The organism is Actinomycetospora chiangmaiensis DSM 45062 (assembly GCF_000379625.1).
GTDB lineage: Bacteria > Actinomycetota > Actinomycetes > Mycobacteriales > Pseudonocardiaceae > Actinomycetospora > Actinomycetospora chiangmaiensis.
Genome location: NZ_KB903222.1, coordinates 1 through 57671, shown reverse-complemented (window position 1 = coordinate 57671; position 57671 = coordinate 1). Strand labels below are relative to the sequence as shown.

The following is a 57671-nucleotide window of genomic DNA, read 5'->3' as shown; positions in this document are numbered from 1 at the left end:
GTCGTAGTTGACCACCACGATGTCGGCGAAGCCGTCGACGGAGTCGCCGTTGCCGTGCACGGCGGTGACGCCTCGGCGCGGGCACCACAGGCCGGCCTCGCGCACCCAGTTGGTCTTGACGACGTTCGGCACGACGACGAGCAGCGGGTAGGCCTCGGCGGCCTCCGCGGCCAGCAGGGCCTGGGCGGTCTTGCCCAGCCCGGGCTCGTCGGCGAGCAGGAACGTGCGGTGGCCCTCGGCGACCGCCTCGACCACCTCGGCCTGGTGCGGCATGAGGTCCTGCCCGGCGCGGGTGTGCAGCGTCTCGGGCTCGGGGAGGTCCATGCACGCGGTGGCGCCCGCGCTCGCCCGCTCGAAGGAGCGCAGCAGCGGCTCGAGGAGCTCCCAGCTCGCCAGCCGCGACGGGCGCGGGGCGGTGGGGCGGGCGATCGAGTAGTCGGGCTCCATGAAGGGGTTGGCCAGCTGGCGCGAGATGACCGACCGGGGGACGACGCCCGTCCGGACCGGCGCGACCGGCTCCTCCTCGGGCTCCGGCTCCGGCTCGGGCTCGACCTCGACGCCGGCCTTGCGCAGCATGTCGCGCTCGAGGGCGCGGGCCTCGTCGGACACCACGGCGTCCTCGGAGAGCAGCTCCATCAGGCGGGAGTCGCGGACGGCGCTCATCGCGAGCGACGTGGCCACGTCGTCGAGCCGCTTGAGCTGCTCGCCCCGCTTGGTCTCGCCGAGGGATTCGTCCGCACGGACGCGGGTGCGCTCGTCGCGCAGCATCAGCGCGACCGCCTGGAACTTGGTGCGCACCGACGGCGTCACGCGCCCGTTGCCGAGCGCGGTCTTGACCTCGCGCACGGCGCGCTGGAGCACCGACATCACGTCGTCGCTGCCCCGGCGACCACGCCGCCGGTCGTTGGCGGCGCCACGGCGAGCCCGCGTGGGCTGGCCTCCTCGAGCCACGTACTCCTCCTCCGTGCACGACCCCGTCGTGCTGGCCTCTCGCGAGACAGCGCAGGTTCGAGGGTGCGAAGCCCGATGGGTGCGACCTCGACCCGCTGCCCGGGAGCCCCGCCGCAGAACAGGACCGCTCTGCGAAGAACCGGTGCGTCACCCGGACCGTGCGACACCACAGGTGGCGCCGCACTCCCGACTATACGCGGACGGGGCGCCGTCCGGCACGGGACACGCGCGAGGTCAGGCCACGGCCTTCGACTGCTCGACGGCGAGCCGGTCCACCAGGTCGTTCATCTCGTCGCCGGAGTGCCCCTTGACCCACCGGAAGGAGACGTCACCGCGCTCGTCGACCAGCGTGATCAGCGGTTCCCAGAGGTCGCGGCTGACGACCGGCTTCTTCGCGCTCGTCACCCAGCCCCGTGCGATCCAGCCCTTCCACCAGCCGTCGCGGAAGCAGTTCACGACGTAGGTGGAGTCGCTGACGACGACCAGCGGCCCCTCCAGGGAGCGCACCGCCTCGAGCGCCGCGCGGATCTCCATCCGCTGGTTCGTGGTCGTGGCCTCGCCGCCGCTGTCCTGCCGGCCGTCCTTCGTCGCCCAGGCCCAGCCACCGGGGCCGGGATTGCCCGAGCAGGCGCCGTCGGTCCAGACCTCGAGCGCGCCCTCGGCCGCCGGCATGTCCGCGCGGGCCGGCTTCGTCGCCTTCGCCGTGGTCCGCTCCGCCGGTGCTGCCGGCTGGTCCGCCCCGTCGGCGCAGGTCACGTGCGCCCACCGCTGGCCGGCCTTCGCGATCTGCTCGCCGGGTGAGACGGGGGCGGCGCAGACCCCACAGGTGGTCGCGTACTTGGCGGTCATCGGCACGCGGCCCAGGGTAGGTCGCGGCGGGTGCGGTCCGGTCGCCCCCGCCGCGTCACGGCCCCGTCCCCGGCGTGAGGGGAACCCTCGGGCGCTCTTGTGGCCCGAGGGTTCCCCTCACGCACCGGGGGTGGCGGCGGGCTCAGCGCTTGCCCGCGCTCCAGGCGTAGGGCAGCTCGGAGCCGTTCAGCACGTGGTCGCCGACGGTCTGCAGCTTGTAGATCAGCGGGTTGTGCACCGAGATGGTGCGCGCATTGCGCCAGTGCCGGTCGAACCGCAGCGACTCGGACGTGATCGACGCGCCGCCCACCTCGAACAGCTGGGTGGTCGCGTCGAGCACCGACGGGATGATCGCGGCCTGGGCGCGGGCGACGTCGAACTCGACGCGGTCGAGCAGGTCGGCGTCCTCGCTGTCGCCCGCGAGGATCACGTCGAGCTGGTCGGCGATGTCGAGCACGATGGTCCGCGCGGCGTAGGCGGCCGAGGACAGGCGGCCGATGACCTGCTGGACCAGCGGGTCGTGGCGGGGGAGGTCGGCCGCGGCGTGGGTGAAGGTGCGGGTGCGGTCGCGGACCCAGGCCGACACGTCGTCGGTGGCGCGCTGGGCGATGCCCGCGAGCACCGAGAGCTGGACGAGCTGCAGGTAGGCCGTCCCGTAGGTCCGGCCGGGGGTGCCGTAGCCGGGGCCGAGCACCCGGTCGCCCGGCACGAACACGTGGTGGAACTCGGTGGTGCCGCTCGCGGTGAGGCGCTGGCCGAACCCGTCCCAGTCGTCGTGCTGGGTGATGCCCTCGGCGTCGGCGTCCACGAGCACCGCCACCCGCTCACCGTCCCGGTCCGCGGCGACGATGATGTGGTCGGCGTACAGGCTGCCGGTGCTGTAGTACTTCGTGCCGTCGAGGCGCAGGCCGTCCCCATCGGGCGTCAGTGTGGTGCGGTACCGGTCGACGGCGCCGACGCCGGGCTCGGTGATCGCGTTCCCGACGAGCGTCCCGTCGGCCACCGCGCGGAGCCACCGCTCGCGGTTCGGCCCCGGCGTGGCGAGCAGCTGCTCCTCGACGAACCACCAGTGCACCCGCAGGGCCTGCGGGAGGTTCGACTCCGCGGCCGCGAGGCCGATGAGCTGCCGGAACTGCTGACGCACCGTCGCGCCGTAGCCGCCGAGCTCGACGGGCACCCGCAGCGCGCCGAACCTGACCTCCTTGAGGGCGGCGACCTCGTCGAACGCGAGGGCACGGTCGTGCTCGCGCTGCAGCGCACCCTCGGCGATCCGCGCGAACACGGGGGCGAAGCGCTCGTCGAGCGTCGCGTCGGGGGTGGTCGGGACCGGGACGGTCGCGGTCATGGGGGTCCTCTCGCGATGGGGACGTGACGGGGCGGACCCACGACGTGGCGGCACGACGGACCGCCGGCGGGGCCGGGAGGAGGGGAGGGGCGGCGACGAGACGTCAGCCGCGACACAGCGCGGAGGCGACGCGGGCGAGGTCGATGTGACCCCGCGTCGTCAGCAGCACCGCCGCGATCATGGAGCGACCATAACCCCCCGTCGGGACGGGTTCCAAGGCCGTGTGAGGAGGGCAGGGTGGGGATCATGCCGATCCCGCCGGCGGTGTCCGTGTCCGAGGAGGTCCGCGTGGCGGTGGCCGCGCGGCGCCCCGTCGTCGCGCTGGAGACGACGATCATCACCCACGGGCTGCCGCGGCCCCGGAACGTGACCGCCGCCCGCGACGCGGAGGCCCTGCTGCGCGACGCGGGAGTGGTCCCGGCGACGGTCGGGGTGGTCGGCGGGCGGCCGACCATCGGGCTCTCCGCCGAGGAGATCGACCGCCTCGGCGCGGCCGACGACGTGCACAAGATCGGGACGCGGGACCTGCCGGTCGCCATGGCACAGGGCTGGTCGGGCGGGACGACGGTCTCTGCGACCGCCCTGCTCGCGCACCGCGCCGGCGTCGGCGTGTTCGCCACCGGCGGGCTGGGCGGCGTGCACCGGGGCGCGGCGGACACGTTCGACGAGTCGGCCGACCTGATCGCACTCGCGGGCCTGCCGATCCTCGTGGTGTCGGCCGGGGTGAAGTCGATCCTCGACGTCGGCGCGACCCTGGAACGTCTCGAGACGCTGCAGGTCACGGTGCTCGGCTACCGCACGACAATGTTCCCCGGCTTCTACGTCCGCGACTCCGGGTTCGGCGTCGCGGACCGGGTCGAGACGCCGGCCGAGGTGGCCGCCGTGGTCCGGGCCCGGGACGCCCTCGGGCTGCGCTCGGCGGTGCTGCTGGCCAACCCGGTCGCCGTGGCCGACGAGCTCGACGACGTCCTGCACCGCGCGGTGATCGAGGGCGCGCTCGCCGACGCCGAGGCCCACGGGGTGCGGGGCAAGGACACGACGCCGCACCTGCTCGACCACCTGCACCGGGCGAGCGAGGGCCGCAGCCTCGAGGTCAACCTCGCCCTCTACCGGGCCAACGTGGCGCTCGGGGGAGCGGTGGCCCGGGAGCTGTCAGCCCTCGACGAAGGCGGCGAGGTGCGCCAGTGACGACGCCATCGCCGCCTCGTGCACGCCCGGCTCGATGCCGGGCGGCACGTCGGCCGCGGTGACCTCCACCTCGGTGCCCGCCCCGGCCGGCAGAAGCGACCACGTCATCGTCATGACCCCCGCGAACGCCGGGTCGTCCGCGACGAACTCCGTGCGCCAGACCACCCGCTGGTCGGAGAGCTCGCCGAACCCGACCTCCACGACGTCGCTCGCGTCGGTCGACTTGCCCGGCGCACCCGTCGGGTCGAGGTAGGTCAGCTCCATCCGGAACCCGCCGCCCGCCCGGGCGTCGACGCGCTCGACCCGCCCGCGCATCCCGTCCGGCGGCAGCCACGAGGCCAGCGCGTCCGGGTCGAGCAGCGCCCGGCGCACCGCCCCCGGCGGCGCTGCGATCGTCCGGGTGGCGCGGTCGGTGCGGGCCATGCGGTCGATCCTTCCCGACGACGGGTGTCTCACGTTGCCGCGCCACGCAAGCGCCTGCACCATCACCGATGAAGTTGGGCTACACAACCGAGGCGGGGTCTCGCATGGCGACGCAGCAGCGCGGACGGACCGCCGCGATCTGGTTCTTCGGGGCCCTCGGCGGGATCCTCTGGGGTTTCGACACCGGCGTGATCTCCGGGGCGCTGCTCTACATCCCCGACGACATCCCGCTCTCCCCGCTGCTGCAGGGCCTGGTGGTGTCCGGCCTGCTCGTCGGCGCGATGCTCGGGGCGGGCCTCTCCGGGCGGCTCGCCGACAGCCTCGGTCGACGGCGGCTGATCTTCGCCGGCGGCGTGGTGTTCGTGATCGGCACGCTCGGCGCGGCCCTCGGCGTCAACGCGGCGATGCTCATCGGGTTCCGGTTCGTCATGGGGATCGGGGTCGGGATCATCTCGGTGGTCGTCCCGATGTACCTCTCCGAACTCGCGCCGAAGGAGATCCGCGGCCGCCTGACGTCGCTGATGCAGCTGCTCGTGACCATCGGCATCTTCCTCGCCTACGTCACCGACTACGCCTTCTCCGCGAGCCACGGCTGGCGCTGGATGATCGGCATCGGGGTCGTCCCCGCGGTCCTGCTCGCGATCGGGATCTACACGCAGCCGGAGAGCCCCCGCTGGCTGGTGGCGAACAAGCCGGGCGGCGAGGACGACGCGCGGGTGGTCCTGACCCGGCTGCGCGGGAGCGAGGCCGCGGCCGACGCCGAGCTGGCCGAGATCCACAGCTCCGTCGGGGACGAGTCCGACGGGGAGGACCTGGGCCCCCGGGCGCTGCTCGGGACGCGGCTGCGCCCCATCTTCGTCGTCGGGATGCTGCTCGTGTTCTTCCAGAACTTCGTCGGGATCAACACGATCATCTACTACGCGCCCACCCTGCTGACCAACGTCGGCTTCGCCGCCGGGGGCGCCATCCTCGCCAACGTCGCCATCGGCGCCGTGAACATGCTGATGACGCTGCCGGGCATGTACCTCATCGACCGGGCCGGTCGTCGTCCGCTGCTGCTCTTCGGGGCGCTCGGTATGTGCGCGGCGATGATCCTGCTGACGGTCACCAACCTCGTCGGCCTCGCCCAGGGCCCGCTGCTGCTGACCCTCACCCTGGTCGGGATCGTCGTCTACATCGCGTCCTTCTCGATCTCGTGGGGCCCGGTGCAGTGGGTGGCGCTGCCCGAGCTCTTCCCGCTCCGGGTGCGCGCCGCCGGGGTGAGCATCTGCGTGACGTTCAACTGGCTGTTCAACATGGCCGTGGCCCTCGCGTTCCCGTCGCTGCTCGACGCCTTCGGGGCCGGCTGGAACTTCCTGTTCTTCGCCGTCATGACGTTCCTGGCCTTCGTCTTCGTCCAGCGCCTGCTGCCCGAGACCAAGGGCCGCAGCCTCGAGGAGATCGAGCGCTCGCTCACGGGGGAGCCGGCACCGGCCGCCCAGGCGTGACCCGGCCTCCCGCGGGAGGCACATCGGGCGTGGGTGGTGTCCCGCCCGCGAAGCGAGTTCCGTCCGCCCGTCCCGACGACGGGTCCGGGTGCCACCCGTCCGGGTGCTGCTCACGCGAACGGCCTCACGACGTCCGCTCCGGCCTGCGACATTCTGGGGCATGACCGTCCCACCGTCGGCCCCGTCGCGTCCCTTCGGCTTCCGGCGTCGTGACCGGGCCCGCTTCGTCGCCTCCTACGTGCGCGACAAGACCGTCGGCATGGTCACCGACGTCCGCTCGCACCGGCTGCGCCTCGCCGCCTACGAGTGGTCCTACTCGGTGGCGCGCTTCGCCGGGCGGCGGCCGGCGCCCCTGCGGGGCCTGCACATCGACGAGGTCGACTCCCGCTTCGGCCGGTTCGCGGTCCGTCCCGGCACCATCGACGCGGCCTGCGCCTCGCCCGCGTTCGAGCGCCCGGACGTCGACCGCCTGCTCGCCGAGCTCGACCGCTACCGCGCCGCGGGACGCACCGTCACGTTCCTCGACATCGGCGCCGACCTCGGGACCTACACGGTCACGGTCGCGCGGCACGACCCCGAGGTCACCGTGGTCGCGTTCGAGCCCGCCTACGACTCGCACGGCCTCCTCGCCCACAACGTCGAGCTCAACGGTGTCGCCGACCGCGTCCACCGGGTCCGCGCCGCGTGCGGCGACGGCACCGTGGACCGCATCATGCTCACCTTCGACGACGAGGAACCCGGCAGCAGCGGGGTGCGCGCCGACCTCGTCGCCGGGGCGAAGCACGAGCAGGTGGCGGTGACGACGGTCGACGCGACGCTCGACGGGCTGCCCGAGGTGCGCCGCGACGACGTCGTCGTGCTCAAGATCGACGTGGAGGGCTACGAGGTCCCGGCCCTCGACGGCGCCCTCGCGACGACCACCGGCGCGGCCGAGGCCCTGCTGCTCGTCGAGGACTTCGTCGACGTCGCCGTGATCGGCTACCTCCAGGCCACGGGGTGGACCTTCGTCGACAAGCTCACCCCGTACAACAGCTTCTGGCGCCGCACCCGCTGACCTTCCGTGCGGCCCGCGCGGCGACGACGATGGGGCGGTGTCCACCGCGGCAGATGCCCCCATCGTCATCCGGGACGCCGGCCCCCTCGACGGGACCGCGCTGGCGGAGTTCCTCGCCGGCCTGGACCGGGAGTTCGCCGACTACGCCGAGCTCCACCGCTGGTCGGTCGAGGACCTCGAGGGCTTCTGGCGCGCGATCCGCGACCACTTCGGCGTCGACGGGCTCTCCGACGAGGTGCTGACGAACGACTCCATGCCCGGCGCCACCTGGTTCCCGGGGAGCGCGATCAACTACGCCGAGCATCTGCTCCGGGGCGATCCGCAGCAGCCCGCGGTCCTCGCGTGGTCGCAGACCCGGGAGACGCGGGAGCTGACGTTCGGCGAGCTCGCCGACCAGGTCGCGCGCTGCCGGGCGGGGCTAACGCGGCTCGGCGTCGGGCGCGACGACCGCGTGGTCGGGTTCCTGCCCAACATCCCCGAGGCCGTCGTCGCCTACCTCGCGTGCGCGTCGCTCGGCGCGGTGTGGGCGGCGTGCGCGCCCGAGTTCGGCGCGCGCAGCGTGATCGACCGCTTCGCGCAGGTCGAGCCCACCGTGCTCCTGACCATCGGCGGCTACGTCTACGGCGACAAGCCGATCGACAGGTCCGCCGACGTCGCGACGATCCGGGCCGGCCTCCCGACCCTCCGCCACGTCGTGGCCGTGCCCTACGGCTCCCGGGGGGTGCCGGACGCGCTGAGCTGGGACGAGCTGCTGGGCGAGGCCGCCGACCTGGCGTTCGAGCCCGTCCCGTTCGACCACCCGCTGACGGTGCTCTTCTCCTCGGGCACCACCGGGCTGCCCAAGGCGATCGTCCACGGGCACGGCGGCATCCTGCTCGAGCACTACAAGAACCACGCGCTCGCGCTGGACCTGCGCCCCGGCGACCGCTTCTGCTGGTTCACCACCACCGCGTGGACGATGTGGCCGATCCTCGTCTCCGGTCTGCTCCGCCGGGCGACGATCGTGCTGGTCGACGGCAACTTCCTGTACCCCGACCTCACCGCGCAGTGGCGCATCGCCGCCGACTCGCGCCTGACCCACCTCGGCACCAGCCCCGCCTACCTCATGGCCTGCCGCAAGGCGGGGATCGAGCCGCGCTCGGTGGGGGACCTGTCGTCGCTGCGGCTCCTCGGGATCACCGGCTCCCCCCTTCCCGACGACGGGTTCGACTGGGCGGCCGAGCAGCTCGGCGACGGCGTGCTCGTCAACTCGATGAGCGGCGGCACCGACGTCTGCTCGGGCTTCGTCGCCGGCAACCCGTGGCTGCCGGTGTACCGCGGCGAGCTCGCCGGGCCGTGCCTCGGCGTCGACGTGACCGTGTTCGACGAGTCCGGTCGGGAGATCGTCGACGAGGTCGGCGAGCTCGTCATCCGCCGTCCGATGCCGTCGATGCCGGTGCGGTTCTGGAACGACCCGGACGACGCGCGCTACCGCGAGTCCTACTTTGGCGAGTTCCCCGGCGTCTGGCGGCACGGGGATTGGGCGATCCGCACCTCCCGCGGCAGCTTCGTCATCACCGGCCGCTCCGACGCGACGCTCAACCGCGGCGGGGTCCGGCTCGGCACCGCCGAGTTCTACGCCGTGGTCGAGGAGCTCCCGGAGGTCGCCGACTCCCTCGTCGTGCACCTCGAGGCCGCCGACGGCGGGCCCGGGGAGCTGCTGCTCTTCGTCGTGGTCGCCGGGGGAGGGGTTCTCGACGACGGGTTGCACGCCCGGATCCGCGGCGCGTTGACGTCGGAGCTCTCGCCGCGCCACCTCCCCGACGTGATCGAGGCGGTCCCGGCGGTGCCCCGCACCATGACCGGCAAGAAGCTGGAGAAGCCCGTGAAGCAGATCCTCCGGGGCCGGCCGGTCGAGGAGGTCGCGAGCCCCGGGGCGGTCGACGACCCGTCCGCCCTGACCGCGTTCGCGGCGCGGGCGAGGCGCTGAGGCGAGCTAGCCGGGCAGCGTGAGCGACTGGCCCGGGAAGATCAGGTCCGGGCTGGTCGCGATGTCGGGGTTGGCGTCGGCCAGGGAGCGCCATCCGCCGGAGAGGTCGTGGGAGCGGGCGATCGCGCCGAGGGTGTCGCCGGCCTGCACGGTGTAGGTCCCGGCACCGGCGGCGGCGTGCTTCCCGGACGAGGTGGAGTGCTGCTGCGCCGGCGCCGTCGTGTTCTTCGTCGCCGCCTTCGTGGCCGAGCCGCCCGACGAGGAGGACGAGGACGACGAGGTGTTGCCCGAGGACGGCGTCCCGCCCTTCTTCCCGCACACCGGCCACGCGCCGATGCCCTGCCCGTCGAGGACCCGCTCGGCGACGGCGATCTGCTCCTCGCGGGACGCGTTCTGGGCCGCCCCGCTGCCACCGAACGCCTTCCACGTCGACGCGGTGAACTGCAGGCCGCCGAAGAACCCGTTCCCGGTGTTCGCGGCCCAGTTGCCGGAGGACTCGCACTGGGCGATCGCGTCCCAGTTGACCGAGGGGGCGGCCTGGGCGGCGGGAGCGACGACGGCCCCGAGGGCGGCGAGGGTGAGCGGCCCGGTGGTGGAGGCGACCACGGTCCGTCGGAGCGAGGTGGCGGCGCGCGGAGCGCGGTGTTTCGCAGGCACGGCGCGACGTTAGGGAGCCGTTCCCGGACGACCGGGTGATCCTGAGAGGCCCCGGCCGCCGGGTGCGCCGACGGGCGTCCCGGACGCGTCCGATGACGGGCGTTGCTGCCGAAGGGCGCAGTGCCCACGACCGGATGCCCGGCCCCGCCCTCAGGGTGGATCCACTCGTCGCGGCGGCCTGCGCCGAGCGGGCCTCCGGTCGACGTGATCACTCGATGCGGGTGAGCACCCCGGCCCGGTGGGCCCGGGCGACCGCGTCCCGGCGGCTGCCCGCTCCCAGCTTCTGGTAGATCGACCGTACGTGGGTCTTCACCGTGTTCACCGAGACGGTGAGGTCGTCGGCGATCTCCTCGATCGACTGCAGGGTCGGCAGGAGCTCCAGGACCTCGTGTTCCCGCTCCGTCAGGGCCGACGGCAGGGTCGTCGTCGTTCCCCCGGACCGGGCGAGGACGTGGGCGACCGTGCGGTCGTGGGGCCCGAAGCTGCCGCGCCGCTTCTCGAGGTAGTCGTGCAGGTCCGTCGAGGCCCGCAGGAGCGGCCGCAGCCTCCCGTGATCGTTGGCGTCCCGGAGCGCCTCGCGCACCCGGTGCCGGACGAGGGGCTGCTGCCCCGAGGCCAGGGCCATCTCGGCGTCGAGGACGCGCGCCTCGGTCCCGGCGAGCGCCGTGACGAAGGGATGATCGCCGTCCAGGGCGGGCGCGAGGAGTCGGCGTGCGGCAGGGGCCCGGGACGACGTCCAGCGCTGCCGGGCCTCGATCACGGCACCGTCGCCCGTGCCGGCCAGCCGGTCGCCGACCGCCCGCGCGAGTTCGGCCGCCTCGCGCCCCCGGCCCAGCCCGAGCGCGGCGTCCATCTCGAGCAGGGCGGCGAACGCGACGTGGCGGTCGTCGAGCCCCTCGGCGAGGGCCTGGACCCGGGCGGCGCGCAGCAGTTGCCATCCCTCGACGTACTGACCACCGTCGTACTCCGCGGCGCCACGCAGGACCGCCGACGCGTTGCGGTACTCGGCGTGGTGCACCGCCGTGACGCCCTCGGCCCGGATCACGGCCGCGAGGGCCTGCTCGTGGCGGCCACCGAGGAGGTCGGCCGCCGCCAGGACCACCAGCGCCCCGGGTGTCCAGGGGGTGTCCTTCCACGCGTGCCGCGCGGTGAGGTCGAGGACCGCGTGGGCGTGCTCGACCGCGGTGTCGAGCTGGTCGCCGTAGACGAGCGAGAAGGCGAGGGCGGTCCTGGCCTGGGCGATCAGGTAGGGCCAGTCGCGCGCCCGCGCGACGGACAGGGCCTCCTCGGCGTCGGCGCGGGCACGACCGGGGTCGGCGGTGGCCACCGCGTAGCCCCGGGTCACCACCGCGAGCGTGCGCAGGGGTGGTTCGTCGACCGTCTCGGGGGCCAGGCCCGCCGCCGCCACGGTGGCGGCCCGGTGGTGGCCCCGGGCCAGCGCCAGGCGGGTGGCCGCGATCTCGCGGAGGAGCGCGGTCCCCGCCTCCTCGTCCAGCTGGGCCGACGCCGAGGTCTCGAGCAGCGTGGCGGCGTGGTCGACCTTGCCCTTCTCGAGCGCCGCCAGGCCGAGGACGATGCGGGCGCGCGTGTCGGCGCCCCGGGCCCACAGCAGGTCCTCGGGGCCGCGCAGCGAGGAGAAGTCCCCGACGCCGAGCAGCTCGACCGCCCGCGTCCGGAGCAGTCCCTCGGTCCCGGCGACGTCACCGGCGAGCGCGGCGAAGCGCACGGCCGCCGGTGCGTCGTCGCGGGCCTCGAACCACACCGACGCCCTCCGGTAGAGGGCACGGAGCCGGTCCGGGTCCCGCCTCCGGAGCCTGGCCAGCACGTGGGTGCGCAGCAGTTCGTGGGCCTGGTACTCCTCGCCCCGGCGGTCGCCGGCCCGGACCATCGCCGTGGTCGCCTCGAGGCGCTCCAGCACCTCGGTCACGGCGTCGTCGTCGCAGAGCTCCCGGGCGAGCTCGACCGGGAGCGGCGAGCAGGCACAGGTGACCTCGACGACCCGGCGTTCCCGGAGGTCCAGCGTCGACAGCACCTCGTCCATGAGGTACTCGGCCACCGCGCGGTCGTCGCCGGCGAAGTCCGACACCACCGTCGCGCGGTCCGACGTCCGCGCCAGCGAGAGGGCGAGCAGACGCAGGGCGGCCACCCAGCCCTCGGTGCGCTCGACCAGGGTGGTCGCCTGCTCCGGGGTCAGCGGGACCGACGCCAGCATGAACAACCGGGCGACGGCTTCGGCGGAGAAGGCCAGGTCGGCGGCGCGGACCTCACCGAGGCGGCCCTCCAGCCGCAGCCGGTCGACCCCGACCGGCGGGTCGGAGCGGCTGCACAGCACGAGGGTCAGGCCCCGGGCCGGTCGTCGGACGAGCGTCCGCAGCGCGTGCTGGGCGGGATGCCCCACGATCTCGTGGACGTCGTCGAGGACCAGCCGCAGTGGGACCGGCACCGCGTCGAGGGCGTCGAGCACCTCGGCCACGAGGGTCTCCCGCGCCCATGGCCCCCCACCGGCCGGCGGGCGTCGCAGCCGGCGGAGGGGACTGTCCGCCGGCATCCCCGGATGGGAGGACAGCGCGCTCAGCACCGAGTCCCACCAGGCGGTCTCGTCGCGGTCGGACTCGTCGAGGGTCACCCAGGTCGCGGCCTCGGGCGAGGCCAGGACCCAGTCGGCCACGGCGACCGTCTTGCCGTACCCGGTCGGGGCGCTCACCAGCACCACCCGCCCCACGCTCCGCGAGACACCCGTCGACGCGCTCTCGTCGAGGAGCGCCCGGACCTCGTCGCGGTCCACGAACTGGGGAGGGCGCGCCGGGACGTGTCGTTTGGAGGGCCGCACGCGATCACCGGGCGGGTCGTCGTCGTGCCGTCACCGGTGGTGTCCAGTGCTCGATCATCGGTCCTCCCCGTACGGGTCCGGGCCGACGATGGAACGCGCGCCTCGCCACCGGCACCGTCCGCCCGGTCCCGTCGTCGGGTCCGGAGGTCCCGACGACGGGACCCACGCGCTGGGCGGTCCGGCGGCGCCCACTCGGGGTCGGTCAGCGCCGCCGGGACCGTCGGGGACGCAGGAGCGCCGCGGGCCACGCCGCGATCACGGTGACGAGGCACGCCTGGAGGACCAGCCCGAGCAGGATCAGGCCGACGGTGATCGCGACGAGGACCACCGTGATCCCGGCGAGCGCCACGGCCAGGGCCGTCGGCCGCCACCGCCCCCCGGGCCGGCTCAGCCGCGCCGCGAGCCGAAGGTCCGAGGCGAGGACGTGGTCCTCGATCAGCTCCAGCTGTCGTCGCTCCCGCTCGTCCACACCCGCTCCTCCGGCCGCCCCGGCGCCGCGACGGCGCGGCACCCGCGGCAGGGTGCTCGTCCGGCTGCACCGAGGTCGTCGCCCAAAGCAGGTGAGGGCGCTCCGCCGTCCGCCCGGACCGACAGCACCCCACCGCGGCACGCCGGGAACCGGGGGAACGCGGGCTCACCTCGCGCGGGTGACGCCCGACGGTCCCCCGGAGCGGGACCCTTGTCGAGCCGGTGCATGGGTGATCGGGGGCGAGGAGAGGACGAGGGCCATGGTCGACCACGGAGCGGCACCGGCCGGAGGCGGCACGACGGCGGCCCGAGCGCCCGGAGCCCGTCGTCGCGCCCTCACCCCCCGGCGGGTCGTGGCCCTCGTGCTGTCGGTGCTCGTCGTCGTGTTCATCGTGGAGAACCGCGACCTGACCGAGATCCGGCTGCTGATCCCGGTCGTGCTCATGCCGCTGTGGGCGGCGCTGGCCCTCTGTCTCGGCGTCGGGCTGGTGGTCGGCGTGATCGTGGGTCGCCAACGACGCGGCTGACTCCGCGCACGGGGGACCGTCCGGTCAGGTGAACGCGGCGTCCGGCCGGGCCGCGGTGAAGACGTGCAGGCCGAAGTGCTCCGAGAGGTCGCGGCAGAGGTTGACCCCGCGGACCGAGTTGCCGTGACCGTCGAGGCCGGGGGAGTAGACGGCGATCCCGATGCGCCCGGGCAGGGCGGCGACGATCCCCCCGCTGACCCCGCTCTTGGCGGGGATGCCGACGTCGTGGAACCACTGGCCCGCGGCGTCGTACATGCCGCAGGTGAGCATGACGCTGAGGACGTCGCGGACCAGGGCGGCGGGCATGGCGCGCTCCCCGGTGACCGGATTGACGCCGCCGTTGGCCAGCGTCGCCCCCATGACCGCCAGCTCGTCGGTGGTGGTCGTGACCGAGCAGGCTGAGAGGTAGACGGCGACGGTGTCCTCGATGTCGCCGTCGAGCATCCCCAGCGAGCGCATGACGTAGGCCAGGCCGAGGTTGCGGTCGGTCGACCGCAGCTGCTCGGCGAGGATCGTCCGGTCCACGTCGATCCCGGGGTCGCCCGCGAAGGCGCGCAGGCGGGCGACCAGGCGTTCCACGCGCTCCGCGCGGGTCCGGCCGTGGACGAGGGCCGCCGCCACGAGTGCCCCGGAGTTGATCATCGGGTTGAAGGGTCGGTGGTGGGCGTCGTCGAAGGTGATCGAGTTGTAGGGATCGCCGGAGGGCTCCACCCCGACACGGGCGAGGGTCGCGTCGCGACCGTTGTCCTCGAGGGCGAGCGCGTAGGTGAAGACCTTGGAGATGGACTGCAGCGGGAACCGTTCCGCGCTGTCACCGACCGACACGCGCACCCCGGAGACGTGGACGCCGGCGAGTCCGAAGACCTCCGGGCGCCCCGCCGCCTCCGGCGGGTAGTAGGACACGACGTCGACGGGCGCGGCGGCGTGCCGCCGGTGCAGCTCGTCGATCCGCGCCCGGACCGCGTGGGCGCGCCGTGCCGGTGGGGGCGTGTGCCCGTCGACGTCGGACGTCCACCCGCGGGTCATGTCGGTCCGGGGCTACGCGGAGCGGGTCGGGCGGTCCGGCAACGCGACGAGGGCGCCGATGATGACGACGTCGAGCACGATCATGAGGATCGACCAGACCGGGGCCGCGGGCAGCCACGTGAACTGGGCGATCAGGTTGATCATGACGAGCACGATCGCGGTGATCCGGGCCCAGCCCGGCACGTCGTCGCGCAGGAGCGCGGCACCGACGAGCACCACCAGCGCGCCGGAGATGACGTGCAGCCAGCCCCATCCGGTGAAGGTCAGGGTGACCACCGTCTGGCTCGTCGTGACGTAGGCCGTGGGCATGAAGAGCGCGAAGAGACCCTCGACCACGGCGAAGGCACCGACGACCACCATGAGGACGCCACCGAAGCGGACCCAACCGCCCGAGGCTCCCGGAGGTCGGCCGTACCCGGTGGCGTCGTCGACGGCGCGCGAGGAGGGGGCGGGCCCTCCCGACGGGGGCTGGGTTCGTTGCTCGGTCATCGTCGTCTCCTCCGACGCGCGGACAGGGGGACGCCGGGCGGCGTCGCACCACCACCGTGGCGAGGTGCCGCCTCCCGCGGCGTCGTCCGGAGCGGGTGAGGTCGGCGCGGTCGCCCGCGGAGCGGCCCGGGCCGGTCAGCGTGCGACGCCGAGGCCGGCTCCGATCTCGCTCGCGACCCGGCTGTCCCGGTTCCGGGCCATCAGGTGGCCGAGCCCGAGCAGGCCCGCGACCGGCCAGGAGATCACCTCGAAGGCCGCGAGCGTCCCGACCGTGATGATGTAGCTGAGGCTGCCGGTGAGGGGCCAGCCCACGGGCCCGACGTAGGGGATGTCGACGTGCCATTCCCAGGGCGTCGGCCCGTCCGCGCCCTGCGGGGGCGCACCGTCGGGTGGTGGCTCGGTGTCAGTGGTCTCCACGGGACCGATCGTCCGCCCGGGCCGCGCGCCGGCATCGTGCTCGGCGGGTGACCCCGCCGCGCGGGGTGGCCGGCACGCGGGCGACGCCGTCACGCCGATCCCCCGGGGGGCCGCTCGGTCACCTGCCGGGGATGAGTTCCCGACGACGGGTCCCCGGCGACGCTCGTGCTCCCTGTCCGAGTACGCGAAGGAAGCACACCGATGGCCACCTTGACCGTGTGGAAGTTCCCGGACCCCGAGGGCGCGGACCGCGCCGTCCTGGCGCTGCAGTCCCTGCAGAAGCAGCAACTGATCACGCTGATCGACGGGGCCACCGTGTCCTGGGCCCCGGAGGCGAAGAAGCCCCGGACGCGTCAGCTGCACAACCTGACCGGTGCCGGCGCGATGAGCGGCATGTTCTGGGGGATGTTGTTCGGCCTCCTGTTCTTCGTGCCGCTGGTCGGGATGGCCATCGGGGCCGCCGCAGGTGCCGCGGCGGGCGCCGCGGCCGACGTCGGGATCGACGACGACTTCATCAAGCGGGCCCGGGAGGAGATCACCCCGGGGACGTCGGCGCTGTTCGCGATGACGGAGGACGCGGTGCTCGACAAGGTCGAGGAGGCGTTCGCGGGCCGGCACGCCGAGCTGATCCAGACCAACCTGCCGAGCGACAAGGAGCAGGAGCTGCGCGAGGTCTTCGCGTAGGGCCGGGCGGGGCGCGGCCGTGCCGTGGCACGGCCGCGACCGCGCGCCCGCCTCATTCCCGGCGGGCGACGACGACCGCGCCGAGCAGCGCTCCACCGAGGAGCACCGTGCTCAGCGCGATCAGCCACGAGAGCATCGTGAACACGACGCCGATCGGCCCGTACTCGGCCTCGTGGTTGACGATCGACGTGGAGAGCAGTCGGTCGGCGAGGACCTTCAGGCCGACGAGCCCGAGGCCGATCGCGACGGCGCCGGGTGCGAGTGGCCGCCAGGCGACGCGGCCGCCGAGCAGGAAGTGCTGGGTCCACCACGCCCAGGCGACGACGGCGGGCACGCCGAGCACCCGGATCACCACCCGTGCCGGGCCCGACAGCCCCCCGGCCACGTCGCCGAGGAGCGTCAGGACCACCAGGACGGCGACCACGCCGACGAGCCAGGTGACGGGCCGCCACAGCTCCCGCGTCCCGGCCCGGGGGAGTGTCCAGGCCACCTCGTAGCCCCGCTGCAGCGCCAGCGGCCAGGAGATCCCGCACACCACGGACAGCAGCACGCTGCCCCAGGTGGCGTCTCCCCGCGCCGTCGCCTGGGCGGAGAACAGCTTTGCAGGTCGCGGGTCGCCTCGGGTGTCAGACCGACCCGGGCGGCGAAGGCGGCCGCCACGCCACCGCTGCTGCCGAGGGGGACGAGCGCCGAGAGGCTGATCAGGATCGGCACGACGAGGAGGAACCCGAGGGCGGCGAAGACGAGCGCGTGGTGCAGGACGTCGACCTCGGCGGCCCGGCGGGTCATGTGACCCGCGGTGGAGCCCTCGAACCGGCGGCGGGTCCGCTCGTAGCGCGCGATCGCCCGCGCGGTGCGTCCCGACCCGCGCTCCTGGCCGGCCCGTCCCGGCGCGGGTCGTTCGTCGGACGGCACGGTGGTCAGCTCACCACGGCGGGGGCCGTCCGGCGATCCCGGCCCGGTCCCCGCGTCGGCCCCTCCTCCCACCGGGGTCACACCCGCGGCGGCGTGAGTCCGTCCTCGGTGACCGGGACGTGTCCGTTGCCGACGTGTCTGCGGGACTTCCTCGGCTTCTTCGGCTTCTTCGCCTTCTCCGGCGCGGGAGTGGAGCCCAGGAGGGCCTCGACCCACAGCGCGCGGGGGTCGGAGTCGACCAGGATCGCCTTCACGAGCAGCGTCACCGGGATCGCGAGGAGCGCCCCGAGCGGGCCGAGCACCCAGGCCCAGAAGAGCAGCGCCAGGAACGTCACCGTGGTGGAGAGCCCGACCGAGTCCCCGATGAAGCGGGGCTGGATCAGCGACTGGATCACCATGTTCAGGACGCAGTAGACGACGACGACGGCCAGAGCGAGCTGCCAGCCGCCGGTGATCAGCGCGAGGAGTGCGGGTGGGACCAGTCCGATGATGAAGCCGATGTTCGGGATGAAGTTCGTGATGAACGACAGCACGGCCCACAGGACCACCAACGGTATGCCCATGAGGGCGAGGGCGGCCCCGTCGAGGACGGCCACGATGAAGCCGAAGACCGCGGTCACGACGAGGTAGTTCCGGGTCCCCGAGACGAACCCCTCGAGGGCGCTCACCATGTGGGGTCGTTGGGTCGCGATCATGGCCATCCGCCGTGCCGTCCCGCTCGACTCCGCGGTGAGGAACAGGAGCAGGGCGAGGAGGAAGACCAGGCTGCTGAGGATCGAGCCCAGACCCGAGAGCAGGCTGCCGAGCGTCCCCGCCACCTTGCTCAGATCCGCCGAGCCCGCCGTGTCCCGTGCCTGGGCGGGGTCGACGCCCACCCTGGCGAGCGCGGCGCCGAGCGACGCGACGAGTTGCTGGGCCCGGCCCGCGCTCTGGGCCAGCAGCGCGGACAGCTGGCTGACCGAGGCGACGAGGAAACCCGCGAGCACCACCAGCGTCCCGTAGATCACCACCACCAGTGAGGCCGTGGCCGCCCAGGAAGGCCAGCCCCGACGGCGCAGCCAGGTCTGGATGGGGCTCACCGCGATCACGATGATCAGCGCCAGGAGCAGGGGCCCGAGCAGCCAGGAGGTCGCGGACATCCCGACGACGACCACCACCGCCGCGGCCGCTCCCAGCAGGATCACGACACCCCGGGGCAGGGCGGCGCTCGGGGGCGGGTCGGCGGTCGCGGCGGACACCGGCGTCGGGCCGTCCCCCTCGGTCATGGCCGCTGCTCCTCGCGTCGTGTCGTGCTCCCGTTCCCGACGGGACGGATGTCGGGGAACGGTCGCGGACGACGTCGTCGGGGGGCTCACCCCGCCCGGGTGACCTGGCGGCCCCGGGGCGTCACTCGGGCAGGCTGCGCAGCGAGAGGACCTGGAGGCCGTAGGCCTGCAGACGGGCGAGCACCCCGTGCAGGTGGGCGTCGTCGGAGACGTCACCGAGCATGATCGTCTCGACGGGCGCCTCGGTCAGGTCGAACTCGTCGAAGTCGTGGCGGACGTCCGCGGACAACCGTCCCTTGATGCGGAGCTCGTAGCGCGTGGACGGCATGGAACCCCCGTCGTCGGATCGTCGGGAGACACCGACCCCGGCGTCGGTGGTGCCTCCTCCCCGAGAGGCTGCGTCCCGGCGCACCGGCCCGCGTCATCCGCGGCAGGTGAACCCGTCGCGGACCGCCACCACGCCCCGTCAGCCCACGGTCCGCAGGTCGATCCACGTGGTGGCGACGGCGTAGAGCACGAGCAGGTCGAACGCCACGATGACGATCGACCACAGCGGGAAGGCGGGGAGCCAGACGAGCTGGACGAGCATGTTCACGGCGACGAGCACCACGGCGGCGCTGCCGGCCCAGCTCCCCGCACCGGAGAGCAGGCTCGACCCGGCGAGGAGCACCAGCGCCCCGAGGACGAGGTGCAGCCACCCCCAGGCCGCGAGGTCGAGCGCCAGCACGCGTCCGCCGCGCTCGACGAAGAAGCTCGGCGCGAGCAGCGCGAGGAGCCCCTGGATCACGGAGAAGGCCCCGACCACGACGATGAGGACGGCCCCGAGGCCCACCCAGCCCTCCCACCGGGTGGACGGACGGGCGCGGTCGTGCGCCCGGACGGTGTCCGGGGGAGCGGCCCCGGCGACGACGGGACGGGGGAACCGTGACTCGGTCATCGTGAGCCTCGCGGTCGGGGACGTGGAGGCCCGAGCGTGCGGTCCCCGCGCGCGGGACGACCTCATCCCGCCGGGGTGAGTCGACCGTCCGGTGTCAGGGCTGGACCACCTGCGCCCCGTTCGCCAGGGTCGCGATCGTGACGCTGCCGAGCGCGCCGTGTCGGTCGAACATCGTCACGGTCCCGAGGGCGATGCCGCCGGCCTCGACCCGCGACTCGGCGAACACCCCGACGCCGTCCCCGGCGGCCGGGACGCGGGCGATCGCGAGCGTGAGGTCGGCGTTGATGTACTCCACGCCGAGGGTGCCCCAGCTCGACGTCAGGTTCGCGGCGTCGCCGATGGCCGCCAGGTGCGCGAAGCCGCTCGGCTCCTCGCCCTCGACGATCGGCGCGGCCGGGAACCAGGTCGCCTTGCGGGCCGCGTTCTCCTGCCGGCGGTCGGTGGTCCAATCGCCGTCGGCGCGGTAGAGGGTCGGTTCGGTCGGGTCGGGGACGAGGTCCGCCGGCGGTGCCGTGGGGACCGCCGGCAGGGGTGCCGTCCACGTCGTCCCGCTGGTCGGCCCGCCCGTCGCCAGCAGCAGCAGCGACCCGCGGGCGACCGTCCCCGTCGCCTGCACCAGGGACACGTCGACCAGCCGCAGCCGCCGTCCGCCCCGGACGACGGTGGCCTCGACCGTGCTCGGCACCATCCCGCCCGGTCGGAACAGGTCCACCGTCCACCGGACGGGCCGGAAACGCTCGGCGCCCTCCAGCTCCGCGGCGGCCCGCTCGGCCCCACGGGCCAGCACCCCGCTGACGGCCGTGCCGCGCACCTGCCCGGGACCGTCGGCGCCGCCCCAGCCGCTGGTGGCCCGCCGGAGCGGCACCAGCTCGTCGCCGTCGGCCCGGAAGAACGCCGTGGAGTGGGAGGTCATTCGTGCGATCTTCGCAGCCAGTCCGCCGCCATCGGCCCGAGCACCCCGAGATCCTTGTACGAGCGAACCTCCGCCGGGAGCGTGTCGAGCACCGACACCAGCCGCGCCGACCACGCCGGCACGGCCGCGACCGCCGCCAACGGCAGCAGTCGGACGCCGATGAGGAACAGCACCGCGCCGGTCATCGGCAGGCGGACCAGGTGCTGGACCTCCGTGCGCAGGTGCACCTCGGATCCGACGTCGTGAACCTCCAGCCGGCGCCGGCGCGGTCCCCAGGCGGGGGAGGCGTCGAGCGACAGGTCGGGCCGGTCGTCGAGCTGCAGGCCCCAGTTCAGGCGGCGCCACGCGTCGCCGGGCGGCATCCGCAGCAGGAACCGCTCCGCCCGCACGAACACCTCCGGCGACGGCACCGGGCCGTGCAGCTCCGCGAAGCTCATGCCGTGGTCGAAGGCGAGCGACCAGACCGACGCGAACACGACCATGCCCGCGTCGAGCCACAGCCGGTCGCCGCGGGCGCCCAGCACGACGACGTCCTCCTCGACCTGCCGCCCCGCGAACGTCAGCGGGTGTTCGGGGAGGGTCGACGCGTCCCCGAACACGAACTCCTGCTCCACCCCGAGCCGGGCGTTCGTCCACCGGTAGCGGTGCCCGTCGCGCTCCAGGGAGACCCCGGCCTGCTCCCGCGCCATCCGGTCGAGGAGCCAGACCAGCGCGTCCCACGACGCGGCCGCCGCGTGCGGGGCGGCGACGAAGCGCCGGGGCTCGCCGTCGAGGATCCGCGATCGCAGCGCCAGCACGTCGGCGTGGTCCGCCCCGACGTGCAGGATCGGCGCCGCGGCCGGTTCCACGTTCGCGCTGATCCGGTAGGTGTCGTGCGCGAGCGGGAAGGGATAGCTGCTGTCCTTCCCCGTCGCTCCGCTCACAGGTCGATCTCCAGCGTCTCGCCGGGAGCCGCCCGCGACACGCACAGCGCGATCCGGCCCTCCTCGGCGGCGTCGACGTGGTCGCGGTGGTCGGCGGTCCCCCCGACGAGCCCCGTCAGGCACTCCCCGCACACGCCCTGCCGGCACAGCCGCGGCGCCGCGACGCCCACCCGGTCCACCGCGTCCAGCAGCGTCTCCCCGGCCGCGACGCGGACCCGTCGTCGGGAACGCCGCAGCACCACCTCGAACGGCCCGCCCGCGGGCTCGGCGACGAACGGCTCCGCGTGGACGCGTGCACCGACCCAGTGCGCCGCCCGCGCCGCGGCCGCGACGGCGGCGATGAGCCCCGGCGGCCCGCAGGTGTACACGTGGCTTTTCCACGGCGCCGTCCCGACGACGGGTCCGAGGAGGTCGGCCATCTTCCGCCGGTCCCGCGCGACGGTCACCGGGCCGAGCGCGCGGAGCACGTCCAGGTGGGGCGCGCCGACGGCCAGCACCTCGAACGAGTGTCCCCAGAACGCGTGCCACCGGGCGTGGGAGAGGAGCGGGGTCACGCCGACGCCGCCCGCGACCAGGATGTGGTGGGCGGCGGTCTCGACGGGGGTGAACGACGAGCGCGGCGACCTCGCCCGGACCCGGTCGCCGGGGCGCAGGTCGTGCATCCGGACGGAGCCCTCCGACCGCCGGCCACGCTGATCCCGTAGGTCGACGGGGCGACGCCGAGGCCGGTGAGCGAGTAGGGGTTGAGCCGACCCGGGGTCCACTCGACGGGGAGGTGCGCGCCGGGCGGGTACGACGGCAGGTCGTCCCCGACGAGCGTCAGCGACCGGACGCCCGGCGCGGGGTCGGCCACCGCGCCGACCTGCAGGTCCAGCATCACCGCGGCACGCCGAGGAACGCCCCGTGGCGGCGGGAGACGTGGTCGGCCACGTCGAGGTCGGTCCCGCAGCCCGGGCAGCGGGCCGCCGTGCCGGTCGTCGGGAAGGGGTGGTGGCAGGCCGCGCAGTAGACGGTGCGGACACCCGTGCCGAGGACCTCGGTGGTGATCTCGGTGGTGATCTCCTCGTCGAGTGCGCCGTGGGCGAGGGCCGCGGCGCGCAGGAGCAGGACCTCCCGCTCCGGGCCGACGATCCGCAGCCGCCAGCCCGTGGTCAGCCGGGCCAGCGTCGGGCCGACGTCGTCGGGGTCCACGGCGGCGGCGTCGAGCTCGAGGCACGGTGCCAGGTCCACGCCCGGCACCGTACGCACCGCGGGTGAACCCGCGGCGTCACCAGGAGGGCAGCGACGTCGGGTAGAGGAGCTTCACGATCTGTCCCCAGAGCGCCTGGGAGGGCACCGCGTTGCCGTCGGCGGCGTTGACCATCACCACGACCGTCGCCTGCGCGCTCGGCAGGTAGAAGACCATGTCGCTGTAGCCGATGATCGAGCCGTCGTGCCCGACCCAGTCGCCGAGCTGCGTGATGCCCAGCCCGTACTGCACGCGGACCCCCGTGGTGGTCAGCGGCGTCCACGCCTGGCGCTGCGCGGCGATCGCGGGCGGCAGGCCGGCGCCGGTCGCGAGCTGGGCCGCGTAGCGGGTCATGTCGGGCACCGTGGACACCAGCGCGCCCGCGGTGTCGGGGACCAGCGGGTTCGAGAGCGTGCCGTCGCGGTAGGGCGGCGGGGTCGTCCCGTCGACGGTGGAGAGGTATCCGCGGGTGAACGGGGTCGGGAGCGCGTCGCCGGTCGGCCAGGACGTCTGCGCCAGCCCGAGTGAGCCCGCGACCCCGTCGAGGGTCTCGGCGGCGGTCCGCCCGGTGACCTTCTCGAGGATCTGGCCGAGCAGGACGTACTCGGAGTTCGAGTACACGGTGGTCGTGTTCGGCGGCTTCGCCTTGCCGGGGTTGGCGCGGACGATCGCCAGCACGTCCTGCGGGGTCCAGCCCGGCAGCGTCGGGTCGGCCTCGTAGCGCCGGTCGAAGTCGGCGTCGGCGGTGAAGTCGTAGACGCCGCCGCGCATCCCGAGCAGGTCGCGGACGGTGATCGCGTTGCCGTTCGGGATGTCGGGCACGAACTGCGCGAGCGGGGCGTCGAGGGAGAGCCGGCCCTGGCCCACGAGCTGCAGCACGGCGTCCGCGGTGAAGGTCTTGCTGACGCTCGCGATGCGGTAGTGCATGTCGCTGGTCATCGGGGTGCCCGCCGTGTCGGCGGTGCCGTAGGCCTTGAGGAACGAGCCGCGGGCGGGATCGACGATGCTCACGACGGTGCCGGTGATGCCGCCGGTCAGTGAGGCCTGGGCGTCGCGGTCGATCTGTGCGACCACGTCCGTGGGGAGCGCCGGGGCGGCGGGGGTCGTCGCGGACGTCGTGGTGCCGGTCGTCGGGGACGGGGACGACGTGCAGGAGGTGAGCCCGAGGGCGAGTGCCGTCAGGCAGGCGACCGTCAGCGCGGCGCCCGGGAGAGCCCGGAACACGGGTGTCCTTTCCGCCGGCCGGGGCCGGGCAGGTCACGGCGGCCCCCGCGCCGTCCGGATGCCGACGGGGACGGATGGTCCGGATGATCGGCAGCGCGTCGATGATCGTTCGCGCGCTCCGGGGTCCACAAGGGACCTGGGTCCCGTCGGGCTCAGGGCACGAGCAGCACCATCAGCGCTCGCACGGCACCGTCCCGGTCGCGGCCATACCGTTCGTGACGGTCCCACCGGCATCGTCGAGGAGTCGGCATGCGCGCACTGGAGTTCACCGCCGAGCTCGAGGCCCGGGTGGTGGACGCACCCGCGCCCGCCCCGGGACCGGGAGAGGTGCTCGTCGCGATCACGTCGGCCGGGGTGTGCGGCTCGGACGTCTCCGCGCTCAGGGGCACGCACCCGTTCCGGCGGCCGCCGCTGATCACCGGGCACGAGGGCGGCGGCCGGGTCGTCGAGGTGGGTCCCGACGTCGAGCCGGGCTGGGTCGGGCGCCAGGTCGCCCTCGAGCCCCAGCGGGCCTGCGGGGCGTGCGGACCGTGCGGCGAGGGGCTCGTCCACCTGTGCCGGAACCGGCTGATGCTCGGTATGCCCGGCTGGACCGGCACGCTCGCCGAGTACGTCACGGCGCCGCTCGCGTGCCTCCACCCGGTCGCCGACGAGGTGCCCGACGGGCTCCTCGCGCTCGCGGAGCCGCTGGCCGTCGCCCACCACGCGCAGGGACGCGCGCCGCACCTCGCGGGCACGCGGGTCGGCGTGCTCGGGGGCGGACCGATCGGGGCGCTCCAGGTCGTCACCGCGATCGAGGCCGGCGGGGAGGTCGCCGTCGTCACCGACCCGCGGGCGCACTGCCGGGAGGCCGCGCTCGCGCTCGGCGCGGCCGAGGCCGTCGAGCCGGACGACGCCGATCGCTTCGCCGGGACCCTCGACGTCGTCTTCGTCGCGGCCGCCGCGCCGGGGCTGGTCGACCAGGCGGTCGCGCTGGTCACGCCGCGCGGCACGGTCGTGCAGGTCGGACTGTTCGCCGGGCCGGTCGAGGTCGACGTCCTCGCCCTGCAGCAGGACGAGAAGACGCTCACGGGCGCCATCGTCTACACGGCGGACGACGTCGCCGCGGCCGTCCGGACGCTCGAGCGCTCGTGGCGCGACCTGGGTGCGCTCGCCACCGACGTCGGCAGCCTCGACGCCGTCGCCGACTACCTGCACGCGGTGCTCGACGGCCGCGGACCCGACGTCATCAAGGTGCTGACCCGTCCCGACGGCGGGCCGCTGGCGGTCGGGGCATGACCCGCGACGCGCCTCGCCGCCGTGGTGCGGGCGGCGGCCGACGTGGCCGCGGCGCCGGCGGGGCGGGGCACGCCGGTCCTGGGACGCACGGCGGAGCTGGGCTGGATCGCCGAGCGCCGACGGCGCACCCTGGCGGGCAGGGCCGGCCGGGCGCTCGTCCTCGGGCCGGGCGGCATCGGCAAGACCGCCCTGGTGGACGCCGCGGTCGACCTCGCCGCGGACGCCGTCGTCGTCCGGGCCGAGGCCGTCCCCGGCGCCCCGCCCGGAGCGCTGCTCGGGGACCTCCTCGCCGCGCTCGGCGTCCCGGTCACCCGCGTACTCGGCACGGACGAGGCGGCCTCGGTGCTGCTCGCGGCCCTCGGCGAGCAGCAGGACCGCGGGCCCGTCGTCGTCGTGGTGCACGACGTCCACGACGCCGACCAGTCGTCGAGCCGGGCGATCGAGCAGGCCTTCCGCCGTCTCGTCCACGACCGCGTGCTGCTCCTCGCGACCGCCCGACCCGAGGGCCTCGGCCCCCGCTGGTCGCGGTTCTTCGCCGACGGTCCCGACGCCGGGACCCTGCCGCTCGAGGGGCTCGACGAGGCCGGCGTGCGTGATCTCGTGGCCCGCTCCACCTCACCCGGCTGCTGCGCGAGCTGCCCGACGAGGTCCTCCTCGGCGGCGCCCCGCTGCCCCCGCCCCGCGAGCTGGCCCAGGAGGTCACGGCCGCGGCGTCGCACCTGTCCGACGGCGCCCGCCGCCTGCTGGCGTGCCTCGCGGTCCTCGACCGACCCGCGCGCCGGACGGTGCTCGCCCGCCTCGACGAGCTCGCCGACGTCGCCCTCGAGGACGCCGCCCGGGAGCTCGCCGCCGCGGGTCTGGTCGACGCCCCGTCGCTCGGCGACGGCGACCGGCTGCGTGTCCACCACCCGCTGGTCCGCAACGCCGTGGAGGCCGCCCTCGAGGAGAAGGAGCGGGCCCCGCGGCACCTACGGCGCGCCGCGGGTGCACGCCGAGCTGGTCCTCGGGCTCGGCGAGCGGGTCAACCGCAAGCGGGTGGCCCGGCTGATGCGCGAGGCCGGGCTGCAGGGCCTCTACCGGCGCCGCGCCCGCGGCTGCACCCGACGCGACCCGGCCGCCGACCCCTACCCGGACCTCGTCGACCGGGACTTCACCGCCGCCGGCCCGGACCGGCTGTGGGTCACCGACATCACCGAACACCACACCAGGGAAGGAAAGGTCTACTGCGCCGCGGTGCTCGACGTGTATTCACGGCGAATCGTGGGCTGGTCGATCGATGACAACATGCGCCACCGGGATCTTCGAGTGGATAGAGTGCTGGTACAACCCGATCAGGCGCCATTCCAGCATCGGAATGCTCTCACCGGTCGACTTCGAAGCCCGCCACACCAACCCCGACCAAGATCACTGACCCCACACCCCAGGTGTCCGGTCTACGGGGTCAAGCTCACCCGTGATGGTGAGCCGCCGTCGCTCTACCTGGGTGATGGGGTGGCGGCAACGATCCAGAGGGACCACGCCGAGGAGAAGGGTGTGGCTGGGGCGACGCCCCCGGCAGGGTGGGCCCACCCGGGGCCAGCCGGTGTGCCGAATGAGCTCCACCGGGTGCGTACGGCGTCGACGCCCCCGCTCTCGCTGCGCAGGACGACCCGGATGCCGTGTGCCGGTGGGTCGGCGAGTGCGGTGTCGAAGCCGTCGTCGGAGGTGATCAGGAAGCTGTCGGGGTGGTGGCTCGCGGCGACGACGGCGAAGCCGGCCCCGGAGTCGACGAGGACACTGCCCCGTGGGAGGTGCATGGCGTCGATGCGCGCGGCGACTGCCCGGTCAGAGGCCCACATCCCCAGCGCGGACGGCGAGGGCGCCGGGTGCCCGAGTGCACTCGCGACCAGCGGCGCCACCCGGTGGTATTCCTGGGTCGCATCCACCGGCTCGTCGAGCATCGCGCTCCCTGAGGTCACGGCGCCGGCGCCGAGGACGGCCACGGCCAGCAGGCCCCCTCCGACGGCCCGCGGGAAATCGGCAACCCGACGGGATCTGCCTCTTTTGAGGTCGCGGCGCGCCAAGACGAGTGCCAGCAGGACGACCACCAGCGGGATCGCGGTGATCTGATAGCGCAGGAATCCGAACAGGTTCCCGGTGAGGTAGGTGGCCCACTCGAACGCGAGCACCGATCCGAACATCGTGACCGGCACGGCGACCAGCGCGAGTGAGCGCCACCGGTCGCGGCGCACCAGCGCGACCACGACCGCGAGGACGAGCAACGGCGCGAGTACCGGTGCGAGCCAGCTCAGCTGACGGGCCGGCGTCGCGATCGACACCGAAGGCGTGCCGGCGTCGGCGAGCAGCGCCGCGTTGCCGTAGGCCGAGGTGAACTGCTCGAACGGGGAGCCCACCACCAGCCAGCTGATCAGCGCCCAGAGGATGAAGGCCACCGCGGTGGGCCCGGCCGCGAGCAGCACGTCGACGACGACGGCGTCGCGGCGGCGGGCCGGGCCCCGCAGGGTCCCGGGCCGCATGGCACTGATGACGGCGACCAGGACCGCGAGGGCGGCGGCGGCCACCAGTGCCTCGTAGCGGGCGAGGTACCCCAGCCCGAGGAACAGGCCCGCGGCCACCAGAGCGATCGGGTTCCCGGACCGGACCCAGTCCAGCAGCCCCCGCGCCGCCGCGAGCAGGAGCGCAACCAGCAGCGCCTCGGTCATCCCGTTGCTCGCGTAGAACACCACCATCGGCGAGAGCGCGAACAGGACCGTGACCACCGAGCGTGGCAGGGGCCGGACCCGCAGGTCGCCGAGCAGTCCCCACGTGCTCGCGACGGCTGCGGCCATGGCGACGGCGGAGAGCAGCGCCGCCAGGTAGCCCCGCGACACCAGCTCCGGCCACACGGCCCGCAGCGGTGTGAACGGCACCATGACCAGCACGGGCAGCGGAGTCCAGACGTAGCCGATCGCGGCCAACTTAGGGTCGCTCGACGACCACACCGACGACGCCGCGGACACCCGAGCGAGCGCGTCCTCCATGACGCCGTCGTGGACGAGGACGAGTGCGGCGCCGATTGCCACGTAGATCGCGAGGGCGCCGAGGAACCAGCCGCTCGTGCTCGACAGTCGCGGGCGGAGGCCCCGGATGCGTCGCCCGCGGGGCAGGGCCACTGGGAGAGTCCCGGCAGCAAGAATCGTCATGCCATCGCCCCCGGCCGTTCGGGGGTGTCGGCGTCGAGCTCGCGGTCGGTCGTGTCCAGGCCGTGCGTGGTCTTCTCCCAGTACGACGGCTGGGTGACGAGCTGGACCACGGCCTTGATCGCCGCCAGCGACATCAGAACCCAGTAGAGCGGCGAGATCAGCGCGGCGCCGGCCAGGTGCGGCTTGCCGGCGGCCCGGACGTTGGCGACTCCGGCGATGACGGCGGCGAACCCACCGAGCATCCACACCGCGAGTCCCGGGTAGTAGACCAGGGGCGGGAAGAGCGCGGCGACGGCCGAGGGATGCGCGACGATCCACAGCCCGGTCAGCGCCCAGAACAGCGGGTTGACCGCGGCCAGCACCGGGGTGGCCGCCACGAACAGCACCATCCCGACGACGCCCCGTACGCCGACCTGGCGGGTTAGCGCCACGGGGTGGCGCGCATGCACGAGGAAGCTCTGCAGGTAGCCCTTGTACCAGCGCGACCGTTGCTTGACCCAGTTGATGGCGTCGGAGTTGGCCTCCTCCTCGGTGGTGCTGCCCAGCATCGCGACCCGGTAGCCGCAGCGCGCCAACCGCAGTCCGAGGTCGGCGTCCTCGGTCACGTTCCACGGATCCCACGCACCGACGGCAACCAGAGCGTCGCGGCGAATGTGGTTGGAGGTGCCGCCCAACGGGATCGGCGCGCCGGTGGCCATGAGGCCGGGAAGCAGCCAGCGGAACCAGGTGTCGTACTCGACGGTGAACCAGCGCGTCAGGATGTTCTGCTCGGCGTTGTGGTAGCTCAATCGGGCCTGCAAGCAGGCCACCCGCACGCCGACACGCCGGAACGCCACGACGGCCCGGCGCAGCTGCAGCGGCTCGGGCCGGTCCTCGGCGTCGAAGATTGTCACGAATTCGCCGCTGGAGCGGATCAGGCCCAAGTTGCACGCCTTCGGTTTGGTGCGCGGCTCGCCAGGCGGAACCTCGACGATCCGCGTCGGGCCGCTTCGGTCACCGCCGAGGGCCGATCGCGCGGCAGCGATGGTCTCCTCGTCGTCGGCCTCCAGCAGCAGGAGGACCTCGAGCCGGTCATGGGGATAGTCGAGGGCGGACATCCCCGCCACCACCGAGGCGATCACGGCGGGTTCCCTGTACGCCGGCACGAGCACCGTGTAGCGAGGCAGCTCGGCGTCGGGTACCGCCCGTGCTTCGACGTCGGTGACCGCCAAGGTGGGGTCGTCATGGACTGCTCGGCGGATCAGCTCGAGACGGTGCAACGTCGTCGCACAATGCAGCAGCACGAAGATCCCGAGGCTCCCAGCGAGCACGAGACCGGGCCGCAAGACGGTCAACCCGATCGCGACGAGCAGGACGGCGGCGACGACCACCTGCCGGGAGCGACGTGGGCCGCGCGGACGGGCTGACAACTCCGGGTGGGTCTCGGCGAAGCCATGGGCGGCGAGCGCCAGCTGTTCGTCCGGGCCCTGACCTCCTGCGTCGGTCAGACGTTGCCCGATCGTCGAGTTCACGCTGCGTCCTCGTCGGCCAGCGAGAAGTCGACGATCGCGGCGGGCGCGTCCCTGCCGGGCGGCACCGCCCCCATCGGCACCGTCTCGGCGTCCGGCGCGGTCACCCGGCCGGGAAGGGGCGCCACTCGACGCGTCAGAGGGACGCACGACACGGACGGCGGGAGCGTGACGCGCGGTACACGCCTCGATGCGCGCCACGCCGCGACACACCGAGGAGCGGCCCCCAGCACGACCAGGAACACGGCGATGGCGATGGTCAGCACCGCGGTCAGCGAAGCGGGATCCACCCAGACCTCTACCCGGCGCTGCGCCGCCATCCAAGGCACCGGCCAGACCGCGAGGAGCAGCGCCGGCACCGCCCGCTGCTGCCAGAGCCGACGTGTACCGAACAGCAGCGCGATGAACCCGATCGCGAGAAGGGGAATCACGAGAACCAGCGCTGAGCCCAGTACCTGGGCCTCGGATGCTCCCACGGCGATCAGCGCGACCGCGGACGTGGCAGCGAAGGCGGCGACGATCCGGTCGAGCTGTCGATCGTGGATGTCCGGTCCCCCGGTGCTCCGCGACAGGCGCTCCCCAGCGACGGCCGCGGCGCCCGGCACCAGTAGGGCGAGACCGACGAGCGGAGTTCCCGCGAGCTCATGGACGAGGACGAAGAGTCCCGGGACCGAGCTCAACGCGAAGGCGACTGCTACGACGACGTCTGCCGTCGCGCCCTGCACACGAGTGAGCAGAGTCGAGCGTGGGGAGCGACGGCGGTGCCGCGCTGAGTATCTCACGGTCGGCAGTACACAATCTGACTACTCTTAGTGCAAGCGTGTCCCTTGATTAGACCCATCGAGTGGTAAGTTGATCTCGACCGTGTTCGCTTTCTGTAGTCGTCCGCGCGTGGGCCGAGTATCGCCGCCGACTCGCGACCCAGCCGACCACCCCGGGGGCAACACCGCCGACGCGCAGACGATCTTGGCTCGTTGCTTCAGCTAGAGCGGAGACGGCAGCAAGGACGGAGATGAGATACCCAAACCCCCCAGGCGGTCCGGTTGAGGACATGCGGGGGCGGTCCAGTTTCAACGATGCTCCGTCGACGGGCCCCGCGGTCCCTCTTCCGCACTCGCGGGTGGTCGGGCTGCGGGTTGTCCTGGTACGGATGTACCGGGATGACCAGCGGGCGGTGGACCACGGGAGTGGGAGGGTGCTTGGGGGACGCGGGGACCGACACGACAGTGCTGCGCGGCGCCGCCCAGCACCTGCGCACCGGCTTCGACGATGCCGCCATCGGGATGGCGGTGACCGCCCTCGACGGCCGCTACCTGCGGGTGAACCCGGCGTTCTGCGCGCTCGTCGGTCGAGACGAACAGCAACTGCTCTCGATGTCGCGCCAGGACCTGACCCACCCGGACGACACGCCGGAGGCCGACGCCCGCACCGACGCCGCCGTCGAGCGGGGCGCCCAGACCGTGCTGGTCGACAAGCGCTATCTGCACGCTGACGGGTGGGAGATTCCGGTCCGGGTGGCCACCCGGATCATGCGCGACGCCGATGGGGTGCCGACCTACCTGTTCACGCAGGTCCTCGACGTCAGCGAGCTCGACGGGGCCCGGCGGCGTGCGCGAGCCGGGGAGCGCCGTCGCCAGCGCATCATCGAGTCCTCGATCAACGGGTATGTCGAGATCGACGTCGAGGGTCGGGTGGTGGAGTGGAACGCCGCGGCCGAACGCATATTCGGGTGGACTGTTGCCGAGGTGCGTGGGCGGGACTTGGGTGAACTGATCGTCCCCGAGGTGCATCGGGAGGCGCACCAGGCGGGGGTACGGCGCCACCGCGACACCGGCACCGGGCCGCGGCTCAACCGCACGCTGGAGCTCGTGGCGCAGCGCCGGGACGGGTCGTCGGTGCCGATCGAGCTGACCGTCTGGTCGATCGACGACGGCGACGAAGCTAACGCCGACGGCGGCCGGTCCCGCATCACCTACCACGCCTTCATCCTCGACATATCGCGTCGACGGGCAGCGGAGGCAGCCCGCCGCCGACACTCGCAGATGTTCGCCGCGGTCCGCGACGCGGTGCTCGTGACCGACGAACGCGGCGTCGTCGTGGATGCCAACCCGGCCGCGGCGACGGTATTCGGCCGTCCCGTCGGCGAGCTCCTCGGCCGCGGCGCCCGCACACTGGCGACCGGTCCGGCCCCAGAGGGGGTCTCGGCCATCAGGGGGCCCTGGGCTGGCGATCTTCTCCTGCACCGTCCCGACGGGACGACGGGGACCAGCGAGTGCACCGTCGCCGTCCTGCGCGACGAGGACGGCACCCCGATCGGCACCGTGGAGGTGCACCGCGACGTCACCGGAACCCGAGCCACGCAGCGCGACCTTGTTCGGGCTGAGCAGCGGTTCCGGCTGACGTTCGATAATGCGCCTACCGGGATCGCGCTCGTCGATTTGACGGGCAGGCTGGTGCAGGTGAACGCCGCGTTCTGCCGGATCGTGGGGTACGGCGAGGACGACTTGCTGGCGCGGACGTTCCAGGACATCACCCACCCCGACGATCTCGAGGCCGATCTCACCCTGTTCCGTGGGCTGCTGAAAGGTGAGGCCGAGAGCTACGTGCTGGAGAAGCGCTACCTTCACGCCGCAGGCCACGCGGTATGGATCCACCTCTCGGTGGCGCTGGCCCGCGACGAGCAGGGCGCACCGCTGCACGTGATCAGCCACATCGAGGACATCACCGACCGACGCGCCCGAACGGAGCAGCTGCGCGACCTGGCCCTGCGCGACCCGCTGACCGGCGCCGCCAACCGGGCCCGCTTCCTCGCCGAGCTCGACGACGCCGTCGCACGCGCCGAACCCGGGGCCCTGCTCGGCGTCGTGTTCCTCGACCTCGACGGCTTCAAGCAGGTAAACGATCGTCTCGGCCACCCTGCCGGCGACGAGCTGCTGCGGCTGGCCGCGTCACGGCTGGCGGCGGCGCTGCGACCGGTCGACCTCGTGGCGCGCTTCGGCGGCGACGAATTCGCGTTGCTGCTTCCGTCCCTGCCGCAAGCGCAGGACGCCGCGGCCATCGCCGATCGGGTGCTCGCGGCGCTGGTCGCGCCCTACGAGCTTGAGAGACCTTCGGCGCCGGTGTCGGTCACGGCGAGCATGGGTGTGGCCCTGGCCGCCGACCAGACCCGCTCCGCGGCTGCGCTCCTCGCTGCGGCGGACGCTGCGATGTATAGCGCCAAGCGGCACGGCAAGAACTCCTACGTCGTCGCCTAGCGGACCGTCCTTCCGGACCAGGACAACGCACGTACCCGGCGGCGGGCGGGGCGGTTGTCGAGCGAGCAACGGCGGCCTGGTGCGGCACGGCCACCGACTCCGCGTGCCGCGCAGAACGAAAGGGGTGCCGATCTGAGGCGCAGGGGCAGGGCGGGCCGCGACCGCGCGCCGCCACCGGTTGACGCGTCGGACATGTCGTGGTGACCAGCAGTGAGGCATAGTCCCCGTCGCGCAGTGGCGCCGACCGAATGCGTCGGAGGCGCGGCACGGCTCGAAGTGGCAGTGATGCCCCCGCAGCGCACCGATGAGCTCTCCGCTCTCCGCGTCCTCGACAGGACCAGCGCCGTGCTGTTCGCGCCTGCGCGCCCCGCGGTACCCGCGTCGCGCCTCGCCCACGCCGCCACTCTGGCCCACCAGCGCGCCGCACCCGCCCCTCGAGAACGCGGCGGACCCTTTGGCGCCTGCGGCCACGGAAGAAACCGACAGTCAACGCTCAGCGGGTGGTGCCCGCCAGCCCGCGGTTACCGGTCGATGACGTCCCCCGTGCTGGAGGCCCCAAAGCCGCGATAACTCCGATTATCGCGCTAGTGGTATTGGCTGAGATCCAGTCTGAATCGAACACATCCCGCGATTCCTGCTTTGCGATGCGCGAGGCGAGGCCCCGGGCCGCGATATCGCCTGTTATCACGATGTTTGCTTAGGACTCCCGAACCGGGCCCGCAGCATCCCAACCGGAGGCGGTGACGGCGAGTTGGCCGAGAGCCCGTGGGCCGACGGGATCGAGACGGCTGACGGAAGCACGAGCGGACGACTAAGCTCAGTATGTGTCGGGCTCCTTCGGCTGGCTCCGGCCTCGGTCACGACGTCTTCGAGCCAACCGTGGAGGAGCGGGAGCCGAAAGCCCCAGCGCGGCGACCGGAACCACGCGCGTGGCGTGTATTGCCGGACCTCCCACCCGGAGACGGTGCGCGTCCACAAGAGTTTACGGGAGCTGCAGACCTGCCAGAGCAACGGAGGGGCGAAGTGGATCGCAAATGTTATCGCTGCGCGGATCTGATCGAAAACGAGGACGCCTTCTTTAGTGTCGTCCTCGAGGAAGACATCCTGATGGACGGGCAGATTTTGGTGAACGACTCGGACCCCCTCCTCCTAACCTGCGAGGAGTGCACGCCGTCTCGTGACGACGTAGTGCGAGCGCTCCAGCAGGCGGGATTTCCCGCGACGTAGGCCAGCGAGCCGGCGGCCACACGAGCTAAGGGTCTCGTCGACCCGAAGATCGGCGGGCTTGGGAACTATTGCAGGACAGGGACACACCCGAGCTCGCGCATGATGACCGCTAGTTCCCTAGCTGGCGTCGATGTCGCGATAGCCCCGTTATCCATGCATGAACCGCCACTGAGACTCGTCACTATTGCTGACGGCTGGGCCAGAGCGAGGCGTAGGCGACGGAACCTACTGCAGCACACCGGTAAGCGGAGCCCAGACACCCGATTGCTCTCTTGGGTCGCCTCGGCGGTGCGTTAGTAGGTAGGAGCGACGTGGGCCCCCGGAGATTCCTTGACCAGGGGCCGTCGGAGGCTCGAAGAAGGTCCCGGGTTGAGCGCAGAGAGCCCTCGGTGCAGCGTATGTAGAATGTGTGCGTGATCACGGCGGAAGTGTGGCAATGCGTCCTCCAGGTCCAGGGCGAGGATGCGTTCACGAAGGGAAACGGGACTGGCACCTTGCTGAGGCTGGACGGCCGACAAGTCTTGATCACGGCGGACCATCTTACGACTGGAGAGCCAGAGGAGTACTTCAACTTCCGCGCGCCATTCATCACAGGAAGCGGATGGAGCTACAAGCCGCTGGTGCGGCTAAGTCAGCCGCTTCCAGGGGTCGATATCGCCGTCTTCGACTTTCCGGAGGACCACGGGGCACTCCTGAACGATTCCCTTCCATTAGGGATGGATGACGCTGGCTTCTCTCAAGATGTCTTTCTATTAGGTCACCCATACGGACTGTCTCTGCAACTCGGGTCTGAGGCCGACCGGTTCGAACTACCGCTGGTGAAGAAAGGAATTCTGGCGGGACAGAAATTCGAGCACGACGTAAAGAGTGTATTCGTCGATTGCATAGCAAACCCAGGATTCTCCGGGGGTCCTGCCGTTTTCCAGGTTACCGGGTCTAATCGCTGGAAGTTCTTGGGCGTCATCAAGGGTCAATACGTTCAAGATCCTCCTGAGGGTGACATCGAAGGGCTGGCCCGAACGCCTGCGGGCATCACCCATGTAACAGAGATCAGCTCCGGGCTGAGAAGATTGCGTGAGGTCCGGGACTTCTAGCGATTCCAGGTGTTCCGGTCTTCTGCCTCGCGAAACTCTCAGTGGATCAGCGGTCGAACGCCGATTAAGGTGCAGATGCCGCGGTAAGGATCACTGTCTCGGCATGTTGGAGCACCTCAAGGCGCTACTTCCGCTCACTTCTCGCTTGTGTCTCGTCGACTCGACCGGGCAGGACCACACCGAGCCGCGGGTGGTGGGCCGGGTCATCGGGGACCACCCGCACTCATAGGGGCCGGCGCTGGTGCGCCGGGTGTGCCCGGCCCCCGTGGGCCGGGCACACACCCCTCCTGTCTTCGACCCGGGCGCGCGCTCCTTCGACCGGCTCGACCCCGCGTGGCAAGCCGGTGCTGGGATAAAGGAAATGTTATTCAACCGTGGCTGCGACGGCAGTCCCTGTTCGCTATCGTCCGCACGATGGGCCATGAGGCGGCCGGGATGCTGTTTGTGTTGTTCGTGTGGCTCGGCGGACCGATAAGCGCGGCGGTTGCCGGCCTCGCCTGGATGGTGTGGTGTACGAGACCGATGACGAGGCCCGGCTCCAAGCGATCGAGACCGGAAAAGAGGTTGGCGGACAGGCGAGACGTGATCACATCGTGTTCGGAACTATAGGCACATTCGCGTCACTAGTCTGCCTTGTTTTTCTCGGTCTTTTCATCCGGCTCCTCGCGGTTCCGTAGAGGGACCGGTCTCGATTTGCCGGATCGGATACCCCACTGGCGGGAGGCGTCCGTCTACGACAACATAGGGCAAACCACAACTGCAATTTGCGGCAGGGTCCATCGGATAGTGCGGCGAGTCTATCGAGGATGCTGACGACGTGGAGGGTCAGATTCCTGCGTTGGCGGGCAGGCCGGAAGGTGGGGCTCGATGCCGGACGTGAGGTCGTGAATGGGCGCGCCATAAAGGCGACCACAGATCCAGGTCACTACGAGACTCCCGACGCAGAGCCCAGGCACGCGACTCGTCTGGCACCCAGTACGGGTCGGACTTCGGTGGACAAAGCCGCGCCGACGGCCACGCTCAACAGCCCAAGCCCGGGGCAGGCGTCACGCCGCCGGACCTCCTTGCGTGTGTCTACTCGTGCTCTACGCTGCATGTTCATGAAGCTCGCCGGTATGGGTCGGGACGTGTCACGGTGCGTGGCCGGCGCGGTCTCATGACCGAGGACTATCGCACCCAGGCGGCACACTTCCCCTGCCCTCGCGCAAGCGGTGCGTGCTGCAGGTTCTCGTCCGGGGCGCGAGCGTCGCGGCAGCCCTGATATATATTTGCTACGCGGACTACGCTTTACATCACCCCATTTCTGAAGGATCGGGTTGGCTCGTCAGTATCGGCGCCTTAATCGCCTTGGGTGTCGTTGGCTGGTGCGGAGTGGCGATGCTCCTCGCGCTCGGTGATCTGTTCGCGGACGATAGCGCCAGAGGACGACGCCGCTGGTAGCGATCGCGACCGTGGGTTGGTCGACCACGACCAGCTCCCGGCCGTGCTCGGCGAGACGGCCGAACACCGCGCGGAGTGCAGCTTCGTCGTTTGGCGGCGCCTTGTCGTAGAGCCGCTGGCCGGTCGCGTCGAGGGCGCAGGCATGGTGCTCGGACTTGCCGACGTCCAGCCCGCAGAACACCGCGAGCGGTACCGAGGCGGGGCGGGGTTGCTCAACCGCGGCTCCTTGCTCGTCGCGGCAGGCTGACCTGGACACCCCCGCCGGCAGCCATGTTACGGACAGACTTCGCGAGCGGGTCAGGTCTCTATCAGCGGTTGTTGGCGCCCTCCGGCCACGGTGACAACACCCCCCCAGCATCGTCGACAGGGGCGCTCAGCCATGCCGTGGGCGGCGGTCTGCAAGCCTCACCGGGCTTGATCGAAAAGGTAACAGGGCTCCGGCTCGGGCCGCAGCCCTGCAGTCGACCGTGCTGCGGCAGTAGGTCCAAGGGGCATCGAGGACGATCAGGGGCCGGTCGGCGCGCGACGCAATCACGATGACGCGATAACTCCAAATATCGCGGCATCCAGTGGCGAGCGCGCCGCCGCGTGGCTCCCGTCTACCTCGCCAGCGTCGACTGGTTGTGGACCCGCTTCATGACGACTCCGGAACGTATGATGGCCTTCTAGCGAGCCACTCGGACAGCGCGTAGGTGGGGGAGCGGTCAAGGTCCTCGCGCGCACGGTCGTAGCGACGGGTGGTGCGGGCATCGCGGTGGCCGGCGAAGTCCTGCACGTCGCGCAGCGGTGCGCCGGCGTCGAGCGCGAGGGTGATCGCGGTGTGGCGCAGCGAGTGAGGGGAGAGCTTGGCCCACGACGCGATTCCGGCATCCCGAGCGGTGCGCCGCACGAGCACCCAAGCCGCCTTCGGGGTGAGCCGCCGCCCGGTGCGGGAGGCGAATAGGGGGCCGGTGAGTTCGTGTCGACCGCAGCCGGCGGCAGCGGCTCGGTGCTCGAGGTAGTGCAGCAGCGCCTCGACGGTGGCCTCGGCGAGGGCGATGCGGGCGCGTCGGCCGCCCTTGCGTCGGATGGTCAGGGTGTCGTGCACGTCCTCGCGGCCGGGATGGCGTCCAAGGTCAGTCAGGTCAGCTCCGAGGAGCTCATCGACGCGAAGTGCGTTGTGTAGGAGCAGACGGAGGACCGCTGCGTTCCGGCGCCGCTGGGGACCGCGGTCGCGGTCGACGGTGTCGAGCAGGGCGACGGCCTCTTCGCGGGTGAGCCCGAGGGTGGGGGAGTGCTGGGCGTCGACGGCGGGGCGGCGGACTGCGGCCGCGGGATTGGTGCGGGTGATGTCGAGGTCGTCTTGGTCGAGCAGGAAGCGGTAGAACGAGGACAGCGCCGAGAGCCGTCGCCCTGCGGAGGTGGGAGCGGCGCCGCCGTCGAGGAGGTCGGCGAGGTAGAGATCGACCTGCACCCGGCGCGCGCGCAGGGGATCGACTCCCCGTGCGGCGCACCATCGCTGCCAGATCAGCAGGTCGCCGGCGTAGGCGCGGCGTGTTCTCGGTGATCGGAATTTGGACAGCCAGCCGCTCACGAGCAGCCGGACCGTCGCGTCGGTCCACAGCGCGGCGGGCAGGTACTCCTCGGCGAGACCTCCGAGCAGCTCCGACGGCGGCGCCGCGCGCTGGTTCGGGACCCGAGCCAGTAACCGCCGGCCGTCATCGGCGGCGTGCTCGTGGCTGCTGTGGCCTGTGGTGCTCACGAGGCTCGACGCTAGGACCGAGATCTGTCAACGCAGCGACCGGGCCCTCTGACCTGCGTCGATGCCGCGATAATTGCGGCCAACGCGCCCTTGAGTTAAGGCTACGAAGCCGAGCGAACGCCGGTACATCGGCAGGATGCCGACCTCGGGACCGACACGGCGCAGCGGCTGCGGTCGGCGGGTTAGAGGAGATCGACTTCTAGGTCGGGGTGCACGCGACGTAGCCGGTCTGGGTCGCTGGATATCGCGGGCCACCCGCGTTCGTGGCAGATCGCCGAGACCCAGGAAGCGACCGGGTCGAAGAGGCCGTGACGTTCCCGAGCGGCGTCGATAGCTGCGTGAACGGCTGCAGAGGGCTCATCGAGCACGAGGACCGTGGGCTGGGCTAGCAAGACGTCGATGTCGGTGCCGTGGTCGGGCAGGGCGAGAAGTGCCTCGGAGACCACGGCGGAGGGGACGAGCAGGGTCACCCCGAGCTCGGAGGCGATGGTCGACCAGCTGGCCATGGCCAGTCCGCCGCGCGCCCACGATGCGAGCGCGCTCGCGTCGAGAACCTTGCCGCCGGCGAGCAGCGGGGGCGGCTCGTCGGTGGGTGGCAGTGCGCTCAGGAGGCGTCCGCTACGGGGTAGTGGCGCCGGACGAAGGCTTCGCCTGGCCAGGAGGCGCCGGCCTGGGCGTACACCGCGCGGTAGTGCTCGAGGGTGGGAGCTCCGAAGCGTGCGGCGTGGTACTCGCTGGCGGCCACGCATGCGGCGGGTCGTTCGGCCGCCCGCTGCTCGCGCGCCGCCATCTCGGCGCTGTCGAGCTCGGCGCCCTCCGATGGGACCGGGGCCGCAGCGGAGTTGGCGGGGACGATGTCTGCGATGGGGCGCCCGTCGCGGACGAGATGAACGACCGAGCCCGTCGCGGCACGCCGGATCCCCTCGGCGACGCCCTCGGCGTCGTCCGCGGAGATCTCGAACGCCTCGCTCATGGTCCAAGGTTATCGGACGGGCTCGGAGGACGGAACGCGAGCCGCTGAGCAGGGTGACCCACCCGCGGGGGTGTGCGGCTTCGCCGGGGCCCGCCCGGCCAGGCAGCTTGATCGTCGTCCCACGGCCTCGCCAGGGAGGCTCGCTGAGGAGTGAGCGGTGTCCGAATGCCGCGATAACGCCGCATATCGATGGCATGTCCTTGTCGGACGCACGTCGCGGGACGAACGGACGTGAGCTCGCCCCCCGACCGTCTCAGGGGTTTGCCCCAGAGACTCGTGCGCAGGCAGGCGCCTGCGGTGCTTGTACGCTGCATCCGACTGAACAAGTTTCGTTCAAGGTGGGGTCACACTTGCGTTTTACGAGTTTTCGCGTGGAGAACTTTAGAGGCATCAGAAGCCTAAACCTCGACGACTTACAGGACCTTGTTCTTGTAGCGGGGCCCAATGGGTGTGGAAAGTCGTGCATTCTCGACGCAATGCGACTACTCAAATCTCTTTACGGCGGATATCAGGCTAACGAGTATCAGATGTGGCTCGGCGAATTCGGCATTAACCCGAACACGCCGGGCGAGTTATCGGGCCTGTTGCGGGATTCCAACCGCTCTATGGTTATCGAGGCAGCAATGGAGCTGTCAGAGCGCGAAGTGCGCTTCTTGCACGATCGAGCGACACAGGTTGTTGTACCCCTGGTGTGGCGTGAGATCGCGAACGTTGATGTACGCGGGGTCGGATTCCACCTCTCAACTATTCCCTTGTTACAAATCCATGGCGACGCTGTCGCCAACAGAGCGGCAGAGCGGGCCGAGCAGTTGAAAGCGGAGCTGAGTGCGCCCAGCTTCAAGTTGAGAATTGAGGTCAACCCGCTTGGGCATCCGCTCATCCATGAGTGCTTACCAATTCAGATGGTGTTTGAGAATTACGAGCCAGGCGCTCTAGGCGTGTTGGAGTACCACAGCGCTTCTCGCATCTACGAACGAGAAGCAGTGGGAGGCGTGAACCTCAATCTCGACGCGGTGACTGAACAGCGCCGTACGCAGTCGCTGTACAACTGGCGTGAGAAGTACAAGAACGTGAAGTCTGAGTTAGCCGCGCATTATGTTAGAGAAACGATAGCGCAGAAATCGGGCGTAGCCGGTCGTTTTCCCGACCTAAACGAGACCCTGACGGCTCTCTTCGAGCAATTTTTTCCAGATAAGTCGTATCACGGTCCTCGCGCAAGTCCAGCAGGTTTAGTTGATTTCCCGGTATGGATCGACGGGAAACCCGCTCATGATATCGACGAGCTTAGTTCTGGCGAGAAAGAATTGGTTTACGGCTACCTACGCCTACGCAACTCCGCGCCTCACAGCTCGGTGCTGCTGATCGACGAACCGGAGCTTCACTTAAACCCGAGATTGCTCCAAGGCATGCCTGATTTTTACCATAAATACCTAGGCAGTGAACTGGGGAACCAGCTATGGCTGGTCACTCATTCAGACGCCCTGTTGCGACAGGCAGTTGGTAGGCAGACCTATTCCGTCTTTCACATGGCCTCCGCCGCTGGACCAGACGCTCCAGACTCTCAGGCAATCGCGATTTCGGCAAACGACGAAATGGAGAGGGCCGTTGTCGATATCGTTGGAGATCTTGCTGCTTACCGCCCTCGCGGCAAGGTAGTTATTGTCGAAGGTGACCCGGACTCAGCTGTCGATGTAGAGATCATTGGCCGCCTCTTCCCTGAATTCGAGAAGCGGGTAAACCTTGTCTCTGGAGGAAACAAGAGTCGTGTACGCGACCTCTATGCCGTGCTGTCGCAGGCAGCGGAGGACGCGGGACTAGCCGACCGCTTCTACGCTATTACCGATCGCGACCATTCTTCGCTTGAGTCAGCTGCCGGGGACAACGTGATGAAATGGGATAGTTACCATATCGAAAACTACCTATTGGATCCGTCCTATCTTCGAAAGGCGATCCTCGCTGTCCGGGGCACTACGAAAACTCCGTCAGAGCAGGATATCGAGGGATGGCTTTTGTCGAGCGCAAAAGACCTTGTTGAACGCTTGGTTCTCGAATTTCTACAGGGCGAGGTCAATGATCGGTTGGTGTCAAGTATTAGGGTCGGTGCAAATCCGACGACTAGGACGCCTGCATCTGACCTGATTCCATCGATCAAGGGTTCGGCTGAGAGGGTTGCAGCCGCTGCCCACGATCTAGTCACGACCGGCGGGCTTGAGGAAAGGGAAGCTGAGTTTCGCGAAAGCCTGATTGCGGCGCTGGATACGGGCACTTGGAAGAAGGAATTTCCTGGCCGAAGGCTACTCAACAGCTTAGTCGATCAACACCTTGAAGGGATATCTTATGTAGTGTTCCGCAATTTAGTGTTGGACAAGATGGCAGAGGCATCCTATCGACCGGCTGGCATGGCTGAAGTTCTGGAGGCAGTGGTGAAGGACTGACCCTAATCGCCATTAGGCGATTCTTCGCGCGGGAACAGATGCGGGTAGCGCGACACTCAAACAGGCGATACCGCGATAACTCCATTTATCGCGGCATCTGCGACCGAGATTGAGTCCGGCACCTACCGCCACGAGCAGCAGCTCCCAAGCACCCGGGCCTCTCGCCGCGGAGTGGTAGACCACCGTCGCCACGGCGACCCGGGCGATGCAGCAGCTCACAGTCGAGGGTCTGGTCATCTCCCGCGGCCGCTCCAGCCGGGTCGTGAACAGCAGCCGCCAGCGCCACGACGGCGAGCACCAAGACCACGAGCCCAGCTCGAGCATCGGGGACAGCTCCCACGAGGCCGTGACGCGGCGTGGGGCGGCTCAAGGCCACGCGGCCCAGAACCCCGAGGAACCGGCTGCGCCGGGCTGCCGTGTTGGCGGCGGCCGGGTTTGCCCGGCCGTCCCTCCCCAGCAAGGGCCGCGAACCATCTTGACCGGCAACCGGGGCGGACCAGCTCAGCGACGTCGAGGCCGCTCAAGATCGTTCGCTTCCTCCCTTGCTGGCGAGCCTCTGACGGCCGAGCGGGCCGCAGGCGCGGTGGAGTCGGGGACAGCCCCACCCATAGCGCCCGCCGCCGACACGGCACACCACTGGAGGCCCCCATGACCAACCTCGCCGCCCTCCTTGCCACCTGGCAGCAGTGGAACGCCCACCAGGTCACGACCCATGTCTCCGGGCACGAGGCAGAGGGGCCCGCCGTCAGTGCCCTGGACGCCCTGCGGGACACCGCCGAGCTCGTCGAGCTGCTGTCCGGGTGGCAGTTGCAGGCCGTCCACGCGGTCCGCCGGGAGGGGGCGAGCTGGGAGCAGATCGCCGCGACCACCCGGACCACCGTCGAGCAGGCGCGGGCGGAGTACGCGGCCGTGCTCGGCTGCCAGGAGCAGGTCCTCGGCCGCAACGTCAGCGGGTACTACGAGGTGCTGTAGCCGCTCGCCCAGACCCAGTTCCGCCGCAGCACTGTGCGACTTGTGAGTCCCGCTAGTGTCACTGCGGTGGTCCGGAAGATCATCGCGTCGCGGCGCTGGCAGTGGACGGGACTCGGGGCTGCCCTCGCGTTCGCTGTCCTGCGGGTGGTTCTCGCCGGCTCCGTGTGTCCCGAAACCGCCATCCTCGCGGCGAGTCTCGTCTTCGGGCTGCTGCTGATCGTCCTGCCCGCCCAGGACACCCGAGGAGCCGAGCTTTGGGAGCTGTGTGACGCGTTCAAACCGCTCGCGCGCGCGGATCGGAGGGCCGTCAAGAGGGCAGTGCGGGAACAGCAGCACATGCCGCCCGGTCTGCTGGTCGCAGGAGAGACCTACGCGCGAGCGCGGGTACGCAACAGCGAGCGGCTGCCATGGACGTTGGCCGGGTTCGCGCTGCTCTCGACGTCCAGCTCCTGGTTTCCCTGGACCCTGCTCATTGTCGCCTTTGCCCTCGTGCTCGGTGCCGTGGTTGTGATTCGCGGGTCTCGATGGAGGCGGGACCACCTGTCGGTCGTCGGACGGCGACGCGCCACCGTCGAGTAGCACGCCAAGATCAATGCAGCATTGAGGCAGCAGGAGGCCCGGCAGCAGGTTCCGGAGCGCTGGACGTAAGAACACAAAACAGCAGGTCAGTGCCCATGCGACAGCAGCGGGGGAGACCCCGGAACCGACCGCAGGCCCGTTCACACCGAAGAAGGCCCAGGCGGAACCAAGCCAAATGAAAGAGGGCCCGTGGTGCAAAAGCAACAGTGGCTCGCGGTTGGCCTCGGCCTCACGACACTGGGCTGTGCATTGATGGCCCTTGTCCCGTTCCTCGCACGCCGCCAACGCAGCTCCGGCCAACGACACTGGCTGCTCACCGTGCCTGCGACGCTGCCGGGCGCAGCGCCCGTGGTTCTGGCCTGTCTCCCGGCTGCGGTCGTGACCGCCGTGGTTGCGACAAGCGGCCCTCTCACCGCCAACGTCGTTGGTGTCGCCGTCCTCGTGCTCTCGGGTGCGATCCTCGGCGTGACGGCCTGGCGCAACCTGCGACGGAAGACATCGGAGGATTGAGCCCAGATCGTTGTAAGAGCCGGCGGAGGTCCCTACGCAGACGCGCTCAAGCACTGAAGGCAACGCCGTAACGTGCTGGCCGTGCATGAGGACCGCCGCGAAGCTCGAAGCGAGCGGCGTGCATGGCGCGAGCACTACAGGCGAAGGCGAGCCCTCAACGGCGCGATCTTGCAGTGCGGCCTGGTCCTTGTGCTCGCCAGCCTGCTTGCAGTCGTCGCGCTGGTACAGCTCGTCGCAGCGCACCAATCGAGGGGTTGGGCGCTCCTCGCATACTCGGGAGGGCTGGCGCTCGTCGCGGGGGCACTCGTGATCGCCCTGCTGCACCGTCTCCGACGTTGAGATGCTACTCCAGTCATCCCAGGCTGAGACCAGCGCAAGATCGTCGCCCCACTTTTCCCCCGCGGAAGAGCAGAAAATGGGCCTCGCCGACCGGTAGGACCGCCGAGCGACGGCGAGACGTTCAAGCAGCTCAGAGGCCACATCGCGGACCACCGGCAGACAGCCAGTCGATAAGACGCGACATCCGCACGCCGAGCAGGTCGGGTCGTGGTCCCGGTCTCGAGCGCCCTCGACGCGCTGCGAGACTCCCACGAGCTCGTCGAACTGCTCACTCGATGGCAGTGGCAGGCCGTTGAAGCCGCGCGCCGCGATGGGGCGAGCTGGGCGCAGGTCGCTTCCGCCACCGGCACCACCATCGACCAGGCCCGCGCGGAGTACGTCGCCGTACTCGACCGCCTGGGGGAAGTAGACGGTCGCTGCACACGGACGTACTTGGCAGAGATCTAGCCCAGTCGTCGTACCCGCACGTTCGGCAGGTCGCAAATCGCACAGGAGTTCGATGGACAGGCTCGCGGAGGCAAGGAATTCTGTTCGTCCGTGAGAACTCTTCGGACCTGGCTTACGCTCCGTCGTGAGGGCCGTTCTATAAGTCTCTGGGCGGTCGTGCGTGGCTGGAGCTAGGCAGTCGACCACCGTCGCGGACGGTCGGACGATAGCTCGCTTCGACGAGCCATTCGGGTGCGTGTGCAGAATCTGGATGCGCACATGAACTCCCTAATCGTTCGGCTGCAACGATTCGTCACTTGTTCCGGCAATCACTAAGTCTGACGGTGAGCCACGCTCGACAAAGTGGTCGTCGCGATTGATGTTTCTGGCGCAAGTGGCTTTAAAACCTTGCTCTAAAGAGCACTTGCGGCTGCTCGGCAAATTCGTCGAACGTTGAGGAGGGTCGAGTGGCATTAGAGGCATGCTCCGTATGCATGGGTCTCTTCCAGGCTCCTTCCGCCGATATCGAACTCTGCCTGAAGTGCCAGGTCGAAACGGCCAATGCGCAAGATGCAAACCTGATCCAGGCCGGAGTGCGGTCCATGATTGGCGATCTCACGCCCGACGACCTGTCGAGACTCGTCGTCGCACTTACAGAGTCGCGTGCTGCAGGCGACGATCAAGTTGCCACCGGCAGAAAGCTCGCGGCTCGTGGGCTACCTGGCGCGTGGCTAGGTCAATTGAGACCAGCTGGACAGGCGGAGTGGATCGGATTGCTGGCACTGGCTGTTTCAACGCTGGCTCTAGTTCGTGATCTTTACCAGCAGGTTTCTGACTCTCGGAGCGAACACGAACTCTTCAGCTTGCTCGAACGGCTGCGTCATAAGCCAGGGCCCTCTAGTGCAGCGCAAGCTAAAGGCGATGCGATAGTTGCAGATGGGGAATGGCGTCGACTAGCGAGTTCCTCGAAAATTGTATCATATATCGCCAGCCCGTCCGATTTCCACGCCTGGACAGTTGTGTTTTCCTTGAGTGAGCACAATATTAGGACGCATCACGCATACGGCAGGATCGCAGGCCCTCTAATCTCTGGCTCGATGGGGCGCATGAGTGTCGAGAATGAGTTCTTTCACCTGACGCTCGACTACGGCGGGTTCGAACACGATTGGACACTATGTCACCGCGTGTCAATCGAAGTCGGTAAGCGAGATCTATTTGTGTATGTCGTAAAGTGCGTGTTCTCGCTCGAGTACTACAAGCCTGGATCTGGAGCAGTGAGGGAATATCAAGGCCTTAGCGCGGTGAGGCTTTTGCTGGACGCTAACTTCGAGGCAGACGCAATCGGCGCCCCGTTCCGGTAGCCAAGGTCAGTCCGCTCGACGGGAGTACTTATCACGCCGACAGACGAGGTCGAGTGGGATTGCATGATAGATCGTCTCCCCACTTCTCCCCCACGGAAGCGCGGGAAGGGGGCCGGACCGAGCGGTAGGACCGTCGAGCAGCGCCGAGTCGTTCGCGCAGCTCGCAGGCCACATCGCGGATCGCCCGCAGATGGCCGGCCCCTGCGACGCGACATCCGTCAGATTGACCCTCGTACCCGCCGGAACCGATCGCAGGCACGCTCGCACGAAGAAGGGCGCTTGCATCTATGCGACTGGCCCGGCAGGGCAGAGCCCGCGCCGCCGAGCGAGAGACCCCGAGGCCGGCCTCTGCGGTGGAGTGCCGTCCGCATGCGGCCGCCGTACGTTGGGCAGCGTGGAGAGGTTCGCGGCGTGGCAAGTCTGGCTGTTCGTTGCCATCTGCGCGTTGATCGCGAGTGCTACTAGCGTCTTGTCCGCTCTCGCCGGTAACTGGCACGATCGGGTGGGCTTCCGGGGCTCTGAACCTTGTATTGACTGGCCTTTTCGGCTCGGTCTTTCGTGTTCAGTACAAGAGGCGGGTGAGTTCCTAGCCCTCGGACGACGGTGCGAGCCGGCCGTCCCGCCGTAACTTCTAGCTCGTGGGTGGTCTCGACGGCTGGCGAATGAGGGCCGCGCTCGGCGCGGTATTCGTCGTGCTGGCTGTTGTCCGGTGGTACCAGCTGGTCGCCGGAACTGGTATCAGGACGGATGCTTGGCTGCAGTGGGCCGCAGCGATTAGCTGCACCTTCCTCGCGGTTCTGTTCTCGCTCGGCGCTTACAGGTGGTACGGCGAGCAGCGGAAGCCTCATGACCGCGCCGACGCAGCGGAGTAGCTCACCGCCGACGACGTTCCGGCTGCCCGTGCTCGTTGGTGCCAGCAGCGGCTCGGTGCAAGCTGCCCAGCGCGGGATGCGGAACCACCACGGAATGCGGAGCCGGTCAAGCGCCGCAGCAGCAGCATCACCGCAGGTCGGAACGCGTGCCTGGTGGCGGCGGTCAGGTACTGCGCGACGACCTTGTCGCACACGCCTGCGGTGGACATCGGTGGCCGCGACGGGCAGCCTTCGCGGGTATGCGGACGATCAGGACCTGGCGGGTATTTCGCTAGCAGGGTCGCGGCCTCAGCGTGCGGGCGGTCGCTCGCGGCTGGAGCTAATACGGAGTTGCCTGACAACAGTTGTACAACAACGGCAGTATCCGTGAGGTCGTTCGGACCGACGAGAGCGAGCCACACGCCCAGGCGAGGGCGGCGGCTCGGACCGGCTGGAACGGCTTCGGCTGGCTTTGAGAACGAGGGGCCGCGCTGTCGCCGTACTCGACCGGGCTGGAGCGCTGGCGAACTTCGAGCGGACCCGGTGCCGCGATAACGCCGTTTATCGCGGCATTTGGTAATCTCATCATTCCGATGAGGTCGCCGGTCTCAGAGGTCGGGGGCGGGCGTTGGCCGCGTTCGTGGGCGTGGCTGGGCTCGGGGGATCTCGACGGGGTCGGCCCCGGCCACGATTCTGTTGGACACCTGGCCGAGGCCTTCTACGGTGAGGGTGACGACGTCGCCGGGGACCAGTGGGGGCAGGTCTTGCCGCGTCGTGCCTCGCCCCCACAGTTCGCCGAGGCAGCCGCCGTTGCCGCAGGTCCCGGAGCCGAGGACGTCTCCGGGGCGGACGACGGTGCCGCGGGAGGCGTAGGCGACGAGGTCCTCGAAGTGCCAGCCCATGTTGGACAGCAGGTCTTCGCCGACCACCCGCCCGTTGACCGCGGCGGTGAGAGCGAGGGAGAGGAAGCCGTCGGAGTCGCGACGGGGCTCGAGCTCGTCGGCGGTCACGAGCCACGGGCCGAGGGTCGTCGCGGTGTCCTTGCCCTTGGCGGGACCGAGACCCACCTGCATCTCGTGGGACTGGAGGTCCCGGGCGGACCAGTCGTTGAAGATCGTGTAGCCGACGATGTGGTCACGGGCCTGCTCGGGGGAGAGGTCGCGGCCCTCACGTCCGATGACCGCGGCGACCTCGAGTTCGAAGTCGAGCACCTGAGAACCCGGTGGGACCGGGACGTCGTCGTGCGCTCCGACCATGGCGTAGGGGTTGCTGAAGTAGAACGTCGGCGCGTCGTACCAGGCCTCGGGCACCCCGGCCTCCTTGGAGACCGACCTTCGCACGCCTTCGACGTGCTCCTCGAACGCGACGAAGTCCCGCACCGTCGGGGGCTCCAGGGGAGGGAGGAGCCGGACCTGGTCGAGAGGGATGCTGTCGGCGCTCGCGGCGCCACCGGCGCGGCGCAGGCCCTCCTCGCCGTCGGCGAGCAGGCCGGCCACGGAGGTGCCGACCGGCAGCGCGTGAAGGCCGTTGTCGTCCACCACCCCGCAGTGGATGGCGCCCTCGTACTCGAAGGTCGCGAGCTTCACGTCGTTCTCCTCAGGCCAGGCAGGTCAATGGTCGGCCGCCGTTGTAGGCGACCATGTCCGCCAGGGCGCTCGGGAAGTCGATCGGACCGCCGCGACCGGCCACGGGCACGCTCAGGTCGGCGTAGGCGCGATGCAGGTTCCCGACGATGCGCTCCGGGTCCGTCCAGGCCGCGTACGGCCCCAGGTCGGTACCGCGGGCGAGTTCCAGCGGGGGGACTCCGGCGGCGTGACCGTCGCTTGCGATGTCGCGGACGAAGCGTAGGTAGCCCAGCACCTCGTCGATCATCTCCGGTCCGCCGACCGGCCCGTGGCCGGGAAGGATCGTCCGGGCTCCGAGCGGCTTGACGAAGCCTTCGAGGACCTCGATGGCGCCGAGCACGGAGCCGGAGAGCAGGAACGGTGTGCCGCCGTGGAAGAGCAGGTCGCCGGCGAAGAGCACTGACTGCTCGGGCAGCCAGACGACGACGTCGTTGGTGGTGTGGGCGGGGCCGCCGCAGTAGAGGAGCTCGGCGCGCAGGTCGTCGGCCCACAGCGTCATCCGCTCGGCGAAGGTCAGGAACGGGAGCGTCAGGTCCAGGTCGCCGTAGTCGACGTCGGTCCACACCCCGGAGTTGTGGGGCAGGCCCAGCGTCCGCATCTCGGCGCGGGCGTTCTCGTGGGCGACGATCGCCGCGCCGGGGAAGAGCCCGTTCCCGGCCGTGTGGTCGGGGTGGTGGTGGGTGTTGACCAGGGTGCGCACCGGTGCGCTGCTGACCCCGGCGATGGTGTCGTGGAAGGCGCGGGTGCGGCGCTCGGTGGAGCAGGCGTCGATCGCGGACACGCCGTCGCGAGCGACGAGGAACCCGGTGTTGTTGATCATCCAGCTGCCGTTGGGCTGGACGTAGGCGAAGACGCCGTCGGCGACCTCGGTGACGGTCGCGTTCGCGGGGTCGGTGTCGACCTGCGAGGTGCTCACGGGTTCCTCCTCGGGACCAGGACGGGCAGCAGCGTCCCGACGAGGTCGTCGGTCACCGTGGCGCCGCCGTGGGGCAGTGCAGTGGGGCCGGACACGAGTTCGACCCAGGCTGCGTTCTGGCAGGCCCCCGCGACGAGCAGCGCGCACGTCGCGAGGTCTGCGCCCTCGTCGATGCGTCCCGCGTCGCGGTGCGATACCAGCACGTCGTGGACGAGCTGCCAGGCCTGCTGCGGTCCCGTGCCCGCCTCGCGATGGGCGGTCGAGTACCGGTCGAACAGCGCCCGGTCGGCCAGAGCCGACCCGATGAGCGGGTAGCTGGCCCGGTAGAAGTCGCGCAGCGCCGCGGTGACGGCCCGCAGGGCATCCCCCGGATCGGACGTCTCCTTCGCCCTGTCGACGACCTCGTAGAGCGTGCCGGTCTCGGCTAGGCCGAAGGAGAGCACGGCCGCGAGCAACCCGCCCTTGTCGCCGAAGATGCGGAAGATGCTGCCCTCGGCGCAGCCGGCCTCTGCGGCGATCTTTTTCGTCGTGACCGCGCTGAACCCTTCGCTGCGGATCAGCTCGGAGGTCGCGGCCAGGATGCGGGTGCGGATGGTCATCGGCCGCCCTTCGTTGACACCGGCCAGGGTGACGCCCACCATACCCGTCATCGAAGTGAGTGCTCACTTCGATTCGGACAGGGAGCAGCGATGGATGCTGGCGGTGGTGCGGTGCGGCGCCTCGACGGGGACCGATACGTACGGGGGCGGGTCCGCTACCTCGACGACGAGCAGCCCGAGGGCTGCCTACACCTGGTGTTCGTGCGCAGCGTCCATGCCCACGCCTCGATCCGCGAGGTCCGGGCCGACGCGGCGCTGGCCGAGCCCGGGGTGCGGGCGGTGCTCTCCGGCGTCACAGCGTCCGGGCTCGTCGGGGACCTGGTGTGCCTGCTCCCCGAGGACCTGACCGGCGCGGCCGGCCCCCTGACGCTGCCGTGCCTCCCGGTCCAACGGATTCGGTACGCGGGGGAGCCGGTAGCGCTCGTGGTCGCCGACACCGAGGAGGCGGCGCGCCGCGGCGCGGCGCTCGTCGTGGTGGACGCGGAGCCGCTGCCACCGCTGCTCGACGTGGAGGCGGCCACCGCGCCCGGCGCCCCAGCCCAGCACCCGGCCCTGCCCGGCAACGTCGTGATGTCCGGTGTCGTCTCCGAGGGTGACGAGGCGACGGTGTTGGCAGCGGCCCCGAACGTCGTGGAGGGTGAGGTCGCGCTGGGCCGGGGGAGCGCGGTCCCGCTGGAGCCCCGGGGGTGCATCGCCCGCGTCGACGACGAGGGACGGCTCGTCGTCCGGGCGGCGACCCAGCAGCCGCACGGCCTGCGCGCGGACCTCGCCCGTCAGCTCGGTCTGCCCGAGTCCGACATCCGGGTCGTGGCCCCGCCCCTCGGCGGAGGCTTCGGGTTCAAGTTCCCGGGCCTGCCCGAGGAGCCCCTCACCTGCCTGATGGCCCTGCGGCTGCACCGCCCGGTGCGGTGGGTCGAGACCCGCGCCGAGGCCCTGCTGATCGGCGCCCGCGACTACCGGGCCCGCTACCGGGCCGGGTACGACCCGACGGGACGCGTGCTCGCCCTGTCGGTCGACCTCGACGCCGACATCGGTGCCCTCTGCGCGACCCCCGGTCCCGTCATGCCCGCCGTCGCCGCGGCGACCTTCCCCAGCGGCTACGACGTCACCGACCTCGAGGTCCGCTGGCGTGCGGTGATGACCAACAAAGGCCCGTGGAACGGAGCTCGCGGCTTCGGCAAGGAAGCCACCTGCCTGGTCACCGAATCCGTGATGGACCACGTCGCGGCCGCGACGGGCCTGGACCCGGTGGAGGTCCGCCGACGCAATCTCCTGCGTGGCGAGCAGCTCCCGCGCCGCACCTCGACCATGACGATCGACTCCGGGGACTACCACCGGGCCCTCGACATGGTCCTCGACCTCGCCCACTACGACGACCTGCGCGCTCGGCAGAGCAGCTCCACCGCGGGAACGGAACGCCTCGGGATCGGCGTCGGCTTCGAACTCACCCCGGAAGGCATCGACTACGCCGGCAGCCTTTCCCGCGGCTTCGAGACCGCCACCGTCCGACTCGACACCTCCGGTCACGCCACCGTCCTCACCGGGGTCACCAGCCCCGGCACCGGGAGCGAGACCGCGATCGCCCAGCTCGTCGCCGGCGCTCTGGGTCTCCCCGTCTCGTCGGTGCGGGTGGTGCAGGGCGACACGGACCGCACGCCCTTCGGCTCCGGGAGCTTCTCCAGCCGCGCCGTCATGACCGGCGGCACCGCCGCCTGGCTCGCCGCGCGAGACCTCCGCGCCGGTCTCGATCGCAGCGCCGCCGCCCTGCTCGGTGCGGACGTGCAGACGATCCGCGCTGCCGACGGCCTCTTCCGGGTCGACGACGACTCCGGACGCGCCATCCCCGTCGGCCCGCTGATCGCCGGTGTGCGCACCCTCGGGGACGCGCTGCCCGGTGTCGAAGGCCTGCAGCTCGAGAGCACCCGCACCTACGGACCGCAGAATCTCCAGTCCATCCCCGACCAGGACGGTCGCCTGCAGCAGTACCCGACGTACTCCTACTCGGTGCACGTCGCAGCGGTGCTCGTCGACGTCGAGACCGGCAGCGTCCGCATCGAGCGCCTCGCTGCCGTCCACGACTGCGGCACCGTCATCAACCAGAAACTCGTCGACGCCCAGCTGCACGGTGCCGTCGCGATGGGCGTCGGGATCGCCCTCTACGAGGAGGAGGGCTTCGATCCCGACGGCACCCCCACCAGCTCGGACTTCAAGCGCTACCTCCTCCCTCGCCACCCGGACATCCCGCGAATCGCGAGCGCCCACCTGGTCTCGCCCTCCCCGTTCACCGAGCTCGGCACCAAGGGCGCGGGCGAGGGTGGTGTCGGTGGGTCGGCCGCCGCGATCGCCGGCGCTGTCCGCGATGCCCTCGGCGCCGCGGGCCACCCGACCAGGACCCCGCTGACCCCGGCCCGCGTGCTCGCCGTCCTCGACGGCGTCACCGACCTCTCCGCCCTCCTCGAGGTGGCACCGTGACCGCACCGACGACCACCACCGAGCGGACCGGGTACTTCGCCCCGACCACGCGCAGGGCCGCCCTCGACCTCCTCGCCGACGGCGGACCCACCACCGTCATCGGCGGCGGCACCCTGGTCTACCCGCGGCTCGCCCGTGACGTGCCCACCCCGCGTCGCCTGGTCGACCTCGCCCGGCTCCCGGGCATCGACCGCATCACCACCGAAGGCCACGGCGTGACGACGCTCGGAGCCGCCGTGACCTACGGCGCGCTCGCGCGCTCACCGCAGACCCCGATGTTGCTGCGGATCCTCGCGGCCGGCATCACCGGCGGCCCACAGATCCGCAACCAGGGCACCGTCGGCGGGTCGGCCTGCTACGCCAACCCCTCCTCCGACGTGCCCGGCGCGCTCGTCGCCCTCGACGCGGACCTCGTGCTCGCCGACGCCTCCCGCGAACGTCGGCTGGCCGCCCGCGAGTTCTTCCGCGGTCCGTTCGCCACCGCGCTCAAGAAGGGGGAACTCCTCGTCGCCGTCGAGGTCCCCGACATCTCCGGGTCCTGGGGTTACGCCAAGCTCAAGCACGGGGGCAGTGGCTGGCCAGTCGCCACCGCCTCCGCGTTCCTCGCCCACACGGGCAACGGCTCGATCAGCGCGGTCAGCGTCTCCTTGGGCGCAGTCGCCGCCGTTCCGGTGACGGTCGACGTCCCGCCCGACCTCGCCGTCCGCGCCGCGGACGCCGACCCCTCGGCCCGCACCGGACTGCGCGACCTCGTCGAGGCCGCCGACCCCGACTGGTGGACCGACGAACAGGCCGACGCCACCTACCGCCGCCGCGTCGCCGGGGCCGTCGCAGCCCGCGCCCTCTCCCGAGCCCTGAACGGAGACCCCGCATGAGCACCACGACCGACGCCATCACCTCGGTGACCACGACCGTCGACGGAGTGCAGCTGACCTTGGCCGTGGACGGTGGCCGTGCACTGGTCGACGTGCTCCGCCAGGACCTGTCCCTCTACAGCACCCACCTCGGCTGCCGCAACGGCGACTGCGGCGCCTGCACGGTCCTCGTCGACGGCACGCCGCTCAAGTCCTGCCTCGTGCCCGTCGGCCGGATCGGGGGACGCGTCGTCGAGACCCTCGAAGGCCTCGAGGGCGACGACGGGGCCCTCCACCCCGTGCAGGAGGAGTTCCTCGACGCCGGCGCCTTCCAGTGCGGGTTCTGCCTGGCCGGGCACGTGCTGTGCACCGTCGCCGCCCTCCGGCGCGACCCCGTCCCAGCGGACCTGTCCGCCGAACTCGACGGCAACCTCTGCCGATGCACCGGCTACCAACAGATCGCCACAGCCGTCCACGCCGCCCCGAGCGCACATCGATGACGCTAGGACCACAGCGTCAAGTCCGCTAACAGCGCGATAACTCCGATTATCGCGGCAGGGGAAGGAGCCCAGTCTGGTGGTGGTCTGGCCCTAGCAGTTTGATGGCAGACCACTTCGACTCGCCCTCTTCGGCGTCCGAGTTCTGGTGCAGCCGCCGAAGCTAAGGAGCCCGGGAAGAGCTCGCGGACTATTTGCAGACCTTCGTTGACGTCGTTAGAAGCGGTCTGGCTGCCCGTTCGTCGACTCGAGGTAGTCGGCCGTATTGACCAGAAGGTAGAGGGGGACGTTGATTTCCGCCGGCCTCATGTCAAGAAGACGCATCGAATGCCTCACTGTCACGTAGTCTTCGTTCTTGGCGAGTCCACCAATCAGCTGGTGCTTAACGTAGTCTAGAAGTTTGTGTAGATTGACATCGCTGGCGTGAGCTACGACCGATTCAATTTGAACCCACTCCTCGCCAGTACTCTGTCGAGTCGCTTGCGAGACCATCACCATTTGGTGGCGTCCGTCAGGAAAGTCGAACTTGATGACAAGCTGACCGTACGGGGACACCCCGGCGATCACGTAGTTGTTCTCAAGGTAGACACGCAGCTCTGACCAAGTTGTAGACACCGTTGGGACTCCGCTTCCTGCAATACCTATTGAAATCTTTCGCTAGGTTTCTACCCGGGCGACGTTCTGAGGGCGTCACGGGCAGAGCGGTCGGCCGCTCTACGAGAGTTTCCAGAAGCCCTCGTGTGTTGCACACACCAGACCAGTATTGCGGCACTTTGGACACGTAGACCAAGAAGTCTGACCTCTGCCTTTGCACGCCTGGCATGTGTTCAGCACCTTGAAGCATCGTTCGCACTTACTTGCCATCTGTCCCCCCCAGGTGGCGCACCAGTTCAAGTACATGCTTCATCGTGGCCAGTTGGGCAAACGCTGCACCAGGGTCCGATGTTCACCCGTTGGACTGAAGATCAGCCCGACCGGGGGCGCCCGGAGGGCAAGGAGGACGCTGCATTCGAGGACGAGCAGTACGTACGGAACGAGGCAGCGATCGATGAGACGCGTTCCTCCGTCCACGCTGGGTGGTCGGTGACCAGGCTACGTGTCGGCTTTCTGGCCTGACGTTCCACGAGGGCCGGCCCTGCTGCTCAAAGATCGTGCGCCGAAGCCATCCTTAACGTCAGGGCGACGTCGCGATACTGCGCAAGAAGCCGAGCAACTGGTGGGTGCTAGCTTGACCCCGCTGTCAAAAGGGAATGTTGTGAGGTTCACACCTTCGGGGCAACGAGGTTGCAAGCCCCAGAATTTCGGGACACATTGCGGGGGGTCCACGCTCGGAGGGGGTTTGGCGTGTCGTCTCCCGATTATGACATCTGCTGCGAACGAGGCCACGTATTGTCTCGCTCGGACGCGTTCTGCGGGATTTGCGGCGCTCGTGCGGCGCCCTTTCCGGAGTCATCCCAAGCCCCCCCACTCTTAGGAGGTACGGCCGGGTGGTGGAACGCGCCTCAAGACGGACGAGGTGGGGACGGCCGGCACACCCTCGGCCTGCCCGGGCCCGATGCTTGGGCTGCTCGGTTCTCCTGGAGTCGCGTTTCGATAAGGGGCTGGACAGCATGGGCCTTCGCGGCGGTTGTCGTCCTCCTTGTCGTAGTCGTCATCTCCAATCTTCCGGCGGGCACGGCGACATCGTCGATAGATTCGTCGACAACAACTCCGTTGGGTTGCGCGAAACCCGGAGAGACCTTGACCTGCACGTACGAAAAGCTGGCTCAGACCTGCGATCTCAGTGTCAGCGACAAACCAACGCAAACGCAGGTTTCCCCTGCTTCAGGGTTTTTCGAGTTCACCTGGCTCGGATCGGACAAGAGCGTGGTCTATTATTGGTACAATCCGAACTCCGGATTTAACGGATCGGACAATTTCACCTGCTCGAATGCATCCGAAGGGATCCATCGGCAGATGTCGTTTACTCACTACCAGTGGCAGCAGCTCACTGAACCCGGAGCCATGACCCCCGCGCTACATGGCGCGATTTATGGAGGGTGAGCTACCACATTCCCCTCCTGTCACATTCCACCACTCCTCGGCGACGCTCGTGTCAGCACCCGCTCGTAGTCCTCGACCAGCGGTACGGGAGTCAACAAACGACGGTCTGCGGGACAGTCGCGGATGATCTTGGTCCTGCTGGTCGATCACGTCGCAGAACCCGTGTCCGGAGTCAAGGATCTCATCGTCGACGTTGTAATCGCATGTGAAACAACTTCGTGCTCCTACCCACGGCAGCAACGTGTCCGTGGTGGGCTACGCCAGAGTCTCGACCGATGATCAAAATCTCGACGCTCAGCGGGACGCGCTGCACGCCGCCGGATGGAGCCGAGTGGACGCACGCGACCAGGCGGAGCGATCGGATGCCGCGTTAAGGCCGGTTATCGCGATGCTGCGTTCGTGTAGGAAGTTGGCGCGTCCGAGCTCACGGGATGCGGGCAAGTCCGGCGGAGTTGCTGAGCTGCGGAGGGTCCGGGACATCGTTGTGCCAGTGGTTGATGTCGACGAGGCCTGGCTCGACCAGGTCGAGACCGCCGAAGAGCGCGCGAATTTGTGGGCGGTCGCGGAGGAAGGCCGGTGTGGCGCTGCCGCGGTAGAGCTCGACCAACGCCCGGACGTGCGTGGTGAGGTCGGGGTCGTCGTAGTCGTCGCTGCCTGGCTGATCGCGAGGAAGTTGCCCGGGACGAGAACGCGGCGGTAGCCGGCGATCATGCCTGCAGGGTCGTCGTCGTCCGAGACGAAGTGCATGAGGGCGACGGCGAGCACAGCTACTGGCTCGGTGAAGTCGAGTAGCTCGGTGACGGTCGGCGCCGACGGGACAGCCGCGGGGTCGCGGGCGTCGGCGCGGGTGATGCTGACACCGTCGACGCTGGCGAGCAGCTGCTGGCTGTGGGCCACCGCCACGGGCTCGAAGTCGACGTAGGCGACACGGGTGTCCGGGGCGAGCTCGCGGGCTACGTCGTGTACGTGGTTGACGGTGGGGATACCTGATCCGAGGTCGAGGAACTGCCGGACGCCTTATGCCACGTAGTAGCGCACCACGCGCGCCAGGAACGCCCGGTTGGCGCGAGCCCACGCTCGGACCTCGGGCATCACTTTCGTGACTTGCTCGCCCAGCTCCCGGTCGGAGGCGAAGTTGTGGGCGCCTCCGAGGTAGTAGTCGTAGAGGCGAGCAGCGTTCGGGCGCTCGAAGTCGATGCCGGCCTCCAGGGCTGTGCCGACGGTGATCGAGTAGCAGCCACCGTCAGAGGTGTGCGGTCCACCTTCGTAGCCCGGCAGCTCTGCGGTCAACGTCCCCCCCAAAGTCCCGCGCCCTCGACGACCCCCAGCTCCCTATCGCAAGGCGGGCCGGGGCATTTCGCGGACGCCCAGGGTGCCAGTCCCAAGGCTGCGCGCCCCGCGCGGTCTCGGACGACAGGCACATATGCGTCACAGCGAGCCCATAGCCTCGAGTACCGCCGCTATCTGTTAAGAATGATGTGGCAATGCCGATGTCCTTCTCGGGACCTGGCGGGATCGGTCCGATGCCCACAATNAAGGAGCTCGANAGCCCATGGCTACCCGGACCACGGTGACGTTGGTNGANGACCTCGANGGCNGCACCGCCGACGAGACCGTCCCGTTCGGCCTCGACGGGGCCGACTACGAGATCGACCTCTCGTCCGATCACGCGAAAGAGCTGCGGACCGCGGTCGAGGGCTATGTGGCTGCGGCCCGTCGTACCGGC

Annotated in this window: 49 protein-coding genes and 5 pseudogenes (1 of these 54 running past the window's edge); 22 read left to right on the top strand and 32 right to left on the bottom strand. The window is 70.5% G+C overall.

Annotated elements, in window-relative coordinates; genetic code table 11:
* The 4 genes from A3CO_RS0110325 to A3CO_RS40360 all read right to left on the bottom strand — a co-directional run.
* A protein-coding gene (locus A3CO_RS0110325; protein ID WP_018332170.1) for a DEAD/DEAH box helicase crosses the window boundary here: on the bottom strand, window positions 1-867 show its beginning. 1188 nt of this gene lie to the left of the window's left edge; the window shows 867 of its 2055 coding nt (coding positions 1-867); it begins with the start codon at window positions 865-867; its stop codon lies beyond the left edge, outside the window.
* A gap of 318 nt (window positions 868-1185) precedes the next feature.
* Window positions 1186-1800, bottom strand: coding sequence for a ribonuclease H family protein (locus A3CO_RS31350; protein ID WP_084681705.1), 615 nt, complete (start codon window positions 1798-1800; stop codon window positions 1186-1188).
* A gap of 142 nt (window positions 1801-1942) precedes the next feature.
* On the bottom strand, window positions 1943-3145 hold the full coding sequence (locus A3CO_RS0110315) for an acyl-CoA dehydrogenase family protein (protein WP_018332168.1): 1203 nt from the start codon (window positions 3143-3145) through the stop codon (window positions 1943-1945).
* A gap of 103 nt (window positions 3146-3248) precedes the next feature.
* A complete protein-coding gene (locus tag A3CO_RS40360) occupies window positions 3249-3326 on the bottom strand; it encodes a putative leader peptide (protein ID WP_352231126.1) in 78 nt (25 codons plus the stop codon).
* Window positions 3327-3391: 65 nt separating this feature from the next.
* Here A3CO_RS40360 and A3CO_RS0110310 point away from each other — a divergent pair, with 65 nt between their 5' ends.
* Window positions 3392-4333, top strand: a complete 942-nt coding sequence (locus A3CO_RS0110310) for a pseudouridine-5'-phosphate glycosidase (RefSeq protein ID WP_033414239.1) — start codon at window positions 3392-3394, stop codon at window positions 4331-4333.
* Here the strand turns inward: A3CO_RS0110310 and A3CO_RS0110305 are convergent.
* The gene (locus tag A3CO_RS0110305) at window positions 4298-4756 is read right to left on the bottom strand and encodes an SRPBCC family protein (protein WP_018332166.1); all 459 of its coding nucleotides are present in this window, start codon (window positions 4754-4756) and stop codon (window positions 4298-4300) included. The genes A3CO_RS0110310 and A3CO_RS0110305 overlap by 36 nt on opposite strands.
* A gap of 104 nt (window positions 4757-4860) precedes the next feature.
* On the opposite strand from A3CO_RS0110305, the gene A3CO_RS0110300 reads away from it, so the two are divergent.
* The 3 genes from A3CO_RS0110300 (at window position 4861) to A3CO_RS0110290 (ending at window position 9266) form a co-directional block, all read left to right on the top strand.
* Window positions 4861-6243 carry a sugar porter family MFS transporter gene (locus tag A3CO_RS0110300; protein ID WP_018332165.1) on the top strand — a complete coding sequence of 461 codons (1383 nt, stop codon included), beginning with the start codon at window positions 4861-4863 and terminating at the stop codon, window positions 6241-6243.
* A gap of 160 nt (window positions 6244-6403) precedes the next feature.
* On the top strand, window positions 6404-7297 hold the full coding sequence (locus A3CO_RS0110295) for an FkbM family methyltransferase (protein ID WP_018332164.1): 894 nt from the start codon (window positions 6404-6406) through the stop codon (window positions 7295-7297).
* 37 nt (window positions 7298-7334) lie between these two features.
* Complete coding sequence (locus A3CO_RS0110290) at window positions 7335-9266, top strand: acetoacetate--CoA ligase (RefSeq protein WP_018332163.1); 1932 nt, start codon at window positions 7335-7337, stop codon at window positions 9264-9266.
* A gap of 6 nt (window positions 9267-9272) precedes the next feature.
* Here the strand turns inward: A3CO_RS0110290 and A3CO_RS39980 are convergent, their stop codons facing one another.
* The 3 genes from A3CO_RS39980 to A3CO_RS0110275 all read right to left on the bottom strand — a co-directional run bounded on the left by A3CO_RS39980 (window position 9273) and on the right by A3CO_RS0110275 (window position 13222).
* Window positions 9273-9923 (bottom strand): LysM peptidoglycan-binding domain-containing protein, encoded by a 651-nt coding sequence (locus A3CO_RS39980; protein ID WP_026204465.1) that lies wholly within the window; start codon window positions 9921-9923, stop codon window positions 9273-9275.
* A gap of 208 nt (window positions 9924-10131) precedes the next feature.
* Complete coding sequence (locus tag A3CO_RS39975) at window positions 10132-12708, bottom strand: LuxR C-terminal-related transcriptional regulator (protein ID WP_018332161.1); 2577 nt, start codon at window positions 12706-12708, stop codon at window positions 10132-10134.
* 247 nt (window positions 12709-12955) lie between these two features.
* On the bottom strand, window positions 12956-13222 hold the full coding sequence (locus A3CO_RS0110275) for a DUF3040 domain-containing protein (RefSeq protein ID WP_018332160.1): 267 nt from the start codon (window positions 13220-13222) through the stop codon (window positions 12956-12958).
* Between the two features lie 259 nt (window positions 13223-13481).
* Between A3CO_RS0110275 and A3CO_RS31340 the strand changes: the two genes are divergently transcribed.
* Window positions 13482-13748: a hypothetical protein gene (locus A3CO_RS31340; RefSeq protein WP_018332159.1), complete on the top strand. Its 267-nt coding sequence runs from the start codon at window positions 13482-13484 to the stop codon at window positions 13746-13748.
* 24 nt (window positions 13749-13772) lie between these two features.
* Here A3CO_RS31340 and glsA read toward each other — a convergent pair whose 3' ends face one another.
* The 3 genes from glsA to A3CO_RS31335 all read right to left on the bottom strand — a co-directional run bounded on the left by glsA (window position 13773) and on the right by A3CO_RS31335 (window position 15680).
* Entirely contained in the window at window positions 13773-14774 is a 1002-nt protein-coding gene (gene glsA / locus A3CO_RS0110265) for a glutaminase A (RefSeq protein WP_018332158.1), read from the bottom strand.
* Between the two features lie 12 nt (window positions 14775-14786).
* Window positions 14787-15263, bottom strand: a complete 477-nt coding sequence (locus A3CO_RS0110260) for a DUF7144 family membrane protein (protein WP_157647377.1) — start codon at window positions 15261-15263, stop codon at window positions 14787-14789.
* 135 nt (window positions 15264-15398) lie between these two features.
* Window positions 15399-15680 carry a hypothetical protein gene (locus A3CO_RS31335; RefSeq protein WP_018332156.1) on the bottom strand — a complete coding sequence of 94 codons (282 nt, stop codon included), beginning with the start codon at window positions 15678-15680 and terminating at the stop codon, window positions 15399-15401.
* A 201-nt stretch (window positions 15681-15881) separates the two neighbouring features.
* On the opposite strand from A3CO_RS31335, the gene A3CO_RS0110250 reads away from it, so the two are divergent.
* Entirely contained in the window at window positions 15882-16364 is a 483-nt protein-coding gene (locus A3CO_RS0110250; protein WP_018332155.1) for a DUF1269 domain-containing protein, read from the top strand.
* Window positions 16365-16416: 52 nt separating this feature from the next.
* Here the strand turns inward: A3CO_RS0110250 and A3CO_RS0110245 are convergent, their stop codons facing one another.
* The 9 genes from A3CO_RS0110245 to A3CO_RS0110205 form a co-directional block, all read right to left on the bottom strand.
* Window positions 16417-16914 carry a hypothetical protein gene (locus A3CO_RS0110245; protein WP_018332154.1) on the bottom strand — a complete coding sequence of 166 codons (498 nt, stop codon included), beginning with the start codon at window positions 16912-16914 and terminating at the stop codon, window positions 16417-16419.
* A 442-nt stretch (window positions 16915-17356) separates the two neighbouring features.
* On the bottom strand, window positions 17357-18544 hold the full coding sequence (locus A3CO_RS0110240; RefSeq protein WP_018332153.1) for an AI-2E family transporter: 1188 nt from the start codon (window positions 18542-18544) through the stop codon (window positions 17357-17359).
* A 121-nt stretch (window positions 18545-18665) separates the two neighbouring features.
* Window positions 18666-18872, bottom strand: coding sequence for a hypothetical protein (locus tag A3CO_RS0110235; protein WP_018332152.1), 207 nt, complete (start codon window positions 18870-18872; stop codon window positions 18666-18668).
* A 138-nt stretch (window positions 18873-19010) separates the two neighbouring features.
* On the bottom strand, window positions 19011-19481 hold the full coding sequence (locus A3CO_RS31330) for a DUF7144 family membrane protein (protein WP_018332151.1): 471 nt from the start codon (window positions 19479-19481) through the stop codon (window positions 19011-19013).
* A 94-nt stretch (window positions 19482-19575) separates the two neighbouring features.
* Window positions 19576-20394: an acyl-CoA thioesterase domain-containing protein gene (locus A3CO_RS31325; protein WP_018332150.1), complete on the bottom strand. Its 819-nt coding sequence runs from the start codon at window positions 20392-20394 to the stop codon at window positions 19576-19578.
* The gene (locus A3CO_RS0110220) at window positions 20391-21317 is read right to left on the bottom strand and encodes a heme-dependent oxidative N-demethylase subunit alpha family protein (protein WP_018332149.1); all 927 of its coding nucleotides are present in this window, start codon (window positions 21315-21317) and stop codon (window positions 20391-20393) included. Before A3CO_RS0110220 ends, A3CO_RS31325 begins: the two co-directional genes overlap by 4 nt.
* Window positions 21314-21979: a flavin reductase family protein gene (locus A3CO_RS34945; RefSeq protein ID WP_018332148.1), complete on the bottom strand. Its 666-nt coding sequence runs from the start codon at window positions 21977-21979 to the stop codon at window positions 21314-21316. The genes A3CO_RS0110220 and A3CO_RS34945 overlap by 4 nt, the downstream gene beginning before the upstream one ends.
* A gap of 214 nt (window positions 21980-22193) precedes the next feature.
* Entirely contained in the window at window positions 22194-22547 is a 354-nt protein-coding gene (locus A3CO_RS31315; RefSeq protein WP_018332147.1) for a dimethylamine monooxygenase subunit DmmA family protein, read from the bottom strand.
* 37 nt (window positions 22548-22584) lie between these two features.
* A complete protein-coding gene (locus tag A3CO_RS0110205) occupies window positions 22585-23769 on the bottom strand; it encodes a serine hydrolase domain-containing protein (RefSeq protein WP_018332146.1) in 1185 nt (394 codons plus the stop codon).
* A gap of 249 nt (window positions 23770-24018) precedes the next feature.
* Here A3CO_RS0110205 and A3CO_RS31310 point away from each other — a divergent pair, with 249 nt between their 5' ends.
* Window positions 24019-25047, top strand: coding sequence for a zinc-dependent alcohol dehydrogenase (locus tag A3CO_RS31310; protein ID WP_018332145.1), 1029 nt, complete (start codon window positions 24019-24021; stop codon window positions 25045-25047).
* 21 nt (window positions 25048-25068) lie between these two features.
* A pseudogene (locus A3CO_RS40355) lies at window positions 25069-26331 on the top strand (IS3 family transposase); the annotation flags it as partial.
* Between the two features lie 191 nt (window positions 26332-26522).
* Here the strand turns inward: A3CO_RS40355 and A3CO_RS39415 are convergent.
* Genes A3CO_RS39415 through A3CO_RS0110180 form a run of 3 tightly spaced genes read right to left on the bottom strand, consistent with a single transcriptional unit; the run spans window position 26523 to window position 30462 of the window.
* A complete protein-coding gene (locus A3CO_RS39415) occupies window positions 26523-28199 on the bottom strand; it encodes a glycosyltransferase family 39 protein (RefSeq protein ID WP_018332144.1) in 1677 nt (558 codons plus the stop codon).
* 26 nt (window positions 28200-28225) lie between these two features.
* The gene (locus A3CO_RS31300; protein WP_211214437.1) at window positions 28226-29740 is read right to left on the bottom strand and encodes a glycosyltransferase family 2 protein; all 1515 of its coding nucleotides are present in this window, start codon (window positions 29738-29740) and stop codon (window positions 28226-28228) included.
* On the bottom strand, window positions 29737-30462 hold the full coding sequence (locus tag A3CO_RS0110180; RefSeq protein ID WP_018332142.1) for a hypothetical protein: 726 nt from the start codon (window positions 30460-30462) through the stop codon (window positions 29737-29739). The genes A3CO_RS31300 and A3CO_RS0110180 overlap by 4 nt, the downstream gene beginning before the upstream one ends.
* A 501-nt stretch (window positions 30463-30963) precedes the next feature.
* Here A3CO_RS0110180 and A3CO_RS35620 point away from each other — a divergent pair.
* Window positions 30964-32991, top strand: coding sequence for a sensor domain-containing diguanylate cyclase (locus A3CO_RS35620; protein WP_018332141.1), 2028 nt, complete (start codon window positions 30964-30966; stop codon window positions 32989-32991).
* 1640 nt (window positions 32992-34631) lie between these two features.
* Window positions 34632-35312: a S1 family peptidase gene (locus tag A3CO_RS36700; protein WP_157647373.1), complete on the top strand. Its 681-nt coding sequence runs from the start codon at window positions 34632-34634 to the stop codon at window positions 35310-35312.
* 1453 nt (window positions 35313-36765) lie between these two features.
* On the opposite strand, the pseudogene A3CO_RS36695 reads toward A3CO_RS36700, so the two are convergent.
* The 4 genes and pseudogenes from A3CO_RS36695 to A3CO_RS38660 form a co-directional block, all read right to left on the bottom strand.
* Window positions 36766-36933 (bottom strand): annotated as a pseudogene (locus tag A3CO_RS36695) (IS110 family transposase); the annotation flags it as partial.
* Between the two features lie 453 nt (window positions 36934-37386).
* Window positions 37387-38325 (bottom strand): tyrosine-type recombinase/integrase, encoded by a 939-nt coding sequence (locus A3CO_RS0110155; protein WP_157647371.1) that lies wholly within the window; start codon window positions 38323-38325, stop codon window positions 37387-37389.
* A 350-nt stretch (window positions 38326-38675) separates the two neighbouring features.
* Window positions 38676-38999: a hypothetical protein gene (locus tag A3CO_RS38665; protein ID WP_018332136.1), complete on the bottom strand. Its 324-nt coding sequence runs from the start codon at window positions 38997-38999 to the stop codon at window positions 38676-38678.
* Window positions 39000-39097: 98 nt separating this feature from the next.
* Window positions 39098-39466 (bottom strand): hypothetical protein, encoded by a 369-nt coding sequence (locus A3CO_RS38660; protein ID WP_018332135.1) that lies wholly within the window; start codon window positions 39464-39466, stop codon window positions 39098-39100.
* A 194-nt stretch (window positions 39467-39660) separates the two neighbouring features.
* On the opposite strand from A3CO_RS38660, the pseudogene A3CO_RS40345 reads away from it, so the two are divergent.
* The 6 genes and pseudogenes from A3CO_RS40345 to A3CO_RS37980 form a co-directional block, all read left to right on the top strand.
* Window positions 39661-39969 (top strand): annotated as a pseudogene (locus A3CO_RS40345) (AAA family ATPase); the annotation flags it as partial.
* Window positions 39970-39993: 24 nt separating this feature from the next.
* A complete protein-coding gene (locus A3CO_RS38655) occupies window positions 39994-41901 on the top strand; it encodes an AAA family ATPase (protein WP_169510935.1) in 1908 nt (635 codons plus the stop codon).
* Between the two features lie 648 nt (window positions 41902-42549).
* Window positions 42550-42873 (top strand): hypothetical protein, encoded by a 324-nt coding sequence (locus A3CO_RS0110145; protein ID WP_018332134.1) that lies wholly within the window; start codon window positions 42550-42552, stop codon window positions 42871-42873.
* 66 nt (window positions 42874-42939) lie between these two features.
* Complete coding sequence (locus A3CO_RS0110140; protein ID WP_018332133.1) at window positions 42940-43452, top strand: hypothetical protein; 513 nt, start codon at window positions 42940-42942, stop codon at window positions 43450-43452.
* 189 nt (window positions 43453-43641) lie between these two features.
* Entirely contained in the window at window positions 43642-43962 is a 321-nt protein-coding gene (locus tag A3CO_RS37985; protein ID WP_157647369.1) for a hypothetical protein, read from the top strand.
* A gap of 1259 nt (window positions 43963-45221) precedes the next feature.
* Window positions 45222-46088 (top strand): hypothetical protein, encoded by an 867-nt coding sequence (locus tag A3CO_RS37980; RefSeq protein WP_157647367.1) that lies wholly within the window; start codon window positions 45222-45224, stop codon window positions 46086-46088.
* A 1459-nt stretch (window positions 46089-47547) separates the two neighbouring features.
* Here the strand turns inward: A3CO_RS37980 and A3CO_RS0110125 are convergent.
* From A3CO_RS0110125 to A3CO_RS0110115, 3 genes are read right to left on the bottom strand one after another with little or no spacing between them, the layout of a single operon-like run.
* Window positions 47548-48525 (bottom strand): fumarylacetoacetate hydrolase family protein, encoded by a 978-nt coding sequence (locus A3CO_RS0110125; protein ID WP_018332130.1) that lies wholly within the window; start codon window positions 48523-48525, stop codon window positions 47548-47550.
* 10 nt (window positions 48526-48535) lie between these two features.
* On the bottom strand, window positions 48536-49480 hold the full coding sequence (locus tag A3CO_RS0110120) for an MBL fold metallo-hydrolase (protein ID WP_018332129.1): 945 nt from the start codon (window positions 49478-49480) through the stop codon (window positions 48536-48538).
* Window positions 49477-50079 (bottom strand): TetR/AcrR family transcriptional regulator, encoded by a 603-nt coding sequence (locus tag A3CO_RS0110115; protein WP_157647365.1) that lies wholly within the window; start codon window positions 50077-50079, stop codon window positions 49477-49479. The genes A3CO_RS0110120 and A3CO_RS0110115 overlap by 4 nt, the downstream gene beginning before the upstream one ends.
* Before the next feature lie 90 nt (window positions 50080-50169).
* Here A3CO_RS0110115 and A3CO_RS0110110 point away from each other — a divergent pair, with 90 nt between their 5' ends.
* The 5 genes and pseudogenes from A3CO_RS0110110 to A3CO_RS40340 all read left to right on the top strand — a co-directional run.
* Window positions 50170-52551, top strand: coding sequence for a xanthine dehydrogenase family protein molybdopterin-binding subunit (locus tag A3CO_RS0110110; protein ID WP_084681688.1), 2382 nt, complete (start codon window positions 50170-50172; stop codon window positions 52549-52551).
* Window positions 52548-53426, top strand: coding sequence for an FAD binding domain-containing protein (locus A3CO_RS0110105; protein WP_018332126.1), 879 nt, complete (start codon window positions 52548-52550; stop codon window positions 53424-53426). The genes A3CO_RS0110110 and A3CO_RS0110105 overlap by 4 nt, the downstream gene beginning before the upstream one ends.
* Window positions 53423-53905, top strand: coding sequence for a (2Fe-2S)-binding protein (locus tag A3CO_RS0110100; RefSeq protein ID WP_018332125.1), 483 nt, complete (start codon window positions 53423-53425; stop codon window positions 53903-53905). Before A3CO_RS0110105 ends, A3CO_RS0110100 begins: the two co-directional genes overlap by 4 nt.
* Window positions 53906-55642: 1737 nt before the next feature.
* Window positions 55643-55945, top strand: coding sequence for a hypothetical protein (locus tag A3CO_RS37975; RefSeq protein WP_157647363.1), 303 nt, complete (start codon window positions 55643-55645; stop codon window positions 55943-55945).
* A gap of 205 nt (window positions 55946-56150) precedes the next feature.
* A pseudogene (locus A3CO_RS40340) lies at window positions 56151-56282 on the top strand (recombinase family protein); the annotation flags it as partial.
* An 87-nt stretch (window positions 56283-56369) separates the two neighbouring features.
* On the opposite strand, the gene A3CO_RS40335 reads toward A3CO_RS40340, so the two are convergent.
* Both A3CO_RS40335 and A3CO_RS39405 read right to left on the bottom strand, forming a co-directional pair.
* The gene (locus tag A3CO_RS40335) at window positions 56370-56552 is read right to left on the bottom strand and encodes an SAM-dependent methyltransferase (protein WP_425393408.1); all 183 of its coding nucleotides are present in this window, start codon (window positions 56550-56552) and stop codon (window positions 56370-56372) included.
* An 83-nt stretch (window positions 56553-56635) separates the two neighbouring features.
* A pseudogene (locus A3CO_RS39405) lies at window positions 56636-57235 on the bottom strand (SAM-dependent methyltransferase); the annotation flags it as partial.
* Window positions 57236-57497: 262 nt separating this feature from the next.
* Between A3CO_RS39405 and A3CO_RS36675 the strand changes: the two are divergent.
* Window positions 57498-57671, top strand: a 174-nt coding sequence (locus tag A3CO_RS36675; RefSeq protein ID WP_033414227.1) for a histone-like nucleoid-structuring protein Lsr2, incomplete at its 3' end; no start/stop codon positions are given.

What these genes read in the sequence shown, in the direction of transcription:
- A3CO_RS0110295 (WP_018332164.1), top strand. Translation starts at nt 6,404, where the DNA reads ATGACCGTCCCACCGTCGGCCCCGTCGCGTCCCTTCGGCTTCCGGCGT.
- A3CO_RS0110145 (WP_018332134.1), top strand. Translation starts at nt 42,550, where the DNA reads ATGACCAACCTCGCCGCCCTCCTTGCCACCTGGCAGCAGTGGAACGCC.
- A3CO_RS0110315 (WP_018332168.1), bottom strand. Translation starts at nt 3,145, where the DNA reads ATGACCGCGACCGTCCCGGTCCCGACCACCCCCGACGCGACGCTCGAC.
- A3CO_RS40360 (WP_352231126.1), bottom strand. Translation starts at nt 3,326, where the DNA reads ATGATCGCGGCGGTGCTGCTGACGACGCGGGGTCACATCGACCTCGCC.
- A3CO_RS0110115 (WP_157647365.1), bottom strand. Translation starts at nt 50,079, where the DNA reads ATGACCATCCGCACCCGCATCCTGGCCGCGACCTCCGAGCTGATCCGC.
- A3CO_RS0110250 (WP_018332155.1), top strand. Translation starts at nt 15,882, where the DNA reads ATGGCCACCTTGACCGTGTGGAAGTTCCCGGACCCCGAGGGCGCGGAC.
- A3CO_RS38665 (WP_018332136.1), bottom strand. Translation starts at nt 38,999, where the DNA reads ATGGCCAGCTGGTCGACCATCGCCTCCGAGCTCGGGGTGACCCTGCTC.
- A3CO_RS0110260 (WP_157647377.1), bottom strand. Translation starts at nt 15,263, where the DNA reads ATGACCGAGCAACGAACCCAGCCCCCGTCGGGAGGGCCCGCCCCCTCC.
- A3CO_RS31310 (WP_018332145.1), top strand. Translation starts at nt 24,019, where the DNA reads ATGCGCGCACTGGAGTTCACCGCCGAGCTCGAGGCCCGGGTGGTGGAC.
- A3CO_RS31350 (WP_084681705.1), bottom strand. Translation starts at nt 1,800, where the DNA reads ATGACCGCCAAGTACGCGACCACCTGTGGGGTCTGCGCCGCCCCCGTC.
- A3CO_RS38655 (WP_169510935.1), top strand. Translation starts at nt 39,994, where the DNA reads ATGTGGCTCGGCGAATTCGGCATTAACCCGAACACGCCGGGCGAGTTA.
- A3CO_RS31325 (WP_018332150.1), bottom strand. Translation starts at nt 20,394, where the DNA reads ATGACCTCCCACTCCACGGCGTTCTTCCGGGCCGACGGCGACGAGCTG.
- A3CO_RS0110235 (WP_018332152.1), bottom strand. Translation starts at nt 18,872, where the DNA reads ATGCCGTCCACGCGCTACGAGCTCCGCATCAAGGGACGGTTGTCCGCG.
- A3CO_RS0110310 (WP_033414239.1), top strand. Translation starts at nt 3,392, where the DNA reads ATGCCGATCCCGCCGGCGGTGTCCGTGTCCGAGGAGGTCCGCGTGGCG.
- A3CO_RS31340 (WP_018332159.1), top strand. Translation starts at nt 13,482, where the DNA reads ATGGTCGACCACGGAGCGGCACCGGCCGGAGGCGGCACGACGGCGGCC.
- glsA (WP_018332158.1), bottom strand. Translation starts at nt 14,774, where the DNA reads ATGACCCGCGGGTGGACGTCCGACGTCGACGGGCACACGCCCCCACCG.
- A3CO_RS0110240 (WP_018332153.1), bottom strand. Translation starts at nt 18,544, where the DNA reads ATGACCGAGGGGGACGGCCCGACGCCGGTGTCCGCCGCGACCGCCGAC.
- A3CO_RS31330 (WP_018332151.1), bottom strand. Translation starts at nt 19,481, where the DNA reads ATGACCGAGTCACGGTTCCCCCGTCCCGTCGTCGCCGGGGCCGCTCCC.
- A3CO_RS0110300 (WP_018332165.1), top strand. Translation starts at nt 4,861, where the DNA reads ATGGCGACGCAGCAGCGCGGACGGACCGCCGCGATCTGGTTCTTCGGG.
- A3CO_RS34945 (WP_018332148.1), bottom strand. Translation starts at nt 21,979, where the DNA reads ATGCACGACCTGCGCCCCGGCGACCGGGTCCGGGCGAGGTCGCCGCGC.
- A3CO_RS0110305 (WP_018332166.1), bottom strand. Translation starts at nt 4,756, where the DNA reads ATGGCCCGCACCGACCGCGCCACCCGGACGATCGCAGCGCCGCCGGGG.
- A3CO_RS0110110 (WP_084681688.1), top strand. Translation starts at nt 50,170, where the DNA reads ATGGATGCTGGCGGTGGTGCGGTGCGGCGCCTCGACGGGGACCGATAC.
- A3CO_RS0110100 (WP_018332125.1), top strand. Translation starts at nt 53,423, where the DNA reads ATGAGCACCACGACCGACGCCATCACCTCGGTGACCACGACCGTCGAC.
- A3CO_RS37980 (WP_157647367.1), top strand. Translation starts at nt 45,222, where the DNA reads ATGGGTCTCTTCCAGGCTCCTTCCGCCGATATCGAACTCTGCCTGAAG.
- A3CO_RS38660 (WP_018332135.1), bottom strand. Translation starts at nt 39,466, where the DNA reads ATGAGCGAGGCGTTCGAGATCTCCGCGGACGACGCCGAGGGCGTCGCC.